We start from the raw sequence: 57671 nt of genomic DNA, 5'->3' as shown, positions 1-57671 counted from the left end.
GCCTGGCCCGGCTGTCCCTGGCCGCCGGTCTCGGTCCGCTGCACGCGGTGGCGCGGGCCACGGCGACGACGGACGAGGCGCGGGAGCAGGTGGAGTGGTCGGCGCTGCACGCGGAAGAGGTGGCGCCGCTGGACGAGGGCGCGTTGCGGGAGGCGTTCGCCGGGCTGTCGGCGGACGCGGCCGTCCGCTGCCGGGCGGAGGCGCGGGAGGCGTACGCGCGGGGGCGCGTCGGGGGTGTCGACGGGGCCGTCGCCGCGACCTGGCGCTGGCGGTCGGGGGCCTTCCCGAGGCTGGTCCAGCTGGTCGGCCCGGCGGGCAGCGGCAAGAGCGCGTTCGCACGGGGCCTCGGGGGCGTGGACACGTATGTCTCGTTGGACGAGCTGCGCGAGGCTCGCGGGGCGCGGGCCGATCAGCGGGCCAACGCGGACGTCCTGCGCGAGGGGCTCGACCGGCTGGACGGGGCGCTGGCCGCCGCCGGGACGACGGTCTGGGACGCCACCTCGCTCACGCATCGGCAGCGCTCGCTGGTGCACGCGGTCGCGCACCGCCGCAACGCCCTGATCACGCACGCCGTGGTCCTGGTCGCCGAGGACGAGCTGATCCGCCGCAACACCCGCCGTGAGCACGCGGTACCGCCCGAGGTGCTCACCGCGCAGCTGCGCCGCTTCGCCCCGCCGTACCCGGGGGACGCGCACCGCACCTGGTACGTCGGACCGAGCGGAACCATCGAGGACGAGGTCTGAGGACCAGGGCCGAGGAAGAAGGCTGAAGAACCATGCGGACGAGCGAGGAGATCTATCACCGGGTGCGCTGGGACACGCGCTTCGACCCGGCGCGCTTCGTGCTGGGCGTCCTCCAGCGGAACGCCGCGCCCAAGCGGGTCCCGCTGCCCGCGTTCGTGCCGGGCGGCGAGATCCCCTGGCACCGGGTGCTGTTCTTCGAGGCGGACGGCGAGGTGGTCTGGGACCGGGCCACGGGGGTGGACCGGATGGACGCGACGGAGGCGGGGCGGGTACGGGAGGCGCTCCTGCTCCGGGCGCCGTTCTTCACGGCGCGCACGCCGCACGCGTGGGACGGCGAGGGTTGGGCGCCCGCGCCCGGCTCACCGCGAGGGGCCGCCGCCGAGCCCGTCCGGGTGCTGACCTGGAACACCCTCTGGGACCGCTACGACGCCGATCTCATCGACACCGCCCGGCGCAGACCGTTGCTGCTGCGGGCCCTGCGGGCGGCCGACGCGGACGTGATCGCGTTGCAGGAGGTCGAGGCGGAGCTGCTGTCCCTACTGCTGCGCGAGCCGTGGCTGCGGGAGAGCTGGACACTGGGCACGGACCCGCGCGGGCGGGACGTCGACACATGCGGGCTGCTGCTCCTGAGCCGGTTGCCGGTCCGCGAGGCCGCGTTCCACGCGCTGGGCCCGCACAAGGCGGTGACGGCCGTGGTGGTGGAGACCGGCGTACGCCCCCTGGTCGTGGCGGCGACGCATCTGAGCAGCGACCACTCGGCCGACGGCTCGGGTCGCCGTACGGCCGAACTGTCCCGTATCGCCGAGGGATTGGCGGGCCTGGACGCCGATCTGCTCCTCCTCGGCGACTTCAACGACGGCGGCGACACCCCGCAGACGGCGCTGGGCATGCGGGACGCGTGGAGCGAGGCGCGCGGCCCGCAGGACATGACACCGACCTTCGACCCGCCCGCCAACCCGCTGGCCGCGATCTCGTCCCTGTCCGGACGGGCGTCGAGGCTGGACCGGGTTCTGTTGCGCGGGCGGGATCTCGGGGTGCGGTCGGCCGAGCTGTACGGGGACGCGCCCACGGCGGAGGGGCTGTACATCTCGGACCACTACGGGGTGCGGGTGGAGCTGGGGCCCGACACCCCGGACAGCGCCCCCGCCGGCCTCGACGTCAGGCCGACCGCCCGTACGGCGCTGGCGTGGCTGCCGCCCGAGGAGCTGTGGCCGCCGCTCCAGGACATCCGCCGGAAGCACGACCCTCGGATCGACCGCTGGCCCCCGCATGTGAACGTCCTCTTCGGCTTCGTACCGGAGCACGCGTTCGAGGAGGCGGCCACGGTGCTCGCGACGGCCGAGGTGGCTCCCTTCGACGCCCGGCTGGAGGGCGTGCACTGGTTCGGGCACCGGGACGACGCGACGGTGTGGCTGGACCCGGCGGCGGCCGGCGAGGGGCCCTGGGCCGAGCTGCACGACACCCTCGTACGCCGTTTCCCGCACTGTCGGGGCCGCCACGAGGGCTTCACCCCGCATCTGAGCCTGGGCCGCACCACCGACCCGAACACCCTGGCGGCGGCCTGCGCTGCCCGGCTCGGGCCCATGTCGGCGAAGGTCGGCGAGCTGGCCCTGCTGTCACGGCGCGGGGACGAGCCGATGCGGGTGAGGGGGACGGTGGCTCTGGGGACGGGAGAGGTGCGGTGGCGGGAGGAGGCCGCGCACCCCGGGCGTGAGGCCGCCGACACGGAACCGGCCGACCGGATCACCCGCCTCCTCACGGACGCGCTCCCCACCGGTGTCGTCCACGTGGTCGGTTCCCGGCGCATGGGCTGCGCGCTGCCCGGTGCGGATCTGGACCTGGTGGCGGCGCTGCCGGGGGTGGTCGAACTGGCCGCCGTACAGCTGGAGTTGAGGGAAGCGACGGGCGGGGCCGCGAACGTGCGCGAGGTGATCGGCGCACGCGTACCCGGTGTACGGCTGCGGCTGGACGGGCTGGATGTGGATCTGACGGTGGTGGCCACCGGGTCGATGGATCCGTCGGAGGCGGTGGCGCGGCGGGCCGAGCTGGGTGAGGCGGCGGCGATCGCGCTCAGCGCGGTGAGCGACGCGGAGGCGGTGCTCGCCTCGGCGGGCGGCCATGGTCCGGCGTTCGCACGGCTGGCCCGGGAGGTCAAGGCGTGGGCGAGGGCGCGGGGCCTGGACTCGGCACCGTTCGGCGGCCTGCCGGGCCTGGCGTGGTCGGTCCTGGCGGCCCGCACGGCGAGCGAGGCCGGTGACCTGCCACCGTCCGCCCTCCTCCGGCACTTCTTCGCGACCTGGGCGGCATGGGACTGGCGAGAGCCGGTGGGACCGCCCGGGGACGCCTCCGGTCCCCTCCCCCTCACCCTCACCCTCCCCCTCCCCCTCACCATCACGACCCCCTCGGCTCCGGTCCGCCCCTGCACGGACCAGGTGACGGCGGGTATGCGCGACCTGATCACCCAAGAGCTGTTCCGGGCCTGGGAGTTGCTGGAAGAGGGGAGCCCCCTGCCCGCCCTCCTCACCCCTCCCCCACTCCACCGCCGCCACGCCGCGTGGGCGATCGTGACGGTGGAGGGGGGCGCGGACGGAGCCACGGAAGCGGATCGGGGCCGGGTACGCGGCAGGATGCGGGCCCTGATCACGGACCTCGCTGACCTGTCCCCCGACTGCCACGCCTGGCCCCGCCCCTTCACCACGGCCCCGGGCCCCACGCGCTACGCCATCGGCCTGGGCCGAACCCCACCGACCGCGGCCGACCTGACCGCCGTGGCGGAGCGTCGGCTGCGCGGCTTGCCGGGAGTCACGCTGACAAAGGCCGAGGGCGGCGAGGTGCCGAGCCTGTACTGAGGCGGTCAGCGCACGTCGACGTAGGCCACCGGGCTGGTGGCGGTGCCGGTCGTGGTGTTGCCGTAGTACACCCAGCGGTAGAAGCCGTCGGCGGAGGCGTTGACCGTGGTCTTGAGGCCGCCGGTGCTGCTGGTGGTGACCTTCTTGACCGTCTTGAACGAGGTGGCGTCCGAGGCGCGGTACTGGAGGCTCACCGTACGGCCGCTGTAGCCGCCGTACTTCTTGGTGCTCCAGTTCGCCCGGGTCAGCTTGCCCGTGACCGTGATCTTCTTGCCCTTGGTGACCGTCTCCGGGGTGGCGCCCACGGTCGCCTTGGCCGCGCGCTTGAGCTGCACGGTCTTGGACCGGGTCTCGTACTCTTCGGTCTTGAGACCACCGCTGGCCTTCCACAGGCGCATCACGACGGCGGTCTTCCAGGTCGTGGCGGCGCTGTTGGTGTCGACCTGCTTCCGGCTCCAGTGCGGGTCGATGTGGAACTCGCCCTCGCATCGGGCGTGCCTGGCGTCGACCTCGAAGCAGGTGTAGATACCCGGGCCTATGTAGCCGGCCCCGGTGTCGACGGCCTTCCTCAGATCACCGCGGTAGGTGAAGGGATGCGCGGTGTAGCCGGAGGGGTTCGCGGTGCTGAGCCCGGCCGGCAAAGCGATGTTGAAGGTGACGGACGGCCGCACCTCCTTCGTCGTGCCCACCACAATCGGCTTGCCCTTGTTGATGACGATGTCCGACACGGTGATACCGGTGTCCGCCGCCTGAGCCGTCGGCGCGTTCAGCACCGAAAGCCCGAGCGCCCCCACGAGCGCGGCCACCGCGACGGTTCGTCTACCTGTCTTCATTCACACCTCTTCGAACAGATGCCCATATCCAGAGGCGGCAGAGTACCAAGGGTGATCATGCGGCGATTCCACACGTCAAACACCCTGGAAAGGGCAAACTGTGCTCTCGATCAGGGACGTACGACTGCGACGGGGAGAAGCCCAAGTCATGGTGAAGGTGCGGTTGGAGACCAGCCGGGAGCACGTCGCCGAGCTGGCGCGGCTGCGTGATCCGATCGGCGCGGTGGAGGAGCTGATCTGGAACAGCGCCGACGCCGACGCCGGGCACGTGGTCATCGCCCTGGAACGCAACGACCTGGGCGGCGTGGACAGGGTCCGCGTCCAGGACGACGGCAGCGGGATGTCGGCAGAGCACTGCGAGGAGTATTTCCGGCCGATCGGCGCCTCCTGGAAGAAGCGGGCGCAGGGCAGCCCCGTGAAGAAGCGGGCCCTGCACGGCAAGAACGGACGAGGCCGGGTACGCGCCTTCGCACTCGGCACCCAGGTGCGCTGGACCAGCGTCAGCGACGCGCTCGGGGGGCGGCAGCAGTTGGTGATAGAGGCGGACCGGCGTTCCATGGACGAGTTCGACATCGGCGACCCGGAACCCACCGAGGACCCCGTCGGCACGCTCTTCGAGGCGTTCGGCGGGGACGAGCAGTTGAGCGTCCTGGCCGACGAGCGCGCCAGGTCATCGCTCACCACGGCATTCGCCACGTACCTGGAGAAGTATCCGGACGTCCGGATCGAGTACGACGGCCAGGACCTCGACCCGGCCGCCGAGCAGGCGCACGTCCGCGACTACGTCCTGCCCTCCCCCGCCGACCGGAACGGCGACCCCGCGCGGCTGAAGGTGGTCGAATGGCGCCGCCCCGTCACCCGCGCACTCTTCCTCTGCGACGGGGAAGCCATGTCGCGAGCCCAGCTCAAGCCCGGCATCCAGGCCCCGGGTTTCGAGTTCACGGCACATCTCAGCTGGTCCGGTTTCGACGATGTCGACTCCGAGGACCTCGCCTTCACCGACTGGGCCGCCTCCGGACCCCTCACCGAAGTGCTCGCCTCGGCTCGTGACCAACTCAAGGCCCACTTCCGGGCCCGCGCGGACGAACGACGGCGGGAACAGGTCGCGGAATGGCGTCGGGAAGGCATCTACCCGTACGCCGGGCAACCCGCCGGCGCACGCGAACGAACCGAACGCGAGACGTTCGACGCGGTGGCCACGACCGTCTTCCGTCACCTGCCCAGGTCCACCGGAACACGCAGGACCACGTTCGCCCTGCTTCGGTCCGTCCTCGCACATGAGCCCTCGGACGTGCTGCGGATCGCCGAGGAGTTGTTCAACCTCTCCAAGCAGGAACGGGAACAGCTCAACCGGCTCCTCGACCGCACCCCCTTGTCAGCGCTGGTCAAGGCATCGACGGCCGCGACCAGTCGACTGGACTTCCTGGCGGCCCTGGAGCACCTCGTCTTCGACCCCGAGGCCAAGAACCGCGTGAAGGAACGCTCCGAACTCCACCGGATGCTGGAGAACGAGTGCTGGATCTTCGGCGAGGAATACGGTCTGCATGTCAGCGATCGGAGCCTCAACGAGGTCCTGCGGCAGCACTGCCACCTGCTCGGCCGCGAGGAACCCACGAGCCCACCCGTGCTCCGGCCCGACGGGCGCCGCGGAATCGTCGACCTCATGCTGTCCCGCGCGTCCCGTCACCGACACGACGAACGGCACCATCTCGTGGTCGAACTCAAACGCCCCGGCCTCGTCCTGGGCTCGGCCGAGTTCGAGCAGCTCAGCAGCTACGCACAGGCCGTCCGCAAGGACGACCGCTTCCGGGACACCCGCACGACATGGGACTTCTGGCTGATCGGCAACGACATGACGGACACGCTCCGGGAGCTGTCCCACCAACCCCACAATCCCCCCGGCTGCGCCCTCAACCAGCCGACGTACCGGATCTGGGTACGCACCTGGGGCGAACTCGTCCAGGACTGCGAGACCCGGCTCCGCTTCTACGGCCAGCAGTTGGAGTACCAGTCCTCCACCGAACACGCCATGGACTACCTGGTCCGCAACCACGGCGACGCCGTGGCGGAACTGGTCGCCGACGGCACGATCCCGACTGCCCGCAGGGACGGTCAGCCCCCGGCCGCGTACGAGACGAAGTCCGACCAGGCGGACGGTGCGAGTGTGAGCTGAGGGAGGCGTATGTCCTTGGAGTCGCGGATGTGGACGGTGGCGGGGGTGTGGGCGATCTCGACGCAGGATTCGCCGTTGTTGCCACCGCTATAGCTGCTCTTGAACCACGCCAGTTCGGAGGCGTCCCCGGCGAGGGTCTTGCGCATCATGTCTCTCCCAGCAGTTGCTCGATGAAGGCCAGCGACTCCCCAGGCGGGAGGGCCTGCGCTCGGATGGTGCCATATTGCAGTTCAAGGACGCGGAGCCGCTTGAGGTCAGTGACAGGGCGCCCGTTGAACACGCCATCGCAGCGTCCCACCGCCGTACCATCCGCGAACTTCAGCAGCTCGATCCGTCCGTCCAGGCCGGAGTGGACCTCGCGGTGCGTCGGCATCACCTGAAGCGTGACGTTCCTCAACCGACCGACCTCCAGTAGGCGTTCAAGTTGCCGTCGCCACACCATTGTGCCCCCAAGAGGACGCCTCAGCGGCGCCTCTTCCAGCACAAAACTGATGGCAGGCCCGGGGTCACGCTCGAAGACGGATTGCCGAGCCATGCGGCCAGCCACCATCCGGTCCACATCGTCCTGCGAGTACGGGGGCTGCGCCGCCTCGATCGCCGCCCTGGCATGCTCCGGCGTCTGCAACAACCCGGCGATGATGTTGCACTCGTACCCCCCGATCTCAACCGCCTGCCCCTCCAGCTTCCCCAGCTCCCGCACCTTCTTCGGGTACCGGACCTTCTTCACGTCCTCCCAGGTCGCCGAGATGAGCCCGCCCGCGTCCAACACCTCGTCGGACTTGTCCAGATACTCCTGCCGGGGAATCCGCTTCCCGGCCTCGATCTTGTAGACGAGGTCCTCGCCGTACCCGATCGCCAGCGCGAAGTCCGCCACCCGCATCCCGACGGCCTCACGCCTCAGCTTCAGTTGTCGCCCCACCGTCTCGACGACCGCGACACCCCAGTCGTCGTCGGGGTCGACCTCCCAACCCGGCTCGTCCGTAGCGCCTTTGAGCCCGTCCGCGTGCATCACGCACCTCTCCGCCGTACCGATGTGACTCAACGCCCCCTACCCGTACGCCGGTTCCGGACAAGCTGGACAGTGCCGGACAAGGCCTGGACAGTAACCGTACGTACCGGCGTCGTCACTGTTCACCCTAGGCACGTACCGCCACGCTGAGTGATGTGAACCACGAAACCGTCGTCCCCGACACCGAACTCGTCGGCCCCATCCGCAACTTCAGCGTCCGGCTGTCCCCCACACCTCGCGGAGCCCGCCTCGCCCGCCTCCTCGCCACGGAGCAACTGCGCACGTGGGGACTGCCGTCGCACCCGGCGGACCACCTCGTCGCCGAGCTGGCGGCCAACGCGGCGACACACGGGCGGGTTCGGGGCCGCGACTTCGATCTGACGATGTACGTCATCGGCGTCACCCTTCGTATCGAGGTGACGGACACGCGCTGTGAACGGCTGCCCCGCCCCCAACTCCCCGATCCCGACGCCGAGTCCGGCCGGGGCCTGCTCCTCGTCGAGGCCCTCGCCGACCGCTGGGGCACCGCCCCGGGAAGGCCCCCGCGCAAGACCGTCTGGGCCGAGATCACCCTGCCACCGGACCCGGACCCGGACCCGGCACGAACACCGGCACCCGATTCCGTGTGCTCCGGTGCGACGAGCGGCTTCCCCTCAAAGGACCCGGCGGAGAAAGAACCCCACCAAACCCCACCCCTCCTCCCGCCCGGCAGGCCGCCTCACCCTCGCGGGTGAACATCGCCCGCTCAGCCGGATTCGGCAGCGGTCGCCTGCCCTACGCTCAGCGCGGCAGCACAGGCACCACGACCACAGCCGCAACCACAGCCGCAGACATACGTCGGCCCCCGCCGGGACCTGCAATCCCAGTGCGAGGGCCTGACCACCAAGGAAGCGAAACCCTTCCCGATGGATACCCAGCACCCTAGCGCGCCCTCGCGCGCTCACACCCGGCTTGCCGACAACAAGCCCCCGAACCAGCCCCCGAACCGGCAGAGCCGGTCCGGCCCCGGCGGCGGCCTGGTCCACGACCACACCCGCCACACCGCCCGCTTCACGGTGATCGGCAACCACCTCGCCCAGCACCCGGAGCTGTCGCTCCTCGCGATCGGACTGGCGACGCACATCCAGTCGCTGCCCAAGGGCGCTCGCGTCGACATCAAGACCCTCACGGCCCGTTTCAAGGAAGGCGCGACCCGGATCGCCGCCGCGCTGCGCGAGTTGGAGGAGCAGGGCTATCTGCGCCGGGAGCGCGTACGCGTCCCCGGCGGCCGAATCATCACCCGTACGACCTCCTGCAACCAGCCCGGCCACAGCCGTAGCCACGACCACGACCACGACCACGACCACGACCACAGCCACAGCCACGTCGAGGACGAGCCCGTACGCCCGGCGCACGCGCCCCGGAAGAACCCGGAGCAAAAGCCACCCCGCAAGCCCCTCCCCGCAGTCCCCCAACCCGCCCTCCGCTCCCCCACCCTCCTCCAGACCGCCACCGACCTCCTCGCCGACCTGCGCCGCACGGACCCCCGCCTGCTTCTCTCGGCCTGCGACACCGCGCACCTCGCCCCGGGCGTGGCCGCCTGGCTGGAGCGCGACCTCACCCCCACCGCCGTACGGCACGCACTGACCGGTGACCTCCCGAACGAGCCCCTCCGCCGCCCGGCCGCCTTCCTGGCCCACCGGCTCACGGCCCAGCTGCCACCCCTGCCGCCGTTCCGGGCCCCGGCGCCACCACCACTCGCGCAGTACGAGGTCACGAACTGCGACGGGTGCGAACGCGGTTTCCGTGGCCCGAGGGGAAGCCGCTGCCGCGACTGCCGGGAGGCGGCGGCGCGCGGCTTCCGAGCGGAAACCCGATAGGCATTACGTCGATCTGACGATATCCTCTCGTCGAATTGACGATATCGGCCCGTCGATCGAGGCCGCGACGCCACCGAGAGGCACCTTCCATGGACCCCGGACGCACGACCACCACAGTCCGCCTCATCCCCCAAGACCCCCAGTGGCTGCACGACTTCTATATGACCAACGACCTCCTCCTCGCCCCCTACCACGCGGCCTGGGTCGCCCGGGAGAACGGCGTGGGCGAGCACATCGCGCCCGCCTACCCGCCGGGGCTGGAGAACCTCACCGGCCTGGACGCGCCGAAGTCCCTCGACGCCTGGGGCAACATCCACCGCGCGTTCCCGCCCGCCCTGCGCAGCCGCCGCTCGCTCAAGGACCCCACCGCCGACCCGACCCGCCGCAGCCCACTGCGCGCCCCGGACGGCACCCCGCTCATCCCCCTCCACCCCGTCACCGTGGCCGAAGACGACCTGCGCGCCCTCAAGCGCGTCCGACGCGCCCTGCGCGTCGGCGCGAAGGCCAACCCCTCACTCCTCGTCACCCACCACCCCGACGGCTCTGCGGACATCGAGAGCGTGGCGAGCCCCGGCGAATACCTCGGCACGGTCGACCGGACCGTCGCGGTCCTCACCCTCACCCCCGACGAGGACGTCGAGACCCTGACCACCACCCTCACCACCGACCATGTCCCCGGGGGCGCCCAGCCCGTCACCACGCTCACCACGCTCACCACGCTCACCACCGACGAGTACGCGGCCTACGACCGCTTCGCCGACCGCCTCGCCGGCGCGGCCATGACCGGCCAGTTCATCGGCGACCGCGCCCTCTTCAGAAGCCGCTACTGACGGACGCCCGACCCGACGCCCGACTGACGGCCGTCCGGCCGCCCCTCCGCCAGCCCCTCCCGCAACGCCCCGTACGCCGCCTTCCGCCCGTACTCCTCGTCCATCGGCGTCGCCGCCCCCTGCCCCGCGAACACCCCGGGCACCCACGAGTACCGGTCCGTGAACCCCCACACCGTGAACGACGTGCAGCTCCGCGCCCCGAGGCACGCGTCCAGCAGCCTCCGGAAGTACGACGCCTGGGTCGCGAGCTTGTCGGAATCGGTCGGCAGGATCATCCGCACGTCCACCTCCGTGAACGCCGTCCGCATCCCCAGCGCCTCGAACCGGGCGAGGTTCTCCGCGACCTGCCCCGGGAAGCCGTACTGGATCGCGAGATGCCCCTGCGCGCCGAACCCGTGCACCGGTACGCCCTCCGCGCGCAACCGCTTCGCCAGTTCGTAGTACGCCGTGGACTTCGGGTTGACGCCCTCCACGTTGTAGTCGTTGAGGAAGAGCTTCGCCTTGGGGTCGGCGGCGTGCGCCCAGCGGAAGGCGTCCTCGATGTACGACGGCCCCAGCTCCCGCAGCCAGAGCGAGTTCCGCAGGCTGCCGTCCTCCTCGAAGACCTCGTTCACCACGTCCCACTGCTGGATCCGCCCCTTGTACCGCTTCACCTCGGTGGTGATGTGCTTCCGGAGAATCCCGCGCAGCTCGGCCGGGCCGATCGACCCGTCCGCCACCCCGGCCGTCAGCCAGCCCGGCAGCTGGCTGTGCCAGACGAGGGTGTGCCCGCGCACGACCTGACCGTGGGCGCGCGCGTGACGCACCAGGTCGTCGGCCGCCTTCCAGTCGTGGACACCGCGCCGCGGCTCCACCGACTCCCACTTCATGACGTTCTCGGCCGTCACCGAGTCGAACTCACGGCCCACAGTCCTGCGATACGTCCGGTCCTCGGCCAGCGCGGCCATGTCCACAGCCGTGCCGATGCGTAGGTCCGCCCGGTCGGCGAACTGTCTCAAGGTCGGCCCGGACGACCCGGACTGCCCCTGCGCCGAGGCCGGCTGCGCAGCCACCCCGGTGCACAGCAACGCCCCGGCGACCAGCGCCAGCACGGGCCTACGAAAGCGGTTCATGTACGTCACCGTCACCCCTGTCGCCCTCTCCCTGTCATGTCCGCCGGCTCTCCAGCGGCCCCAGATACGTCGGCGTCAACCCACCCATGTCGATCACCAGCCGTTGCAGCACCACCGTCGGGTCGACCATCCAGAACGTCAGCCGGTGGACCCCGGGCCCGGCGACCGCGTGCCGGGTCGCCGTCACGTTCACGTTGTCCGAGGTGTTGCGCGCCCACTGCTTGTTCATGAGGCCGTCGTCGGCCCCGGTGGCGGCATGGATGTCGACCACCCGCGGCTCCCCGTCACCGAAGGACACCGCGTACCGCAGTCCACCCGTCGCGAGCGCCGGGTTCCGCGGCGAGAGATACGCCCAGACCGTCACCTCGTCCACGGCCGACACCACGCCGACCTCGTACTCCAGGCGCGGCCCCGCTCCACCCGGTGTCCGCCGGGCCGCCGTCACCGGCCACGGGGTCACCCCCGCGCCGGTACGCCCGATGCGCTCGATCCGGCGCCAGCGCACGCGCCCGTCGGGCGACCCCACCGCCCGCGTGTAGTGCTCCGCGTCGATCGCCACGTACCCGCCCGCCTCGACGAACCCGCGCAGCCCCCGCGCCACCCGCGCCGACGGCTTCTCCGCGACGGCCTTCACCGTCACCGAGGCCCCGGCCCCGGTCACCGTCAACGAGCCCGAAGCCCGGCCCGCCGGCACCCGCCCCCAGTCCACCCGGACCCCCACCCGCACCTGCTCCTCGACCCGCCCCCGCGACCGCTCGACCACCAGCCACGGCGCCGACGACTCGATCCGGTACGAGAAGGGCGTACGCCCCCGGTTGAAGATCTCCACGTACTGCTGGGGCCGCGTCTGATACGGGCTGAACACCGGCAGAACGGCTTCCCTCACCGATCCGGGCCACCACTCCCCCGCGTCGTCCGCCCCGTCGACCGCGACCCCCAGCCCCGCCGCCTCCGGGACCTCGATCCGCCGCACCTTGGGGAAGATCTCGTCCGGGAGGGCCACATGGTCCTTCTCCGGCTGCTGCCACCCGGCGTTCGGCCCGTAGCGCTCGACATCGCCGTACCCGATGTGCGGCTGGGTCTGGAAGCCCCGCCATTTCCCGCCCGCCACCTCGGAGTTGAAGCGATCGGCCAACGCGAAGTCCCGTGCGAGCCCGGCCTCGGCGGCCTCCGCCCGGCCGTTGGTCGCGGCCCGCCCCTGCCCGGCGTACAGCAGGTTCTCGAACTCCGCCTCCCGCAGCCCGTACAGGTTCGCCGTCGCCAGCACCGCGTACCCGACCAGCTCGAACCAGGCGTCCTGGACCCCGGCCGGAAGCCGTCTCGCCACCCGCTCGGCCCGCTTCGCCAGCGCCCGCCACTCCTCGGTGACCCGCCCCAGCTCCCGGTGGCCGAAGTAGAAGGGCGTCTCCTGATCGTCGTAGACGATCTCAGGGGCGGCCTCGGGGACGGCCTCGGGAACGGCCTCCCCCGCGCCCTCGGCCACCGTGATCCGCCGGTTCAGCAGCTCGGGCTTCCGGCGCGCCTGCAACTGCCCGTACGCGCTCAGCACCTCGGCGATCTCCCCGGCGACGGCCTCCCCGAAGTTCTGCCGCGCGAACCGCCGCTCCCACTCCCCGAGGTCCTCCAGCCCCCAACGTCCCGGATTCCAGGCGAAGTTCAGAAAGAACTCGGTCGGCAGCTCGTTCCCCTTCAGATCGCCGACGTTCACCACCCACAGCCCGTGGTTCCCGTACGCGTCCGCCTCGTGCAGTTGCTCCCACAGATTCACGAGGTTCGCCGTGTCGACCCACTTGTAGTTGCGCCCGACCCCGACGTAGTCGAAGTGGTAGTACAACCCGTAGCCCCCAGGTCGTACGGGCTCCCCCGGGTCCGGATGCTTACGGATGTTCCCCCAGTTGTCGTCCGTGAGGACCACCGTGACATCGTCCGGCGCCCGCAGCCCCCGGTCCCAGTAGCGCTGGACCTCCTTGTAGAGGGTCCACACCTGCGGGGTCTCGGACGCCGGCCGCCCCGTCTCCTCCTCGATGATCCGGCGCTGCGCCGCGATGATCTCCCGCATCAGCTCGATGCCGTCGCCGTCGGGAAGGCTCGTGTCGCCGTTCCCCCGCATCCCGAGCGTGACGACACCCTCGAAGTCCTGCTCCACCATCCGCCGGACGCCGTCCCGCCAATAGGCCCGGACGGCCTCGGCGTTGCGGCGGTACGACCACTCGCCGGTGCCCCCGTAGGGGTCGCGCCCAGGGGTCACGACATTCCCGGACGCGTCCCTGACCGCCGGCACCGCGTGCCGGTTCCACTCCTCGATCCCCCGCATCATGGGCGCCTCGTGAGACGTGCCCATGACAATTCCGTACTCCTTGGCCCGCGCGTGGTTCTCGGGATCGTCCTCGGCGAAGGCCCGCCCCCACACCGCCGGCCAGACGTAGTTCCCTTTCAGCCGCAGCAGGACCTCGAACACCTTCGCCCAGAAGTCCGCGGTGAAGCCCCCGGGATGCCCCGGCGCCTTCCCGGGCCCGAAGTACGCCGGCGCCCACGTCCCGAGCGCCGGGTTCTCGTCGTTGATGAAGATCCCCCGGTACCGCACGGCAGGCGTCCCCTGGCTGAAGCGGCCGGGCCGCACGTACACCGCGTCCCGCCGGACCGGCGGCGCATCGTCCCACCAGTACCAGGGCGAGACACCGAGGCCGTACGAGACGTCGTACGCCCCGAAGATCGTCCCGCGCGGATCGCTGCCCGCGACGACGAAGGCCCGCTCCACCCCGGGCATCGGCCGCTCCACGACCGTCTGCAACGAGGTCTCCCACTTCCCCCGCACCCCGTCGACGTCCAGTTTGCCGGCGGCGATCAGCCCGTCGATCAACGGACTCCGCCCGATCGTCCCCACCAACACGACCTCGGCCGCCATCCCGCTCCCCGGCCGCACCCCCGTCACCCGCTCGATGTCGTCCCGCAGATCCCCGGCGACCCGTACGACTCCGGGGTGATCCTGGGGGCCGACCACCACCGGCACCCCGACCAGCGAAAACCCGCCCGCCACGGGCGAGAAGGACAGATACGCCCCGGGATCCGTCACCCGAGGAGCCCCACCGCCGCCCTCGGCCCACGCGCCCCCGACCCCCATCGACAACACCGGCACCGCACCGATCCCCGCCCCGAGCACACCCCTACGGCTGACGTACCCAGACATGCCGAACCCCTCCACCCGGTATTTGGTCAGCGGCATGACAAATGGTGGGGGGAGCGCCGCGAGGGGACAACGGGTCGTACGCGCCGAATAGTTTCGGAGCCTGCCGCCTGAAGCCCGAGGGCCCGCACGGTCTTCGCCGTACGGGCCGCTCGGCCTACTTCTCCTCGAACGAGTCCCTACGGGCGCCGCTGCCGTCCCAGGGCACTTCCTTGCAGGGCTTCGCCTTTCCCTTGACCGCGTATGAGCTCCCGGCGGGGCTGACCGAGCCCTTGACCGGCTCCGGATCCTCGAAGACCAGGGTGTCGCCGGGGCGCAGGACGTACGTGTAGTCCACGATGACGTCGCCGCTCGACCCGTCCGTCCAACGCAGCGGGTACATCTCGCCCCGGGGCTGCGCACAGACGAAGCCGCTCCTGGGCTTGTCGACGCTGACATGGACGCCCTCGGCCCGCAGACGCTCCGCCAGCTCCCGCTTGTCGTCCCCGCCCAGGACGATCTCCCCCATGCTGACCCTGACGCTGCCGTCCCCGTTCCGCTCCACCGCGAACGCCGGCGCCCCACCCGTCGACGACGGCAGCGCCACCACCACCCCCGCCGCCGCGACACACGCCGCGAGGGCGACGAGCGCCCGCCGGGTCGTGATCGTGCGGCGGATCACGGGCTCGGGCACGTCCGCGGCCCGCAGTGCGATCTCCCGCTGGAGCTCGTCCAGCAGCCGGTCCTCGAAGGTCTTCGTCGTCCTCGTGGTCATGCCTCTCCCCCTGCGTAGCTCAGTCCTGCCGGATGATCACTGCCCACCGCCGCCGAGCGCAGCGTCCGACGCGCCCGGTGGAGCCGTACACGCGCTGTGACCTTGCGTATCCCCAGCGCCGCGGCGGCCTCGGTGACGCTCAACTGGTCGACGGCGACGAGTTCCACCACCGCGCGCTCCCCCTCTGGCAGCCCGTCCAGCGCGGCCAGCGCCCGCCGCCCGGCCGCCTCCGCGTCGAGCTTCTCCTCCAGCCGGGCGATGTCGTCGCCCTCCAGCAGCCGCCGACCGGCGATACGGCTGCCCAGCACCTGCTGACGCGCGCTCCTGCGGGCCTCCGCCGCCACCACATTGCGCGCGATGCCGTACAGCCAGGCCGTCTCGCTGCCGAGGTCGGGCCGGTACGCGCGAGCGGAGTCGATCACCGCGAGGAAGGTCTCGGCGGTGAGATCGGCGACGGTGTGCGGATCGGTGACCCGCCGGGCCATGAAACGGGTGACGGTGTCGACATGGCGGCGATAGAAGACCTCGAAGGCCGCCGGGTCGTACATCTCCCCCGGTGGACCGCCCCGGCCTCTGCTGTCCGGTGCCAAGGTGAGTACCTCCCGTGGTCGGTCGTGCTGTCACCTGTACTTGGACCGGGGCGGGCAGGACGTTACGGGAAAGCACGGGCAGGACGTTACGGAAAGCGGAAGAGGCCCGTACGACCGAAGTCGTACGGGCCTCTCCAGAGACCTGCCGGGTCAGCCCTCGCGGGCCAGGATCACTTGGTGATCTTGATGACCTGGCCGGCGCCCACGGTCCGGCCACCCTCACGGATGGCGAACTTCAGGCCCTCTTCCATGGCGATGGGCTGAATGAGCTCAACCTTCATCTCCGTGTTGTCGCCGGGCATGACCATCTCGGTGCCCTCGGGGAGGGTCACCACGCCGGTCACGTCCGTCGTACGGAAGTAGAACTGCGGGCGGTAGTTGTTGAAGAACGGCGTGTGGCGGCCACCCTCGTCCTTGGACAGGATGTAGGCCTGGGCCTCGAACTCGGTGTGCGGCGTGACCGAACCGGGCTTGATGATGACCTGGCCGCGCTCGACGTCCTCGCGCTTGATGCCACGGAGGAGCAGACCGACGTTCTCACCGGCCTGGCCCTCGTCGAGCAGCTTGCGGAACATCTCGATGCCGGTGACCGTGGTGGTGGTCTTGTCCTGCTTGATACCGACGATGTCGACGGTCTCGTTGACCTTGAGGACACCACGCTCGATACGACCGGTGACGACGGTGCCACGACCGGTGATCGTGAAGACGTCCTCGATCGGCATCAGGAACGGCTTGTCGACGTCACGCTCGGGCTGCGGGATGTTCTCGTCGACGGCCTTCATCAGGTCGAGGACGGACTGGCCCCACTCCTTGTCGCCCTCAAGGGCCTTGAGCGCCGAGACCTTGACGACCGGCAGGTCGTCGCCCGGGAACTCGTACTCGGAGAGCAGCTCACGGACCTCGAGCTCGACGAGCTCCAGGATCTCCTCGTCGTCCACCATGTCGGCCTTGTTCAGGGCGACGACGATGTAAGGAACGCCGACCTGGCGGGCCAGGAGCACGTGCTCCTTGGTCTGCGGCATCGGGCCGTCGGTGGCGGCGACGACGAGGATGGCGCCGTCCATCTGCGCCGCACCCGTGATCATGTTCTTGATGTAGTCCGCGTGACCGGGGCAGTCGACGTGGGCGTAGTGACGGGTCTCCGTCTGGTACTCGACGTGCGCGATCGAGATCGTGATACCGCGCTGGCGCTCCTCGGGAGCCTTGTCGATCTGGTCGAACGCCGAGGCCTCGTTCAGGTCCGGGAACGCGTCGTGCAGCACCTTGGTAATGGCGGCCGTGAGGGTCGTCTTACCGTGGTCGATGTGACCGATGGTGCCGATGTTGACGTGCGGCTTAGTCCGCTCGAACTTCGCCTTCGCCACTGGGGTCCTCCTGTGGAGTGGTTCTGAACGCCTTGCTTCATCGGCGCCAGGTGATCTTTGCTGGAAAGTCCGGGCCCCAGGGCAAACAACCGTGTTTGTGGCTGTTTACCCCACCAGGCTCCGGAGTCAAGCCTAAAGCGTGCGAACGGGGTGCGTTACTCGCCCTTGGCCTTCGCGATGATCTCCTCGGCGACGTTCCGCGGAACCTCGGCGTAGGAGTCGAACTGCATCGAGTAGCTTGCGCGACCCGAGGTCTTGCTGCGGAGGTCTCCGACGTAGCCGAACATCTCCGAGAGGGGCACGAGGCCCTTCACGACGCGGGCACCGGCCCGCTCCTCCATGGCCTGGATCTGACCACGGCGGGAGTTGATGTCGCCGATGACCTCACCCATGTAGTCCTCGGGCGTGGTGACCTCGACGGCCATCATCGGCTCAAGAAGCACGGGGGACGCCTTGCGCGCGGCCTCCTTGAAGGCCTGCGAACCGGCGATCTTGAAGGCGAGCTCGGAGGAGTCGACCTCGTGGTAGCCACCGTCGATGAGCGTGACGCGGACGCCCGTCATCTCGTAGCCCGCGAGGATGCCGAACTGCATGGCCTCCTGCGCACCGGCGTCCACCGAAGGGATGTACTCCTTCGGGATACGGCCACCGGTGACCTTGTTCACGAACTCGTACGAGGCGTCGCCGCCCTCGATCGGCTCGATCGCGATCTGCACCTTGGCGAACTGGCCGGTACCACCAGTCTGCTTCTTGTGCGTGTAGTCGACGCGCTCGACGGCCTTGCGGATCGTCTCGCGGTAGGCGACCTGCGGCTTGCCGACGTTGGCCTCGACCTTGAACTCACGGCGCATACGGTCGACCAGCACCTCGAGGTGCAGCTCGCCCATACCACCGATGATGGTCTGGCCGGTCTCCTCGTCCGAGTGGACCTGGAAGGAGGGGTCCTCCTCCGCGAGACGCTGGATGGCGACACCCAGCTTCTCCTGGTCACCCTTGGACTTGGGCTCGATGGCGACCTGGATGACCGGCGCCGGGAAGTCCATGGACTCCAGGATCACCGGCTGCTTGTCGTCGCACAGCGTCTCACCGGTCGTGGTCTGCTTCAGACCCATCACGGCGATGATGTCGCCGGCGCCCACCGACTCGATCTCCTCACGCTTGTTCGCGTGCATACGGTAGATCTTGCCGATGCGCTCCTTCTTGCCCTTGACGGAGTTCAGCACGGCGGTGCCGGACTCCAGGCGGCCCGAGTAGACCCGGACGAAGGTGAGCTTGCCGAGGTGCGGGTCGCTCATGATCTTGAACGCCAGCGCGGACAGCGGCTCGTCGTCGGACGGCTTGCGCTTGACGACCTCCTCCGGGTCGTTGACGGCGTGGCCCTCGATGGCCTCGACGTCAAGCGGCGTGGGGAGGTAGCGCACGACCGCGTCGAGCAGGGGCTGGACGCCCTTGTTCTTGAACGCGGTGCCACAGAACACGGGGGTGACCGTGATGCCGTCGGACTTGCCGGTCGCGATGGTGATGCGACGGATCGCGGCGTACAGCTGCTCCTCGGTGGGCTCCTGGCCCTCCAGGAACAGCTCCATGATCTCGTCGTCGTTCTCCGCGACGGCCTCGACCAGCTTGCCGCGGTACTCCTCGGCGGCCTCGGTGTGCGTGGCCGGGATGTCGACGACGTCGTACATCTCGCCCTTGGCGGCCTCGGCGGACCACACGAGCGCCTTCATGCGGACCAGGTCCACAACGCCCTTGAAGTCCATCTCGGCGCCGATCGGCAGCTGCATGACGAGCGGGACGGCACCCAGGCGGTTCGAGATCATGTCCACACAGCGGTGGAACTCGGCGCCGGTACGGTCCAGCTTGTTCACGAAGCAGATGCGCGGCACGCCGTAGCGGTCGGCCTGACGCCACACCGTCTCGGACTGCGGCTCGACACCGGCGACACCGTCGAACACCGTGACGGCACCGTCGAGGACGCGGAGCGAACGCTCCACCTCGACCGTGAAGTCGACGTGCCCGGGGGTGTCGATGATGTTGATGGTGTAGTCGTCGTCCTCGAGCGGCCAGTGACAGGTGGTGGCAGCAGAGGTGATCGTGATGCCACGCTCCTGCTCCTGCTCCATCCAGTCCATGGTGGCGGCGCCGTCGTGGACCTCACCGATCTTGTAGCTGACGCCGGTGTAGAAGAGGATCCGCTCGGTGGTGGTCGTCTTGCCCGCGTCGATGTGGGCCATGATCCCGATATTGCGGACCTTGGCCAGGTCAAGTGAAGTGGTAGCCATAAGGCTTCGGTCTTCTCTCGGTCTCGATGGGGGTAGCGACTACCAGCGGTAGTGCGCGAAGGCCTTGTTGGACTCGGCCATCTTGTGGGTGTCCTCGCGCTTCTTCACAGCGGCACCGAGGCCGTTGGAGGCGTCGAGAAGCTCGTTGAGCAGACGCTCGGTCATGGTCTTCTCGCGACGGGCGCGGGAGTAACCGACCAGCCAGCGCAGCGCGAGCGTGTTGGCACGACCGGGCTTGACCTCGATCGGAACCTGGTACGTCGCACCACCGACACGGCGGGACTTGACCTCGAGGGTCGGCTTGATGTTCTCCAGCGCGCGCTTCAGCGTGATGACCGGGTCGTTGCTGGTCTTCTCGCGCAGGCCCTCCATGGCGCCGTACACGATGCGCTCGGCGGTGGAGCGCTTGCCGTTCAGCAGCACCTTGTTGATGAGCGACGTGACAAGAGGAGAACCGTAGACCGGGTCGATGATGACCGGGCGCTTCGGGGCGGGGCCCTTACGAGGCATTTCTACTTCTCCTTCTTGGCGCCGTAGCGGCTGCGGGCCTGCTTGCGGTTCTTGACACCCTGGGTGTCGAGCGAACCGCGGATGATCTTGTAGCGAACACCGGGCAGGTCCTTCACACGGCCGCCGCGCACGAGCACGATGGAGTGCTCCTGCAGGTTGTGTCCCTCACCCGGAATGTAAGCGGTGACCTCGATCCCGCTGGTCAGACGCACACGCGCGACCTTACGCAGGGCCGAGTTCGGCTTCTTCGGGGTGGTCGTGAACACACGCGTGCAGACGCCGCGACGCTGGGGCGAACCCTCGAGTGCGGGCGTCTTGTTCTTCTCGACCTTGTCCTGCCGGCCCTTCCGGACCAGCTGCTGGATCGTAGGCACTACTTCTCCGGTTTCTGTGTGCCGAATGGTGAAGCTAACCTGAAACATTCGCCGACCCACGCGGTCGGGTGTGTCGAAACTGCAGACTCCCGCCGCAAGGCAGAAAGGGCGCAGAGTACGGTGGCCGCTTACGGCTCCCCCTGTGCGGTTGAAGGCACGCACGAGAGCCAGGGCACACCCCAGGCACAAGGTCTGAGCGTACCTACCTCATTCGCTACGGTCAAAACAAATGGGCGGGCGGGGGTTTAGCCACGGGGCGCCCACACGGCGGAATCCCACCCGAACACGCCTCCACGCCCCGCCGCGCCCCCCACCGACTCCCTGGCTCCTGGGCGCCGCCTCCCGGCCTCCTGGCCCCTGTCAGCCGCCTCCCGGCCCAACGGGTTCCCCGCACCCCCTGGGGGCACCCCGGGGTGTTCCTGGGCGCCGCCAGGCCGTCAGACACCGCTCGCGGACATCTCCAGGAGGATGATGAGGGCGAGGAAGAAGGCCCAGCCGGCCACGGAGAGCCAGCCGAGGATGATCCCGGCCAGCGCGAAACCGTCACCGCCCTCGCCCGTGCGCTTGATCTCGGCGCGGGCTGTGTGACCGAGGATCACGGCCGGAATGCCGGTGAGCCCCATCGTCATGGTGGTGAGGACGCCGCACACCATGGAGCCCACGGCCTTGCCGTTGGTGGCGGGCGGCGGCAGCGGCGCCGGCATGAACGTCCTGGGCACCGGGGCGCCCATCATGGCGGTCGGCTGCATCCCCGAGGGGCCCTGCGGAAGGTCGGCGACCAGCAGGGACAACTCCCCCACTGTGCGCGCCTTGTAGGCCCGCTCGACGCGCCGCTCGTACTCGTCCTGCGGAAGGCGGCCCTCGCTGAAGCCCGCCTTGAGGACATCGACGGCACGCTCACGGTCGGCATGGGCGGCGAGCAGCGAAGGACTACTGCCCTGCGCCTGCTGCTGCCACGGCATCGGCTGCCACGACGGGTTCGACACGAGAAACACTCCCCCGGACTGGTTGTTCCTCCATGATGCTCCAACGCACAACCCACAGCACCGGTTCCCGCACCGGTTCTGTTGCGGTTCTGCTACCGCGCGCCCACGCCGAAGGGCGGCCACCCCGCGCGAAGCGAGGTGACCGCCCTTCACAAGCGACTGCTACCAGAGACAACTACTACTGGTTGTACGGCCCGTAGTCGTAGTCCTCCAGCGGAACGGCCTGGCCGGAGCCCGTGCCGAACGGCGAGTAGTCGATGTCGTCGTAGCCGACGGCCGAGTACATCGCGGCCTTGGCCTCCTCGGTGGGCTCCACCCGGATGTTGCGGTAGCGGGACAGACCCGTACCGGCCGGGATGAGCTTACCGATGATGACGTTCTCCTTGAGGCCGATGAGGCTGTCGGACTTGGCGTTGATCGCCGCGTCCGTCAGGACTCGGGTCGTCTCCTGGAAGGAGGCGGCCGACAGCCAGGATTCCGTCGCCAGCGAGGCCTTGGTGATACCCATCAGCTGCGGACGACCGGAGGCCGGGTGACCGCCCTCCTGGACCACACGACGGTTCTCGGTCTCGAACTTCGAGCGCTCGACCAGCTCACCGGGCAGCAGCTCGGCGTCGCCGGACTCGATGATCGTCACGCGGCGGAGCATCTGCCGGATGATGATCTCGATGTGCTTGTCGTGGATCGACACACCCTGCGAGTTGTAGACCTTCTGGACCTCGCCGACCAGGTGGACCTGGACGGCACGCTGACCCAGGATGCGCAGCACGTCGTGCGGGTTGGTGGCACCCACGGTGAGCTTCTGGCCCACCTCGACGTGCTCGCCCTCGCTCACCAGCAGACGGGCGCGCTTCGAGATCGGGAACGCCGTCTCGTCGCTGCCGTCGTCCGGCGTGATGACGATCTTCTTGGTCTTCTCGGTCTCCTCGATGCGGACGCGACCGGCCGCCTCGGAGATCGGGGCGACACCCTTCGGCGTACGGGCCTCGAAGAGCTCGACGACACGCGGCAGACCCTGCGTGATGTCGTCACCGGCCACACCACCGGTGTGGAAGGTACGCATCGTCAGCTGGGTACCGGGCTCACCGATGGACTGGGCGGCGATGATGCCGACCGCCTCACCGATGTCGACCAGCTTGCCGGTGGCCAGGGAGCGGCCGTAGCACATGGCACACGTACCGACCTTGGACTCACAGGTCAGGATCGAGCGGGTCTTGACCTCCTCGACACCGTGGTGCACGAGCTGGTCGATGAGCACGTCGCCCAGGTCCACGTTGGCCGGCGCGATCACCTTGCCGTCGATGACGACGTCCTCGGCGAGCATCCGGGCGTAGACGCTGGTCTCGACGTCCTCGGCCTTGCGCAGGATGCCGGCCTCGTCCTTCGAGGCGATCCGCAGCTTCAGACCGCGCTCGGTGCCGCAGTCCTCCTCGCGGATGATGACGTCCTGCGAGACGTCCACCAGACGACGGGTCAGGTAACCCGAGTCGGCGGTACGCAGGGCGGTGTCCGCCAGACCCTTACGGGCACCGTGCGTGGAGATGAAGTACTCAAGAACGGACAGGCCTTCTCGGAAGCTGGCCTTGATGGGACGCGGGATCGTCTCGTTCTTGGCGTTCGACACCAGACCACGCATACCGGCGATCTGACGCATCTGCATCATGTTTCCGCGGGCGCCGGAGTCGACCATCATGAAGATGGGGTTCGTCTTCGGGAAGTTCGCGTTCATCGCCTCGGCGACCTCGTTGGTCGCCTTGGTCCAGATCGCGATGAGCTCCTGCGTGCGCTCTTCCTTGGTGATCAGACCGCGCTCGTACTGCTTCTGGACCTTCTCGTCCTGCGCCTCGTACCCGCGGACGATCTCCTTCTTCGCCTCGGGAACGACGACGTCGGAGATGGCCACGGTGACACCGGAACGGGTCGCCCAGAAGAAGCCGGCGGCCTTCAGGTTGTCGAGCGTCGCCGCCACGATGACCTTGGGGTAGCGCTCGGCCAGGTCGTTGACGATCTCGGAGAGCTGCTTCTTGCCCACCGAGTAGTCGACGAACGGGTAGTCCTCGGGCAGCAGTTCGTTGAAGAGCGCGCGGCCCAGGGTGGTGCGCAGACGGAACGAGTCCCCCTGCTGCCACTCGGGCTCGCCCTCCTCGCGCTCCGGCGGGGTCCAGCCGCGCGGCGGGATGGTGCCCACCGGGAAGCGGATGTCCACCGCGGACTGCAGCGCCAGCTCGCCGGCGTCGAACGCCATGATCGCCTCGGCCGTGGAGGCGAACGAACGCCCCTCGCCCTTGACGTCACGCAGTTCGCCGTCGGTGGTGAGGAAGAACAGACCGAGGACCATGTCCTGGGTCGGCATCGTCACCGGACGGCCGTCGGCGGGCTTCAGGATGTTGTTCGAGGACAGCATCAGGATGCGGGCCTCGGCCTGCGCCTCCGCGGAGAGCGGCAGGTGCACGGCCATCTGGTCACCGTCGAAGTCCGCGTTGAACGCGGTGCAGACGAGCGGGTGGATCTGGATGGCCTTGCCCTCGACCAGCTGCGGCTCGAAGGCCTGGATGCCGAGGCGGTGCAGGGTGGGCGCACGGTTCAGCAGCACCGGGTGCTCGGCGATGACCTCTTCGAGGACGTCGTACACGACGGTACGGCCGCGCTCGACCATCCTCTTCGCGCTCTTGATGTTCTGCGCGTGGTTGAGGTCCACGAGCCGCTTCATCACGAACGGCTTGAACAGCTCCAGCGCCATCGCCTTCGGCAGACCGCACTGGTGCAGCTTGAGCTGCGGACCGACGACGATCACGGAACGCGCGGAGTAGTCCACACGCTTGCCGAGCAGGTTCTGACGGAATCGCCCCTGCTTGCCCTTGAGCATGTCGCTCAGGGACTTCAGCGGGCGGTTACCCGGGCCGGTGACCGGGCGACCACGACGGCCGTTGTCGAACAGCGCGTCGACGGCCTCCTGGAGCATGCGCTTCTCGTTGTTCACGATGATCTCGGGCGCGCCGAGGTCGAGAAGCCGCTTCAGTCGGTTGTTCCGGTTGATCACACGGCGGTACAGGTCGTTCAGGTCGGAGGTCGCGAAGCGGCCACCGTCCAGCTGCACCATCGGACGAAGGTCCGGCGGGATGACCGGCACGCAGTCGAGCACCATGCCCTTGGGGCTGTTGCTGGTCTGCAGGAACGCGGAGACGACCTTGAGGCGCTTGAGCGCACGGGTCTTCTTCTGGCCCTTGCCGGTGCGGATGATCTCGCGGAGGCGCTCGGCCTCCTCGTCGAGGTCGAAGGACTCCAGGCGCTTCTGCAGCGCCGCGGCACCCATCGAACCGTCGAAGTACGTGCCGAAGCGGTCCCGCAGCTCGCGGTAGAGCAGCTCGTCACCTTCGAGGTCCTGGACCTTGAGGTTCTTGAAGCGGGTCCACACCTCGTCGAGGCGGTCGATCTCGCGCTGCGTACGGTCGCGCAGCTGCTTCATCTCCCGCTCGGCGCCTTCGCGCACCTTGCGGCGCACATCGGCCTTGGCGCCCTCGGCCTCCAGCTCGGCCAGGTCGGTCTCGAGCTTCTTGGCGCGGGCTTCGAGGTCGGCGTCCCGCCGGTTCTCGACCTGCTGACGCTCCACGGAGACATGCGCCTCCAGGGAGGGCAGGTCACGGGTGCGGCGCTCCTCGTCGACGTACGTGATCATGTACGCCGCGAAGTAGATGACCTTCTCCAGGTCCTTCGGGGCGAGGTCGAGCAGGTAGCCCAGCCGCGACGGAACGCCCTTGAAGTACCAGATGTGGGTGACGGGAGCGGCCAGCTCGATGTGGCCCATCCGCTCACGGCGCACCTTGGCGCGAGTGACCTCGACGCCACAGCGCTCACAGATGATGCCCTTGAAGCGGACACGCTTGTACTTGCCGCAGTAGCACTCCCAGTCCCGGGTCGGACCGAAGATCTTCTCGCAGAAGAGTCCGTCCTTTTCGGGCTTGAGCGTGCGGTAGTTGATCGTCTCGGGCTTCTTGACCTCGCCGTGGCTCCACTGACGGATGTCGTCAGCGGTGGCCAGACCGATCCGGAGCTCGTCGAAGAAGTTGACGTCGAGCACTATGCGTCAATCCCTCTCAGGGTTGTAAGTCATGGGGTCTGATACGGGGGTCCTGGGGCCGGAGGCCTTCATGCTTCTCGCGGTGAAGGCCTCCGCACTCCCGTCAGACCTCTTCGACGCTGCTCGGCTCGCGCCGGGACAGGTCGATGCCAAGCTCCTCCGCAGCGCGGAAGACGTCCTCGTCGGTGTCGCGCATCTCGATGGACATGCCGTCCGAGGACAGCACCTCCACGTTGAGGCACAGGGACTGCATCTCCTTGATGAGGACCTTGAAGGACTCGGGGATGCCGGGCTCGGGAATGTTCTCGCCCTTGACGATGGCCTCGTAGACCTTCACGCGGCCGGTCACGTCGTCGGACTTGATGGTCAGCAGCTCCTGGAGGGCGTACGCGGCGCCGTAAGCCTCCAGCGCCCACACCTCCATCTCACCGAAGCGCTGGCCACCGAACTGGGCCTTACCACCCAGCGGCTGCTGGGTGATCATCGAGTACGGACCGGTCGACCGGGCGTGCAGCTTGTCGTCGACCAGGTGGTGGAGCTTGAGGATGTACATGTACCCGATCGAGATCGGGTCCGGGAACGGCTCACCGGAGCGGCCGTCGAACATCCTCGCCTTGCCGGTCGGCTGCACCATGCGCTCGCCGTCGCGGTTCGGGATGGTGTGCTGGAGCAGACCGGCCAGTTCGTCCTCGCGGGCACCGTCGAAGACCGGGGTCGCGACGTTGGTTCCGGGGGCGACGGAGTCGGCGCCGATGACCTGCAGACGCTTCGCCCAGTCGTCGCCGAGACCGGAGACGTCCCAGCCGCGACTGGCGAGCCAGCCGAGGTGGATCTCCAGGACCTGTCCCGGGTTCATGCGGGACGGCACACCGAGCGGGTTGAGGATGATGTCGACCGGGGTGCCGTCCTCCAGGAACGGCATGTCCTCGATCGGCAGGATCTTCGAGATGACACCCTTGTTGCCGTGCCGGCCGGCGAGCTTGTCACCGTCCGTGATCTTGCGCTTCTGGGCGACATAGACACGGACCAGCTGGTTGACGCCGGGCGGCAGCTCGTCGCCCTCTTCGCGGTCGAAGACGCGGACGCCGATGACCTTGCCGATCTCGCCGTGCGGGACCTTCAGCGATGTGTCACGGACCTCACGGGCCTTCTCACCGAAGATCGCGCGCAGCAGGCGCTCCTCCGGCGTCAGCTCGGTCTCACCCTTGGGCGTGACCTTGCCGACGAGGATGTCACCGGCGACGACCTCGGCACCGATCCGGATGATGCCGCGCTCGTCGAGGTCGGCGAGGACCTCCTCGGAGACGTTCGGGATGTCCCGGGTGATCTCCTCGGGGCCGAGCTTGGTGTCACGGGCGTCGACCTCGTGCTCCTCGATGTGGATCGAGGAGAGGACGTCGTCCTGTACGAGGCGCTGCGACAGGATGATCGCGTCCTCGTAGTTGTGACCCTCCCACGGCATGAACGCCACGAGCAGGTTCTTGCCCAGGGCCATCTCGCCGTTCTCGGTGGCCGGACCGTCGGCCAGGACCTGGCCCTCGATGATCCGGTCGCCCTCGTTGACGATGACCTTCTGGTTGACCGAGGTGCCCTGGTTGGAGCGGGCGAACTTGGCCAGGCGGTACGTGATGTACGTGCCGTCGTCGTTGGTGGTGGTGATGTAGTCCGCGGAGACCTCCTGGACCACACCCGCCTTCTCGGCCTTGACCACGTCGCCGGCGTCGACGGCGGAGCGGTACTCCATGCCGGTGCCGACGAGCGGGGCCTCGCTCTTGATGAGCGGCACGGCCTGACGCATCATGTTCGCGCCCATGAGGGCACGGTTGGCGTCGTCGTGCTCCAGGAAGGGGATCATGGCGGTCGCGACCGACACCATCTGGCGCGGCGAGACGTCCATGTAGTCGACGTCGTCACCGGGGACGTAGTCGACCTCGCCGCCACGACGGCGGACCAGGACGCGGTTCTCGGTGAAGCGCATGTCGTCGTCGAGCGTGGCGTTGGCCTGCGCGATGACGAATCGGTCCTCTTCGTCGGCCGTCAGGTAGTCGACCTCGTCGGTGACGACACCGTCGGTGACCCGGCGGTAGGGCGTCTCCACGAAACCGAACGCGTTGACGCGCCCGTAGGAGGCGAGCGAACCGATCAGACCGATGTTCGGGCCTTCGGGGGTCTCGATCGGACACATACGGCCGTAGTGCGAGGGGTGCACGTCACGGACCTCGAAGCCGGCCCGCTCACGAGACAGACCACCGGGACCCAGCGCCGAGAGACGACGCTTGTGCGTCAGACCCGACAGCGGGTTGTTCTGGTCCATGAACTGCGACAGCTGGCTGGTGCCGAAGAACTCCTTGATGGAGGCGACGACCGGCCGGATGTTGATCAGGGTCTGCGGCGTGATCGCCTCGACGTCCTGGGTCGTCATCCGCTCGCGGACGACTCGCTCCATACGCGCCAGACCCGTACGGACCTGGTTCTGGATGAGCTCGCCGACGCTGCGCAGACGACGGTTGCCGAAGTGGTCGATGTCGTCGGTCTCGACGACGATCGTCTGGCCGTTGTCCGCGGCCGTCTCGGTCTCGCCCGCGTGCAGCTTCACCAGGTACTTGATCGTCGAGATGACGTCCTCGACGGTCAGGACGCCCGCGTCGAGCGGAGCCTCCGCACCCAGCTTCTTGTTGACCTTGTAGCGGCCGACCTTCGCGAGGTCGTAGCGCTTCGGGTTGAAGTACAGGTTCTCCAGAAGCGTCTGCGCGGCCTCACGCGTGGGGGGCTCGCCCGGACGCAGCTTGCGGTAGATGTCGAGCAGCGCGTCGTCCTGCCCCTGGGTGTGGTCCTTCTCCAGGGTGGCGCGCATGGACTCGTACTCGCCGAACTCCTCCAGGATCTGCTCGGTGGTCCAGCCGAGGGCCTTGAGGAGGACGGTCACGGACTGCTTGCGCTTGCGGTCGATGCGCACACCGACCATGTCGCGCTTGTCGATCTCCATCTCCAGCCAGGCACCCCGGGAGGGGATGATCTTGGCGGAGAAGATGTCCTTGTCGGACGTCTTGTCGATGGAGGAGTCGAAGTAGACACCGGGGGAACGGACCAGCTGCGACACGACGACGCGCTCGGTGCCGTTGATGACGAAGGTGCCCTTGTGGGTCATGAGCGGGAAGTCGCCCATGAAGACCGTCTGGGACTTGATCTCGCCGGTCTCGTTGTTGGTGAACTCGGCGGTGACGAAGAGCGGGGCCGCGTAAGTGAAGTCGCGGTCCTTGCACTCGTCGATGCTGTTCTTCGGCGGCTCGAAGCGGTGGTCGCGGAAGGTCAGCGACATCGACCCGGAGAAGTCCTCGATCGGGGAGATCTCCTCGAAGATCTCCTCCAGACCGGACTTGGTGGGGACGTCCTGTCCGTTCTCCAGAGCCTCCTCGACCCGACTCTGCCAGGCGGTGTTGCCGAGCAGCCAGTCGAAGCTCTCGGTCTGCAGCGCGAGCAGGTTGGGAACCTCGAGCGGCTCCTTGATCTTTGCGAAAGAGATGCGCAGCGGGGCAGTGCTGGCGGCTGGGTTCGTATTCGAGGTCGAGGCGTTGCGCGAGGCGGCCAAGAGGGGGTCCTTCCGAGGGCTCGGACTCACTACGCGCGTACCGGCCCCTCATCCTGCGCAAAGAGAGCAGGCGGTTCCTGAACTGACGGATAAGGCCAGGTCAGAAATGGTCTGTTCGTCGATGCTCAAGCGAGGGCATGCCCCTGGTGACGGGCAGGGGACAGCTAACAGGCAGCGCAAAGGGTCAGTGTAGCCACTTGGCACACTGATGTCCAGTGCGGGTTTTTTGAGACCCTCGTTGTTCTCGACACCTACGCAAGCCCACGCCCTCAATGCACGTTGATACTGCCCTCTTCGCCGTCGATCCATGCCTCGGAGTTCGGATCGGTGTGACGACGCGTCCTGAGAATTGCGCGCTGCGTGCAGTTCGTCAAGGCCCCTCATGCCCGATCCGGGTGCCGCGATCGTCACTCGCGGCTCGTCACCCGGGGTGTTCGGAGGCACGACGAAGATCACCATACTCGTCGCCACCGACAGTGCAAGGCAGCCGTCGCTCGACGTCCCGGAACGCCGAAAGGCGACCACCCAGTTGGGTGATCGCCCTTCAGTGCGTTCGCGTTACAGCCTCGAACGAGTTTTTGACACTCGTCCGAGAGGTGTTACTTGACCTCGACGGAGGCGCCGGCGGCCTTGAGGGACTCGGCAGCCTTCTCGGCGGCCTCCTTGGCGACCTTCTCGAGAACGGGCTTCGGGGCGCCGTCCACGAGGTCCTTGGCCTCCTTCAGACCCAGGGAGGTCAGCTCACGCACGACCTTGATGACCTGGATCTTCTTCTCGCCGGCGCCGGTGAGGACGACGTCGAACTCGTCCTGCTCCTCGACGGCGTCGACCGGGGCGCCGGGGACGGCCGGGCCGGCGACGGCGACGGCCGCGGCGGCGGTGACGTCGAACTTCTCCTCGAACGCCTTCACGAACTCGGAGAGCTCGATGAGGGTGAGGTTCTCGAACTGCTCGAGCAGCTCTTCCTGGGACAGCTTCGTCGCCATGTCGGGCGATCCTTCCACTAAATCGGCTGGTGCCGTGATGTACATGTCGGCGGGCGTACGTTCGGCCCGCGTAGACCACCGCCGCGTCAGGCGGCCGTGGTCACTGTGCGAGCCGAGTTACTCGGCACCGCCCTGCTCGTCCTGCTTGGCGCGAAGGGCGTCCACGGTGCGGACGAGCTTCGAGGGAAGCGCCTGGAAGAGCTGCGCAGCCTGGGACTGCTTGCCCTTGAAGGCACCCGCCAGCTTGGAGAGCAGAACCTCGCGGGACTCGAGGTCCGCGAGCTTCTTGATCTCGTCGGCGGACAGCGCCTTGCCGTCAAGGACACCGCCCTTGATGACGAGGTTCGGGTTGTCCTTGGCGAAGTCACGAAGACCCTTCGCCGACTCCACCGGGTCACCGGTGACGAAGGCGACCGCCGTCGGACCGTTGAACAGGTCGTCGAGCGTCGTGATCCCGGCCTCGTTGGCCGCAATCTTGGTCAGCGTGTTCTTCACCACGGCGTACTGGGCGTTCTCACCGAGCGAACGGCGCAGGTTCTTGAGCTGCGCCACGGTGAGACCCCGGTACTCGGTCAGCACGGCGGCGTTCGAGCTACGGAACTGCTCCGTGAGCTCGGCCACCGCGGCAGCCTTGTCGGGCCTTGCCATAGAGCGTCGGCCTCCTTCCGGGTGATGAGGACCGCTCAGAAGGGGCTGGGGGAAAACGAAACGCCCCGGCGCAGGCGCTCGGGGCGTGGCTCGACCGGACGAATCCCGTACGAGGACGGAACCGGACCGGGAGCAACTTCCACAGTCACCTGCGCGGGTCGTCCGCAGTTCAGCGGATCCTTCGGCCACCGCGCCCTCTCCCGAGCACACGGCAACGACCAGCGGTCTTTGGCTTCCTGGAGAGCGTAGATGACACGGGACGTGTCAAGCAAATCCGCTCCCGGCGACCCCGCCCGACGGCCTCGGTCCGGCGATCTCAGCTCGTCGGCAGATAGCTCAGCAGGTCCTTGTGGTCGACGGTCTCGGCGGCCGGCGGCTCCTCGGTGGAGACGTCGACGCCGTAGTCGCTGTAGTGGACCGTGGAGCGCACCGTGCCGTTCGCGGTGTCGGCCTTCTCCACCTTCTTGACCAGCAGATGGTCGTCATCGATCCACAGGTCGATGTCCGCGGTGGTGATCCCGGCCGCCTTCAGCTGCTCGGCCGACTCGGCCCGCACCGTGCCCGCGTAGTGCGTGGTCCGCTCCCCCCGTACGTCCTCCTCGCCGACCCGCTCGACATCGCCGGAGGCCAGCAGCAGCCGTACGGACTGGTTGGGCGTGACGCTCGCGAAGTGGTCCCGCACATAGACGCCGGGGGCCCCGCCGATCATCTCGTCCATGTCCCCGTAGGCGTATCTGATCCACCGCTTGCCGCCGTACTGCCCGGCGAACACCTCGCCCATGTCCGCGTAGTAGGCGTCGGGCAGATAGCGGGCCTCGGTCGCGGTGATGCCGAGGCGGCTCATCCGGTCGGCGGCCTGGCCTCCGGTGTAGGTGAGGGTCATGGTGCCGTGCAGACCGTCGGCCCAGTCGATCTCGCCGTCCGCCGTCATGGACATCAGGTCGCCCAGGTCGGCCGTGGACTCGATCCTCGACGAGTCGGCGTCCCCGGTGGCCCTGTCCGCGAGCCTGAGCGCCGCGAGCGGGTCGCCGTCGCCCGCACCGGAGTCCGAGGGCCCACAGCCCGCCACGCCCGTCAGCGCGACCGCCATCGCGAACGACAGGACCGTACGGCGGCGCCCGCGCGTGCTGGTCATCCGTGCCCACCCCCCGGGGAGCCTGCCGTGCCCCCGCACACCAGAGCAGCACACTCGTGGGCGTATGCACACCCGTATGCCGAAACGCCCCATGGCGGAAAGGGGCGAGCCCCGCACCTCGGAAGGTGCGGGGCTCGTCCTCGGGCTGTGCGTCCGCGACGCGGCTGCCGGTGAGCGTCAGGCTCAGACGGCGGCCGGGTCCTCCTCCACGAGGAGGTTGCGGGTGCGGTTCGAGTCGATCGGAATGCCGGGGCCGATCGTGGTGCTGAGCGCGGCCTTCTTGATGTAGCGACCCTTGGCGGCCGACGGCTTCAGACGGAGGATCTCCTCCAGCGCCGCGGCGTAGTTCTCCACCAGCTTGGTGTCGTCGAACGACGTCTTGCCGATGATGAAGTGCAGGTTCGAGTGCTTGTCGACGCGGAACTCGATCTTGCCGCCCTTGATGTCGTTGACGGCCTTCACGACGTCCGGGGTCACGGTGCCGGTCTTGGGGTTCGGCATGAGACCACGGGGACCGAGCACGCGGCCGAGGCGGCCGACCTTGCCCATGAGGTCCGGGGTGGCGACGACGGCGTCGAAGTCCAGACGGCCCTTCGCCACCTCGTCGATCAGTTCGTCGGAGCCGACGATGTCGGCGCCGGCGGCGGTCGCGGCCTCGGCACGGTCACCGGTCGCGAAGACCAGGACCCGGGCGGTCTTACCGGTGCCGTGCGGGAGGTTCACGGTGCCACGGACCATCTGGTCGGCCTTGCGCGGGTCGACACCCAGACGGAAGGCGACCTCGACGGTGCCGTCGAACTTGGACGTGGAGGTCTCCTTGGCGAGACGGACGGCCTCGAGCGGGGCGTAGAGCTTGTCCCGGTCGACCTTGGCGTCCGCAGCGCGGAGAGCCTTGCTGCGCTTGCTCACAACTGCTCCTGTGTGTTCTGAAAGGAGTCGTGGTGTACGGGCCGAGCAGGCCCTACCACGTTGTCGGCTGAGTGTCCCTACCAGCCGACATGACTGCTACGAAGGTGGGGTTCAGCCCTCGACCGTGACGCCCATGGAACGCGCGGTACCGGCGATGATCTTCGCGGCGGCGTCCAGGTCGTTGGCGTTGAGGTCAGGCATCTTCGTCGTGGCGATCTCGCGGACCTGCGCCTCGGTGATCTTGGCGACCTTGGTCTTGTGCGGCTCGCCGGAGCCCTTCTCGATACCCGCGGCCTTGAGGATCATCTTGGCGGCCGGGGGCGTCTTGGTGACGAAGGTGAAGGAGCGGTCCTCGTAGACCGTGATCTCCACCGGGATGACCCAACCGCGCTGCGACTCGGTCGCGGCGTTGTAGGCCTTGCAGAACTCCATGATGTTGACGCCGTGCTGACCGAGCGCGGGGCCGACCGGCGGAGCCGGGTTGGCCGCGCCGGCCTGGATCTGGAGCTTGATGAGCCCCGTGACCTTCTTCTTCTTGGGAGGCATTACTCTCCGGGTCCTTTCGATTCGAGTGCGCCCTCATCCGGTTCGCGGCCAGATGAAGGCATACCGCACAACGATAGCGGGTATAGATGCGCGGCTAAAAACCGAGCAGGTCAGACAAGCTGCGGAGAGCTCGCCTGACCTGGTCGGAAGCGTGGTCCGAGGAACTGACTCGGCAGAGCTCAGTTCTTCTGGATCTGGTCGAACGACAGCTCGACCGGGGTCTCGCGGCCGAAGATCTCGACAAGACCCTTGACCTTCTTCGAGTCCGCGTTGATCTCGTTGATCGTCGCCTGCAGCGTGGCGAACGGGCCGTCCGTGACGGTGACCGAGTCGCCGACCTCGAAGTCCAGCACCTGGACCTCGACCTTGCGGGCGGGCGCCGGCTTGCCCTCGGCCTCGGCCGCCTCACGGGCCGCCTTCTCCTCGGCCTCCGGCGCGAGCATCTTGACGATCTCGTCCAGGGTCAGCGGGTACGGGTCGTAGGCGTTGCCCACGAAGCCGGTGACACCCGGGGTGTTGCGGACGACGCCCCAGGACTCGTTCGTCAGGTCCATGCGGACCAGGACGTACCCGGGAAGCTTGTTCTGGCGGATCGTCTTGCGCTCGCCGTTCTTGATCTGCGCGACCTCTTCCTGCGGCACCTCGGCCTGGAAGATGAAGTCCTCGACGTTCAGCGAGACGGCACGCTGTTCGAGGTTGGTCTTCACACGGTTCTCGTAACCGGCGTAGGTGTGGATGACGTACCACTCGCCGGGCAGGGTCCGCAGTTCCTCGCGCAGGGCCTCGACGGGGTCGACCGGCTCGGGCTCCTCTTCGACGGCCTCCTCGGAGACTTCCTCGTCGTCGGAGCCGTCGGTGTCCTCGTCCTCGTCGTCCTCGACGTGCACGGCCTCTTCCTCGGCCGGCTCCCCCGCCTCGGCGTCGGCAGCCTCGAACTCGTCGACCTCGTCCGCTCCCTCGACGATGTCGAGCTCATCATCCACGGACTCGGCACCTTCACCGCGTGGCTCGACGGCGTCGTTCAGGTTCGGGTCAGACACTTGGCTGCTTCTTCCTGGATGCATGGGGGTGGAACACGCGAAAGGGGCGCCAGGTTACGGCGCCCTTCGCTTTCGGCTCAGCCGAATACGTACTTGGCGGCCTTGTCGAGGCCGAAGTCAATCACAGTGACGAGGCCGATCATGATGACGACGAAGACGATGACCACCGAGGTGTAGGTCGTCAGCTGGGAGCGGGTGGGCCAGACGACCTTCCGCAGCTCCGCGACGATCTGGCGGTAGAAGAGCGCGAGACGCTTCAGCGGGCCCTTCTTGGCACGCTTACCGCCCTTGCGGGTCTTCTTGCCATCCTTGTCCTCGGGCACCTCGTCCTGGGCATCAGGCGTGTCGATGGAGCCCACGGCGTCCGTCATTCATCCTCACCTGATTCCGGATCCGGGTCGTGGCCGTGCCGCGCCCGGTCTGAGCCGCACGGCGGAACATTGCTGTACGTACATGCGCACACATCCTGGCGTGAGGAGTGTGTAGCAGGGCCGGAGGGACTTGAACCCCCAACCGCTGGTTTTGGAGACCAGTGCTCTACCAATTGAGCTACGACCCTTTGCGGTTCTCCCCCAACGTACCGCATCCGACCGGGTGCTCGGTGTGCACCTGACGGGGGCGGCCGGTGAAGGCCAACGAGGAGAGAGCATACGTGGTCCGAGCCCTGCCGTCGAACAGAAAGCGTCCGTAGGGGCGTTGCCCGTCGAAGATCGACCGTTTCCGGCCCCGGACACAAACGGTTGTTCTGCCGCTGTTCAGTCTGTGAAACCCGCGTGCCCGGCGCGTTTCGTGTCTGAAACGATGGGGTCCATGAGCGCTGCAACCCCTCCCACCGAGCGCCGGGTCTCCGCGCGCATCGGCGCGATCTCCGAGTCCGCCACCCTCGCCGTGGACGCCAAGGCCAAGGCCCTCAAGGCCGCCGGGCGTCCGGTGATCGGCTTCGGCGCCGGCGAGCCCGACTTCCCGACCCCCGACTACATCGTCGAGGCCGCCGTCGAAGCCTGCAAGAACCCGAAGTACCACCGCTACACGCCCGCCGGCGGTCTGCCCGAGCTGAAGGCCGCGATCGCCGCGAAGACCCTGCGCGACTCCGGCTACGAGGTCGAGGCGTCCCAGGTCCTGGTGACCAACGGCGGCAAGCAGGCCATCTACGAGGCCTTCGCCGCGATCCTCGACCCGGGCGACGAGGTGATCGTCCCGGCCCCGTACTGGACGACGTACCCGGAGTCGATCCGTCTCGCCGGCGGTGTCCCGGTCGAGGTCGTCGCCGACGAGACCACCGGCTACCGCGTCTCCGTCGAGCAGTTGGAGGCGGCCCGCACCGAGAACACCAAGGTGCTGCTCTTCGTCTCCCCCTCCAACCCGACGGGCGCGGTCTACACGCGCGCGCAGGTCGAGGAGATCGGCCGCTGGGCCGCCGAGAAGGGCCTGTGGGTCCTGACCGACGAGATCTACGAGCACCTGGTCTACGGCGACGCCGAGTTCCACTCGCTGCCCGTGGTCGTCCCCGAGCTGGCCGACAAGACCATCGTGGTCAACGGCGTGGCGAAGACGTACGCGATGACGGGCTGGCGGGTGGGCTGGGTCATCGGCCCGAAGGACGTGGTCAAGGCCGCGACGAACCTCCAGTCGCACGCCACGTCGAACGTCTCCAACGTGGCGCAGGTGGCCGCGCTGGCCGCCGTCTCCGGCGATCTGTCGGCCGTGGAGAAGATGAAGGAGGCCTTCGACCGCCGCCGCAAGACGATCGTGCGCATGCTCAACGAGATCGACGGCGTCCTCTGCCCGGAGCCCGAGGGCGCGTTCTACGCCTACCCGTCGGTCAAGGAGCTGCTCGGCAAGGAGATCTGCGGCAGGCGCCCGCAGGACTCGGTCGAGCTGGCCGCGCTGATCCTGGAGGAGGCCGAGGTCGCGGTCGTCCCCGGCGAGGCCTTCGGCACCCCCGGCTATCTGCGTCTGTCGTACGCCCTGGGTGACGAGGATCTCGTCGAGGGCGTCTCCCGCATCCAGAAGCTGCTGGCGGAGGCCACGGACTGAGGTCCTGAGGCTTCCTAGGGACCACATACAGCTATTCGTATGTGGTCCCTTTCATGTGTGCGAGCAAGACCACGTTCGAGGATTCCGCTACCAGTACGGCGTGGACGTGCGGCAGGATCGGGCGATGGAGCGTGTACGTGATCTCTCTGAACTGCCCAAGGCCCATCTGCATCTGCACTTCACCGGGTCGATGCGGCCCACGACCGTGCTGGAACTGGCCGACAAGTACGGGGTGCGGCTGCCCGAGGCGCTCACCGAGGCGCTGACCGGCGGGGAACCGCCGAGGCTGCGGGCGACGGACGAGCGGGGGTGGTTCCGCTTCCAGCGCCTGTACGACGCGGCGCGCTCGTGCGTCAGAGGGCCCGAGGACATCCAGCGGCTGGTGCGGGAGGCCGCGGAGGAGGACGTACGGGACGGCTCGGGCTGGCTGGAGATCCAGGTGGACCCGACGTCGTACGCGCCCCGGCTGGGTGGGCTGATCCCGGCGCTGGAGGTCATCCTGGACGCGGTGGACACGACCGCGCGGGAGACCGGGCTGGGGATGCGGGTGCTGGTGGCCGCGAACCGGATGAAGCATCCGCTGGACGCGCGCACGCTGGCCCGGCTGGCGGTGCGGTACGCGGACCGGGGCGTGGTGGGTTTCGGGCTCTCCAACGACGAACGCCGGGGCATGGCACGGGACTTCGACCGGGCCTTCGCCATCGCGCGCGAGGGGGGCCTGCTGGCGGCGCCGCACGGCGGTGAGCTGACCGGCCCGTCGTCGGTGCGGGACTGCCTGGACGATCTGCACGCCTCGCGGATCGGGCACGGGGTGCGGGCGGCGGAGGACCCCCGGCTGCTGAAGCGGCTCGCGGACCGGGGGATCACCTGCGAGGTCTGCCCGGCGTCGAACGTGGCGCTCGGCGTCTACGAGAAGCCCCAGGACGTCCCCTTGCGCACTCTGTTCGAGGCCGGGGTGCCGATGGCGCTCGGCGCGGACGACCCGCTGCTGTTCGGCTCCCGTCTCGCGGCCCAGTACGAGATCGCCCGCCACCACCACGGCTTCACGGACCCCGAACTGGCGGAGCTGGCCCGGCAGTCGATCCGCGCGTCGGCGGCCCCGGAGAAGGAACGGGCGAAGCTGCTGTCCGGGGTGGACGACTGGCTGGCCGGTCCCGCTGCCTAGAGGCTGACGCCGACCGTCACCGGCTCGTTGACCAGGGTGATGCCGAAGGCGTCGCGGACCCCGGTCACGACCTCTCGGGCCAGGGTGAGCAGGTCTTCCGTGGTGGCCGCGCCCCGGTTGGTGAGGGCCAGGGTGTGCTTGGTGGAGATCCGGGCCGGGCCGGTGCCGTATCCCTTGGTGAAGCCGGCCCGGTCGATCAGCCAGGCCGCGGAGGTCTTGGTGTGGCCGTCGCCGGCGGCGTACGCGGGCGGGGTGACGTCGGCGCCGAGCCGTTCCCGCACGCGCGCGTGGAACGCGGCGAACTCCTCGTCGTCGAGGATCGGGTTGGTGAAGAACGACCCGGCGGACCAGGTGTCGTGGTCCTCGGCGTCGAGGACCATGCCCTTCCCGGCGCGCAGCTTCAGCACGGTCTCGCGGGCGTCGGCGAGGGGGACGCGGTCGCCGGGTCCGACGCCGAGGGTGCGGGCCGTCTCGGCGTACTTGACCGGCCCCGACAGCCCGCCCGCGTCCTCCAGTTCGAACCGGACGCGCAGCACGACGTACCGCTCGGGTTCGTCCTTGAAGCGGCTGTGGCGGTACGAGAAGGCGCACTCGGCGTTCGGGACGGTGACCGTCTCGCGGGTGCGGCGGTCGTAGGCGACGACCTCGGTGATGGTGGAGGCGACCTCCTGGCCGTACGCCCCCACGTTCTGGATCGGGGTGGCGCCCGCGGAGCCGGGGATGCCGGCCAGGCACTCGATTCCGGCGAGCCCGGCCTCGACGGTCCGGGCGACGGCGTCGGTCCACACCTCGCCGGCGGCCAGTTCCAGCCGGGTCCCGTCGAGCGTGTAGCCCTTCGTGGCGACGACCAGCGCGGTGCCGGCGAACCCCTGGTCGCCGATGACGAGGTTGGACCCGCCGCCGATGAGCAGCAGCGGGGTGCCGGTGTCGTCGGCCTCGCGGACGGCGGCGATCACCTCGTCGTCGGTGGTCGCGGTGATCAGCCGGCGCGCGGGCCCGCCCAGCCGGAAGGTGGTCAGCGGGGCGAGGGGGGCGTCGTGGAGTTCCTGCACGGGCTCAAGAGTACGAGACCCCCGCGCCGTGGAGGGGCGGGGGACCGGGGCCGTCAGGCCAGGCGTACGACCGCGCGGGACATGCCCAGGACCTTCTGGCCGGCGCTCATGGCCGTGAGGTCGACGCGGACGGTGTGGTCGTCGAGCTTGGCGCCGATCTTGGCGGTGACCTCGATGGTGGCGCCCGTCCCGTCGTCGGGGACGACGACGGGCTTGGTGAAGCGGACGCCGTACTCGACGACCGCGCCCGGGTCGCCGGTCCAGTCGGTGACGACGCGGATCGCCTCGGCCATGGTGAACATGCCGTGCGCGATGACGTCGGGGAGGCCGACCTCCTTGGCGAACCGCTCGTTCCAGTGGATCGGGTTGAAGTCGCCGGAGGCGCCCGCGTACCGGACGAGGTCGGCGCGGGTCACGCCGAAGCTCTGGGCGGGCAGTTCGGTGCCGACCTCGACGTCGTCGTAGGAGATCTTCGCGGTCATCGGTTCCTCACCTGCACTGATGTCTCCTCAGGCCTTCTCGGCCGCGCGGGCCACGAGCTTGGTCCAGGCGGTCACGACGTGCTCGCCGGTCTCGTCGTGGACGTCGCCGCGGATGTCCAGGATGTCGTTGCCCGCGAGGGACTTGATCGCCTCGATGGTGGAGGTGACCGTGAGCCGGTCGCCGGCGCGGACCGGGCGCTTGTGGGCGAACTTCTGGTCGCCGTGCACGACGCGGCTGTAGTCGAGGCCCAACTGCGGGTCCTGGACGACCTCGCCGGCCGCCTTGAAGGTGATCGAGAACACGAAGGTCGGCGGGGCGATCACATCGGCGTACCCGAGCGCCTTGGCGGCCTCCGGGTCGGTGTAGGCGGGGTTGGTGTCCCCCACGGCCTCCGCGAACTCGCGGATCTTCTCCCGGCCGACCTCGTAGGGGTCGGTGGGCGGGTAGGAACGCCCCACGAAGGACTGGTCGAGCGCCATGGCTCGCTACCTCCTGCTCTACTGACCGGTACTGGTCGGTGTAACGACGCGAGGCCGCCCCCGATCTCTCGGGGACGGCCTCGTGTACGAGCCTGTTTTATCGCGTTTCGCGGTGCGCGGTGTGCGCGTTGCAACGCGGGCAGTGCTTCTTCATCTCCAGTCGGTCCGGGTTGTTACGCCGGTTCTTCTTGGTGATGTAGTTCCGCTCCTTGCACTCCACGCAGGCCAGCGTGATCTTCGGGCGGACGTCGGTGGCAGCCACGTGAGTGCTCCTTGACGAACGGATGGGACAGGGTTGAACGCATAGAAGAGTAGCCGATCGAAGGACCGACCCCGCAATCGGCTACTGTCAGTAGCGGTGACCGGACTTGAACCGGTGACACAGCGATTATGAGCCGCTTGCTCTACCGACTGAGCTACACCGCTGTGATGCGATCGGATCCCGCCTCGCGACGGGAACCATTCACACCAGAGCCCCAATACGGAATCGAACCGTAGACCTTCTCCTTACCATGGAGACGCTCTGCCGACTGAGCTATTGGGGCGAGCGATGAAGACATTACACGCCTCACCGCCGATCGCCCAAATCCGTTTCCCGGCCCGCATCCATGGGCCGTCCACGAGTCGAGCGGGGATCATTCGGCGGGCCTCCCGAGGCCCTGGTCCGACCTGTTTTCCGAGGTCCCACGCGTCTCGGGGGCACCATCGTTACCGGTCCTCCCGGCGGCCCGCCGAGAGATGAACCACACCGGTACGACTATTGCGCTCCTCCGCTACGACGACGGACGGCCCGCCTAGGCTCGACTCACTCTGCGTGATCTTGTAGCCCCAGGAGCGCGATGCCCGACAGCCGCCCGCAGCCGTCCCCCTTCTCCTCCGGCCCGCCCTCGGGCCCGGACGGGACCGGCGCCCTGCTGTTGTGCGGGGCGCGACTGACCGACGGCCGGGTGGTGGACGTACGGCTGGGCGGCGGCCGTATCGAGGCGGTCGGCACCGCGGGCAGCCTGGGCGTGGGGCCCGCCGCGTCCGGGGTGCCCGCCACCCGGGTGGATCTCGGCGGCCATCTGCTGCTGCCGGCCCCGGTCGAACCGCACGCGCACGGCGACACGGCCCTGACGGCCGACGACGAGGGGCCGGTCTCCCACGACGGCCGGGACATCCGGCGGCGGGCCACGGAGGCCGCGTTGCTGCAGCTCGGGCACGGTGCGACGGCGGTGCGCTCGCATGTCCACGTGGGCGACGTCCAGGGCCTGGAGGCGCTCACGGCGGTGCTCCAGGCGCGGCGGTCGCTGGACGGGCTCGTCGAGGTGACGACGGTGGCGATGCCCCGGGTGCTGACCGGGGTGGCCGGGGCGGACGGGCTCGCGATCCTGCGGGACGCGGTGAAGATGGGTGCCTCGGTGGTCGGCGGCTGCCCGGATCTGGACCCCGACCCGACCGGCTATGTGGAGGCGGTCCTGGAGATCGCCTCCGAGTACGGCTGCCCGGTCGACCTGCACACCGACGGCGACGACCCGGCGCGCCTGGCCCGGCTGGCGGCCATCGCGGGCGGTCTGCGGCCCGGCGTCACCCTCGGCCCGTGCGGCGGGCTCGCCCGGCTCCCCTCCCCGGTCCGCTCCCGCGCCGCCGACCAGTTGGCGGCGGCCGGGGTGACCGTCGTGTGTCTCCCCCAGGGCGGCTGCGGCGCGGTGGACCGCCGGGGCACCGCGCCCGTACGGCTGTTGCGCGCGGCCGGGGTACGGGTCGCGGCGGGCGGCGGGGCGCTGCGGGACGTGTCGAACCCCGTCGGTCGCGGGGATCCGCTGGAGGCGGCGTTTCTGCTTGCGTCCCGGTACGGGCTGCGGCCCGAGGAGGCGTACGACGCGGTCAGCGGGGCGGCGCGGGCCGCGCTCGGGCTGCCCGAGGTGCGCGTGGAGGCCGGTTTCCCGGCCGAGCTGCTCGCGGTGCGCGGCTCGCGGCTCGCGGGGGTGCTGTCGCTGGCGTACAGCCGGATCGTGGTGCACCGGGGGCGCGTGGTGGCGCGTACCAGCGCGGTGCGGGAGTACTGCGGGTCGGCCACGGGCGCGGCGGAGCTGCCTCGGCAGGGGCGGGGGCAGCCGTCCTGAGGGGGTGTGGGGCGTGCGGGAGTTGGGCGTGCGGGAGCTGGGCGTGCGGGCACGCGCGCGTGGGGTTCTCGTGCTTCACGCGCGCGTGCCCGGAAGGAAAGCAGGTGCCCTGTCGGCCGGTGCGGTCAGACGCCGAGCATGCTGCCGCCGAAGGGGCCGCCGAACTCGTCGACCGGGATCTCGGAGGCACCCTTGGGCGCGCTGATGTCACCGGCCTTGCCGAAGGTGAGGACGAGGGGGGCCTTGGCGCCCTTCGGGTCGTCGGCGAAGGCGGCGAGGTCGGTCTCGATCCGGGTCAGGTCGCCGTTCTTGAGGGTGAAGTCGACGGCGACGTTCTTGTTCGGGGCGTCCTTCATGTCCTTGGCCGTGGGGAGTTCGGCCCCCGGCGGCAACTCGCCCTCCAGGGGCTGGAGCTTGTCGACGATGCCGGTGAGCAGGTCGCGGAAGTTGGCGCGGGCGCTGATGACCTCAGCGCCGTCCTTGCCGTCCTCGGTCTTGAAGTCGACCTCGCGGGCGACGACTTTGCGCACGGCGTCGAGGAGCTTCTTCTGCGTCTTGGCGTCGATCTCGTCGGAGCCGCCCGCACCGGAGCCGGCACCCGCGTCCTCGGCGACCTCCTTCAGGTCGGCCGTGTTGACCTTGACCCAGTCGCCCTCCAGGACGGGCCGCAAGTGCTGCTCGCTCTCCGGGAGTTCGTCGAGTTCGTCGGCGGTCGGGAACGGCATGCCCATCGCGTCGCCCATGGCCTCCATGTCGGCGCGGTAGTACGTGTAGTCGCCGACGACCCGGTACTCGGCGAGCACGCCGTCGTCGCCCGAGACCTTCATGCCCATGCCGGCGATGTCCTTCTCACCGGACTCGGCCAGCGGCTTCTTCGACTTGACGGACACGTCGATACGCAGCCCGGTGAAGAACTCCGCCATCTCCGGCGGCACTTCCTCGCTGTCCTCGCCCATCAGCGCGAGGAGGTCGTCCGGGTCGGCGTCGAGGCGGATCCCGAAGGCCAGCGACTTCTGCTCGCCCAGCCGCTCGACGGCGCCGTCGATCTTCTGGCCCGCGGTGAGGTTCTGGACGGTGCCGCACGCGGCCACCGTGACGAGCACGGCCGCCGCGCAGCCGACCCCGGTGAAGGCCCGGCGGGCCATGGGCGCCCCGGCGGCGGAGGCGCGCTCCATGGACGTACGTACGACGGTCTTGCGCGTGGTGATACGCATGGTGGTGTTGGTTTCCCCCCGTGATTCCGGCGTTCGCCGAAGAAAGCGAAAAAGGCGAACATGGGTGAGACACCCGGGACTGCCGGATGGTTGCGCGGCGAACGCGTCCGTTCGGGCGTACGGTCGGAATCATGCGCATTGTCATTGCTGGAGGTCATGGTCAGATCGCGCTGCGGCTGGAGCGACTGCTCGCCGCGCGCGGTCACGAGGTCGCGGGAATCATCCGCCGCGCCGAACACGCGGACGAGCTGCGCGCGGCCGGTGCTGAACCGGTGCTGTGCGATCTGGAGTCGGCGTCCGCCGAGGAGGTCGCCGCCCATCTGCAGGGCGCGGACGCCGCGGTGTTCGCGGCGGGCGCCGGTCCGGGCAGCGGGGCGGCCCGCAAGGACACGGTCGACCGCGGGGCGGCGGTCCTGTTCGCCGACGCGGCGGTCCGGACGGGCGTGCGCCGCCACATCGTCGTCTCGTCGATGGGCGCGGACCCGAACCACGAGGGTGACGACGTCTTCGACGTCTACCAGCGGGCGAAGGGCGAGGCCGACGCGTACGTACGCGGCCTGGACCTGGACTGGACGATCCTGCGCCCCGGGCTGCTGACCGACGACGCCGGTACCGGTCTGGTGCGTCTGGAGGCGTCCACCGGGCGGGGCCCGATCCCGCGCGACGACGTGGCCGCGGTCCTCGCGGAACTCCTGGAGACCCCGGCGACCGCCGGTCTGACCCTGGAGCTGATCAGCGGTTCGGCGCCCGTCTCCGTGGCCGTGAAGTCGGTGGCGGGCAACTGAGGCCGGCGCCGCGTCGCTTCGGAGGCCGTCAGAACAGCGGTAGCTGACCGGGGAAGTCGGGGACGACGAAACCGTCGAGCGCGGGCTGGGCCGCTCCCAGCTGGGCCGGCCTGCGCGACCCCGGGCACGACACCAGGTCCCCGCTCGCCCCGGGCGGATCGTGCCGCGCGAACCGCCCCGCCACGACGGCGATCTCACGACGGCACTCGGGGCAGTTTCTGCGACGCGATGACATGGGGTCAGTGTGCCCCGGAAACGAGAAAGCCCCTTCCGAACTGCTCTCACAGTCCGGAAGGGGCTTCCCTCCACGTGGCGGCGCCAGGATTCGAACCTGGGTAGGCTAAGCCGACGGATTTACAGACCGTGCGGTATCCATGCTCTGACCAGCATCTTTCCGCCCGTGGGCGCCCCGCTGCCCCACGGGTGCCCCATGAGGCGCCGCGCGGTACGTCGACAGACGGCACGCGCGCGCACTCCGAGGGGCGGGGAGTCCGCCTCTCTGACGCCTGGAGGAAGCGTGCCCCATGCCCGTTACGCTGGTTTGCACCACCTCACGACGGGGAGTGCTTGGCGGATGGGACCGAAGACGACCAAGGTTTACGAGACGCTTCGGGAACGGCTCGACCAGGGCACATACGCCCCCGGCGACAAGTTCCCGTCCGAGCGCACGCTGACTGAGGAACTGGGGATCGGCCGGACCGCGCTCCGGCAGGTACTCGCCCGCCTTGTCGCGGAGGGCGCCCTGGAAGTACGGGGCCGGAGTGCGTACCGCGTGCCGGGCCCCGTGAGCGTGCAGACCCCGGAGGGGCTGGAACCGTGGCGCATCCATGGTGAGCGCGACCTCTATGACAACCAGTGGGTCAAGCTCCAACTGTGGGACGTCGAGCCACCTGGCGTTGAGCGCTTCGAGCACCACGTCGTGAAGCTTCAGCACGTCGCCATCACGGCCGTGGTCGACGACCAGGACCGCGTGCTCATGATGTGGCGGTACCGGTTCGTGCCGGGGCGGTTCGGTTGGGAGCTGCCCGGCGGCATCGTCGACGAGGGGGAAGCGCCGGCGGACACCGCGCTGCGGGAAGTCGTGGAAGAGACAGGGTGGCGCCCGAAGCGGGTTGAGCACGTCGTCAGCTATCAGCCCATGGTCGGCATGGTCGACTCACCGCACGAGATCTTCGTAGCCCACGGGGCCGAAAAGGTCGGTGACCCGACCGACCTGGAAGAGGCCGGGCACATCGAGTGGGTACCCCTCGCCGACGTTCCAGGGCTCATGGCGCGGGGTGAGCTGTTGGGGTCCGGCACCCTGGTCGCGCTGCTTCACATCCTGGCGACCAAGGGCAGGCAGGGGCTCACAGCCGCTCACTGAGGAGGTCGACGCGGCGGCGCTGCCTCACCGATCCCGTACGACTCGCCAAGAGCCGCGCCTGCCGTAGGTGGGTGTTCGCGTCCTCGTACTCAGCGCGGGAGAGATGCGCGTGCGCGAGATCGGTGTGGAGCCCTGCCTTCGCTCGTACGAAGGTGGGGTCCATCACCTCAAGCGCGCCGTAGAGGCTGGTCACGGCCTCTACGTCCCCGAGCAGGCCAAGCACATTGCCGCGCCACCGGGCGAGATGAGCGCCGTTCAGGAAGATGCTGAGCATGTCCGGGTCGCGGTCGACCGGTCCCGGCGGTATCGCGTCCGTGGCCGCTTCCAACGCGCGCTTGCAGTCGTCGGCCATCCCCGCGTGGGCACACAGTTCGGCTTCGGCCGCGTGCAGCCATGCCCGAAGCCGCGGTGAGGCCGACTGGCCCACGGTGCGCTGCGCGTCGCGCACGAGGTCGACTCCGAGGGCGGGTCGTCCGGCGTCGCAGAGTACGTACGCCTGCTCTGCCATGGCGTGCGCGAGGTACATCGGGGCTTCGGCATCGCGTGCGGCGCGCTTGGCCAACTCGTAGTGGCGCCAAGCCCGTTCGACCGCCCCCGAGTCGATCGCCTGCCACGCGGCAAGGGTGGACGCTCCGGCGAGGGCGAGCGCCACGGGGCGACGCGTGGTCGGCAGGACGGCGAAGTTGAGCGCGTCCTCAAGGGCGGCCAGGTGTCCCGTCATCTGGTCGACGAGACCCGCCGCGCCTCGCTCCCTGTCCATGGTGCGGAGTAGTTCGGTCTGGCTGTTGAACGCCTGCACCATGGACGCGCTGACGCTGCTCGCGGAATCGATCCGGCTGAGTAGGTCGTCGTAGCCGTCGGCCGTGGGGAGCGTCGACTTCTGGGGTGCGCCCCTCAGTTCGGTGTCGGTCACGCCGAGAAGGTTGCGCAGGACCGCCGCGTAGCGGTCTGAGATCGAGCGCCGGCCGTTCTCCCACTCAGACACGTACACCCGCAGACTCGCCGTTGAGGCAACGTCGGTGAGGCTCCGTCGGGCGTACTGCTCGATCTCGCGGATCAGCCGCTCCTGAGACCAGCCGCGCGCCTTCCGCGCGTTCCGCAGTCCTGATTCTGCGCTCACTAGGCACCCCGTCCAGCGTCTCGGTCCCGTTGCCTTCACCCCATGGTGCCTCACATCGCAGCAGGTCAACAGGGGTTAACACCAGACCCTAACTGACTGTTCATGAGGGTTAGTTGGCTGCCGCAACGACCCCTTCGAGAGGTCTTCTTGAGGTGCACCGCGAGGGGTGACCGCCACTCAGTACGGCGAACCACCTTGACTTCTGGTGCGCACCAGATGCATTCTTCTGGTGCGCACCAGTTCACCGAACTGGTTCCGGTTCACGGTGCGCGAGAACGCCCGGAGGAAAGCCCGCAGGGGTCAGTACGAAGGCAGCGTCGGCTGGTTGAGAACTCAACAGGGTGTCTAGATCGACGGGGTGTGAGTCCCCGTCCCCGTGGCGACCGGGTGAGGTTCGCCGGCGGCCAACTTTTCCCGCGTGTCAGCTCTGGAGAACGCTCCTCGGGATCATCCCTCCCCCACGGGAGGTCAGCCCTGGGTGCGCCACCTGGTACGCGCCGCCCTGCTGGCGTCAGAGCAGTGACGATGACGCGCCCGATTCCCCCGGCTCGGGGCCGGTCCGCCGTGGCAACGGTGGACCGGCGAAAGCCGTGTCCCTGCGTTCTGCGGGAGGTCGGTGTGTACCGACGACATATCCAGCGCCGCCGGTACGGACCGGCCGACGGCGTCACGCGGTAGTTCGGTCCTTTCTGGTTCGCGGCGCTTCGTGCGCTGCGGCCGGCTGCCTCTCCCGTCCGTCCGACCGCGCTTGGCGTGCTGGTCGTACGGGCGGGGGCGTGGGGAGCCGGATCGTCCGACTTCAAACGGCGCGCACCCCCGGAGGGCCAACTCCGGGGGTGCTGTTCGGGCCGTTCACCCCTGAGAGGAACCACGACCCATGAAGCACATCGGTGCTGTTCAGGTAGCTGTTACCCGTGACGAGTTCGACGGCGGTCCGACGGCTGCCGAGTTGGACGCGATCGAGGGTGAGATGCCGCTGATCGAGGCGGAGGTCGAGTTGCTGGACGTGCGGATCAGCCTGCTCGACCGGCCGGTCACCGCGCTGGACGGTCGCCGTCTGCGGCGGGCGCGGCGCAAGGTGCTCGCTGTCCGCCGTGACCTGACCAACCAGGCCGTGGCCGGGACGGACGTGGCCGCGTGAGCGAGATCCTGACGCTGGACGGCCTTGCCGCTCCGCTGCGGGCGCTGCGGCTGCTGGTCACCGACTTCGGTCACCTGCCGGTGCCGGACGTGCAGGTGTCCCCGATCTACCCCGACCGGTTGGAACTGCGGTTCCACAACGACCTGAACGACTTCGAGGCGTGGCGGGAGGCCGTGGGAATCGCCCCGGATGCCGTGGAGTACCGGGAGCAGAACGGTGCTCGTACGCGGGTGCTGACGGTGTCCGGTGACTACGCGGGTGCCGTGGTGGTGCTGACCGGCTACGGCGACGTCACCGCCCCCGTGCCCGCCCCGGTGCCGGCGGGGGGTGCGGCATGATCCGCATCGCCACCGTCGGCCTGCTGCGCCGACTGCGCGCGGACGCCGACGGGGCCCGTGCTCATGCCCGCGAGACGCGGGGGCAGGCGGATGCCGCCTTCGGTGAGTATGTCCGGCAGGTGTGGGAGCTGACCGCGCGCGCCGAGTCGGCGGAGAGCGACGCGTCGATCCTGCGGGAGCAGGTGGGCGAGATCGAGGCCGCTTTGAAGCAGGCGCACACCGATCTCGCGGCGGCTGAGGCCGCGCCGTTGGCGGGCCGGTCGGTGGTTCTGTTGCTGCACTTCGGTGAGGTTCACAGCGTTCACGCCAGTGTTCACGACGCCGAGGAGCACGCCGCCGCGCACGGCGCGGACCCGTCCGGCTGGGTGCCGGTGTCGGCCCGTCCCGCGCATCAGGTGACGTGGCGGATGCTCGGCACGACCGTGTCGGGGGGTGAGTCGTGCACGCCGTGAACAGTGTTCAGATCCGTTCAGCGGAGCGGGCGCTGTCGGTGGGCACGTGGCTGATCGTGGCCGGGGCCATGCTGTACTCGGTCCTCACCGTGACCCCGCTGATGGCCGCGCACACTCCGCCCGCGTGGGTGTGGACGGCACCGATCCTGCCCGTCGTCGTGGACGCTGCGGTCGTGATCGTCGTGCGCCTGGACTCGATCCTGGCCCGGCTGGGTGGGCATGGGGGCCGGTGGTCGGTGGCGCTGCGGTGGATGACCGGCGGGATGACTCTCGCGCTGAACGTCGCCGACTCCGCGTTGAAGAAAGACCTGGTCGGGGTGGCGGTCCACGCGGTCGCTCCGCTGTTGCTGATCGTCACGGCGGAGACCAGCCTCGCCTACCGCCGGGCCATCACCACCGCCGTCACAGAGCTGGAGACCCGCCGGCAGGCGGAGACCGAGCGGCGCGAGCAGGTGGCGCGGGAGCGGGAGGAGGCCCGGCTGCGGCAGGTGCGTGAGGAGCGCGAGCACGCCGCCGTGATGGCGCGTGAACAGCGTGAACATGAGGCCGCTCTCGCCCGCGAGACGGCCGAACGCGCCGAACGCGAGCGTCGGGAGGAACGCGAACACCAGGCCGCCCGCGAGGTGGCGGAGCGGGTGGAGCGCGAGCGCCGTGAACAGGTCCGTGAACAGCGTGAGCAGGAGCGTGAACACGCCGAGCGGATCCGTGAACGCCGTGAACGCGAGCGTGAACACGAGGCTGCCCGGCAGGCGGAAGCCGACCGCCGGGAGCGCGAGGAAGCGGCCCGCCGTGAACACGCCGCGCTGCTGGACGGCCCACCCGTGAACACCAAGGTGGACGAGGACCGCGCCCGGCGGATCGTCGCCGCCGCCGTGGCCGAGGGTGTGTCCGTGCGGCGGGCGGCGGACCTGTGCGGCTGGTCGGTCGGCTGGGTCTCCGCCCGGTTCGCCGAACTGCGCGACCCCGGCACCGGCGGCGCTGAACTGTCGATCGCGACCGGCTGATGGGCGCGATACCGGTCTACGTCTGGCGTCTGGCGCCGGACAGGTTGGCCACCCGCCGTCAGCTCCGCGCGCAGGGGCTGCGGCCGGGTGGTCAGGACGTGGTGGCGCAGATCGAACGCCCCCGCCGTCGCCGTCCCCCGCTGGTCGCCTACCTCTACGAGATCGAGCAGGCCAAGCCGGTGCGGCCGATGACGCCGGCGAAGTGGGCGGCGCTGGACAAGGCGAATGCCGCCCGCCGTACCTGCCCGCAGTGCCGCACCGACGCCGGTTACGTCATCCCCAGCTCGCTGGGGGTGTGCGTGCCGTGCGCCTACCCGGAAGACGAACAGCGCGCCGCGTGAACGTCCCAGGTCAGCAGGCCCGGCCGCGTGCCTCCTACAGCTTCGGCCGGGCCCTACTCCCCTAAGGAGTGCTCTCAGCATGACGGAACTCAGCACGGAGCCGGTAGCCGTTCAGCCGGTACCGGCCACTACAGACCCGCCGCCGCCCGACACCCCGCCCACCGCGACGCCGGTGGCGCGGGAGGTGGAGCACACCCCCGGCGGCTGGCCCATCGTCCCGCTGGCCCTGTCCGGGGCGAACAGCACGGTGGGTACCGTCGCCGCCGCCTCTCTGGTCGGCGGGCCGGTCGCCGCGATGGTGGCCGCGACCGGCATGGTCGTCCTCGGCACGCTCGCCGCCGCCCGCTCCCGCACCCCCAACCCGCGCCGCGAGGGACGCCGGGCCGCCGCCCGCACGGCAGGCCGCAACGCCGCTGCCCGTAGCGCGGGTCTGCGAAGTGGCGGTACCGGCACCCGTGGTGCGGGTGGTCGTTCGGCCGGTGGTCGTGCCGGTGGGGCCGGTGGCCGGTCGGGCAAGGCGCCCGGCCAGTCCCGCCGCACCACCGGCCCCGCCGCCGGTCACGCTGGTACCGCGACCGGCGGGAAGACCCGCAGCAGGCCCGGCAACAGCCCCGCCAAGCGCGGAGTTGGCGGCGTGTCGAAGGCAGCGGGCAGGGCCGGGCAGGTCAAGGCGCTGCGCGCCGCGCAGAGGGCCGCCGCCGGTTCGCGCGCCGGACAGCGGGCGCAGACCACCACAGCGCGCCGCGCGGTCGCCGACGCCCGCCGCAACGCCAAGTCCGCTGCTGGCATGGCCCGTTCGGGCAAGCGGGCGGGGCTGGCCGGGCGGCTGGCGGGCGGTGCCATCCGCAGGTCACGGGCCGCGCGGGATGCTGCGGTCGCCAAGGCCCGTGGCCGGCGCGACGCGAAGACCGGCGCCACCGTGGCCGGGCGGCGCGCCATCCTCCGCAAGGCCCCGGCTCGCAAGGCCGCTCGCCGCGCGCTGCGTCGGTCGGCGGCCCGCTTCCAGGGCCGTCGGCTGCTCGCCGCGCTGCTCGCTCTCCCCGCCGGTCTGCTCGGGTTGATCAGCACGCCGATCGGGCGGAAGTTCGCGCTGCCGTGGCTGATGTATCCCGGTCGCCGTCTGTACCGGCGGATGGTCCTCACCGCCGCCGAGCAGCGTACGGCGCGGGACGAAGCCACCCGCGAGCAGCTGCGCGAGGAGGAGGCCGCCGCCGACGCGGAGGCCGCCGAGGACGGCACCGGCCAGATCGCCGACACCGTCGAGCGACCGGCCGCGAACGTTCCCACCCCCGCAACATCGAAGGTCAGTGAAGGAGAGCACGTGTCCGGTTTCCGGTTCGAAGAGGCGGCCGAGGAGATGGAGCAGGCCGCCACCGCATACGCCCCCGAGAACGCCATGGAGATCCTGGCCATGGTCGAGGGACTCCCGGCCGCGCTCACGTCCGTCGCGAACGTGATGAAGATCCTCGCGGAGCGCTCCGACTCGGAGTTCCCGCTGGAGAAGGAAGTCGCGGGCGGCTTCAACGACATCTACGGCGCCGTGATGGCCTCCGTCGCGGTCGCGGAGGACATGGGGCCGCTGTTCCGGCAGGCACACGAGCAGGACATCGCCCGTCACGAGGACCCCCGCAACGGACCCGAGGCCGAGAAGGGCTGGAACGTCTAATCATGAGCAGCACCGCCACCGCGAAGAAGAAGCAGCACGTCAGCAGTGGTCCGGTGCTGGACTGGGCGGCCGGTCACGGACCCGTGACCGGCGCTCTGTCCGCCACCACCGGAGCCTTCGCCGTCGCCACCACCGGCGCCGCGACCGCCATGCCGCCCGGCTGGGCGCTCGCCGTCGGCGCCGCCGGCGCTCTCGGTCACACCGTGGCCGGTCTGCGGGTGCGCAACGCCGGCCGCACGCTGGCCACCCGCGCCGCGTCCTGGCTCGTCGGGGCGGGGTGGACGACGTGGGCCATGACCCACGGCCCGCTGACCTGGGCCGCCCTCGGATCGCTGGCCGCCATCGGGGTCGGGATCGGCGCCGCCGCCCGCTCCGCCGCCCTGTACGAGGAAGCGCGCGAGGAGGAGGCGCTCGCCGTCGAACAGCGCCAGCTCATGGCCGAGTTGTCCGCAGAGCGGCGCGAGATCGCCGCCGAATGGATCGAGCGGATCAAGCGGATCTGCCGCATCACCGTGCGGGTGCTCGGGGTGGAGCAGTGGGAGACCGGGGCCGGGTACTCCCTCGACCTCGAACCCCAGGGCGGCATCACCTACGACCGCATCGCCCAGCACTCGGTAGCCCTGTCGGCGGATGCGAAGCTGCCGCACGGCTGCACCGCGACCGCCGGGCCCGGTGTCCACCAGGGCCGCACCATCCTGGACGTGACCACCGTCAACGTCCTCAAGGACGACTGCCCCTACCCCGACGACTACGGCACCCTGTCCGTGCTGACGGGTCTGCCGTGGGGGGTGCGGACCAACGGCGAGACCGTCTCCGCCTACCTGCGCGAGCAGTGCGCGCTGGTCGTCGGACCGACCGGATCGGGCAAGACGAACATGGTCCACACGATCCTGGCCGGGTTCGCCCGCGCCGAGGACGTCCTCACCTGGGTCATCGACCTCAACGCCGGATCCGCCGGCCTCCCCTGGGTCCTGCCCGCGCTGAAAGGGGAGGTCAAGGGGGAGGACGGCAAGCCGGTGCGGCCCGGTATCGACTGGCTCGCCGGAACGCACGAGGAAGCCCTCACCATGCTCGACGCCGCGCTCGCCGTCGGCCTGCACCGCAAGAAGGCGTACCAGGATCTGCTGGCCAGGGCGAACACCGATCTCCTCCCGGTCAGCGCGAAGATTCCCCAGATCCTGCTGGTGATCGACGAGGGCGCCGAAATCCTCGTCAGCACCGACCGGCAGATGAAGGAACTCGCGAAGAAGATCCTGGAAGTCATCCGGATGCTCCGCGCCATGGGCGTGCGCACCGTGCTGACCGCGCTCGGGGCAACCGGCAGCGTGCTGGGCAACCTGATGATCCGCCGCGAGGGCAAGGTACGCGTCGCGCTCACCGGCGGGGAGACCGAGGGCATGGACCTGGGCAAGCTCTTCCCCGGCCGCAGGGGTCTGCGGGTGGAACAGGCGCCGTACAAGGGGGCCGGGTTCATGGGCACGCCGGAGTCTCCGGCCGGGCTGTTCAAGGCGTGGCGGATCCTGCCCAACCAGATCCGGGAGATCACCGCCGCCACCTCCGACCGGCACCCCCGCCTCGACGAGATCTCCGCCAGGGCCGCCGGGCCCGCCTACGCCCGCCGCTGGGACACCGCCCGCACCGCCTGGATGCACGCCCACACCCCCGACGACCACGCCGACCGGTCCTCGGGGTCCGGATCGGTGCCGGGTCTGCGCCTGTCCGCGCTCAGCGGGCGGGAGGCGGAGCACGTCTCGCCGGAAGACGAGTTGCTGGCCCGGTTCAGGGCCGAGATCGACGCCCAGTTCGCCACCACCTCCGACCCGAACACCCCCGCCACCGAACAGCCCCCGGCGGCGGGCGGGTTGAACCTGTCGGCGCTGCGGGGCGAGCAGGACAGCCCCGCGCAACAGGCGGCGCTCGCGCTGCTGCTCGCCGCCGACACCGACGGCACCGGAGCGTCCGCCATCGCCCGCGCCCTCGCCGACGAGTACGGCACCAACCGGCAGACGGTCGTCGGCTGGCTCAAGGACTGGAGCAAGGACGGCACCGCCGTCCGCATCGGAGAGGGCACCAAAGCCCGCTACGTCCACCGCGACCACGCCCCCGACAACTGATCACTTGTCGCCTGTCGGCACGCCCCCAAGACACACCGGTTCCCCGGTCCCGGAAGCCCGGAAACGGCTTGTGACCTGGGAGGCGACAAGCGACAAGACAAGACAGGCGACAAGCCGCACGACAAGCAAGGACGACAAGCAAGGACGACAAGCAACGCGACAAGCCGAACACCCCGAGCACTCCCACCCTGCGGGCCCGCGCCGCCTCCCGGCGCGGGCCCGCAGCACACCCCAAGGGAGCACCGATGAACCACCACACGCCCGGCCACCTGGCCCCGCACATACCCGCCGACGACTGGAACCGCGCACAAGCCACCGGACAGCCGGTCGTCATCGTCGTCAACGGCACCACCCCGCCCGGCGTCCCGTGGCGGCGCCTGCTCATCCCCTTCGCCATCGCCGGCGCGACGGTCGCGGGCGGCTGGGGACTGGTCGCCGCGCTCTGCTTCCTGCTCGACGCCGCCGCCCACACCGCCACCGTCATCGCGGGCGCCGCCGGACCCATCGGGATCGGCGGCATCACCCTGCGACTCGCCCGGACCAAGAACACCTAGCCACGCCAAGGGCGGCCCCCACATCTCGCCAAAGAAACCGGGGCCGCCCTTGCCAACCAGTCCGCAACAGACCTGTTGGAGGAATCCAGCATGACCCATGACCCCCGGTCCGCGCTGCTCCGCGCGGCACTGGACACAGCCGCGCGCGGCTGGCCCGTCATCCCCCTACGCCCACACGACAAACGGCCCGCCGGCCACGCGCAGAAGCACTGCCCCGCCACCGGCCGCTGCACCGACGGACACAAGACCCCCGAGCAGCGCGCCACCACCGATCCCGAGTTGCTGGCAGCCGCGTGGGCACAGCAGTCGTACAACGTCGGTATCGCGACCGGCCCGGCCGGGCTGCTCGTGGTGGACCTCGACACGCTCAAACCGCAAGAGCCGAAAGGAACGCCTGACGGCGCGACTTCCTTTGCGGCGCTCTGCGAGCGCGCCGGACACGCCGTCCCCACCACCTACCGGGTGCGGACCGCGCGCGGCGGGGAACACCTGTACTTCACCCAGCCCGCCGGCGTCCGGCTGCACAACACCGCCGGACGGCTCGCGAAGAAGATCGACACCCGTGGCTGGGGCGGCTACGTCGTCGCCGCCGCGAGCACCACCCCCGCCGGCGCGTACACCGTCCTCGACGACCGCCCGCCCGTCCCGCTGCCCGCGTGGCTGCACGACGCGCTCAAGCCCCCGCAGCGTCCGGCACGGGACGTGTCCGTGCCGCTCACCACACGGGCGGGCGGGTACGCCGCCGCCGCGCTGCGCGGCGAGACGCACAACGTCGCCACCGCCGCCGACGGCACCCGTAACGCCACCCTGCTGCGGGCCGCCCGCGCACTCGGTCGGCTGATCGCGTCCGGCGACCTCGACCGCGGCGAGGTCGAGCAGGCTCTTAGTAGGGCGGCATCGGGCAACGCCACCCAGTCCCCCCGCTACTACGACGACGTGATCACGCGCGGACTGGACTGGTCGATCGCCCACAACACGGCCGGCAGGCGAGCGGCATGACCAACCCTCCGCCTACTAAGAGCCTCCCCGACACCACCTGTCGGCCGGTCGCCGCTCCACAGCCTGTGGACACGACGGCCGTGGGCGAGCCGAAAGGCGCCGCCCGCAAGGGCGTCCGAACTGCCCTTGGTACTGACCACCATGGCGACGATGGGCGCCGCGCCATCGCGTGGCTGCACATCAGTGCGCCCGGTCGCGGCGCCGTCCCCACCGCCACGTCGTGGTGCGCCTGTGGGCGCGATCGGTCCGCTGTCGGCATCCGCCGCGTGCTCGCACTCGCCGCCGATCACGACTCCCACCGCGACACCTGCCCGCTCCGCACCACCCAGGAAGGAAGGGCCGCCGCATGACCGACCCGACCCCCACCACCCCCGCCATCGACGGGGCCGCGCTGCTCGACGAGGTCGAAGCCTTCCACCGCCGCTTCAACGTCTTCCCCACCGAACACGCCTACACCGCCGTAGCTTTGTGGGACGCGCACGCCCACCTGATGGACGCCCTCGACGGCACCGCCCGCATCGCCTTCCTCAGCCCCGAACCGGGATCGGGGAAGTCGCGGGCACTGGAGATCATCGAGACCCTCACCCCCCGCGCGGCGACCACCGTCAACGCCTCCGCCAACGCCCTCTTCCGGCTCGTCTCCGCAGACGAGGGCACACCCACCCTCCTCTTCGACGAGATCGACACCGTATTCGGCCCCAAGGCGGGCGGGAACGAGGAAGTACGCGGGTTCCTCAACTCCGGCTACCGGCGCGGCGCCAAGTCCCTGCGCTGCGTCGGAGACGGATCCGACCAGAAAGCAGGCTTCTTCCCCTCGTTCTGCGCGGTCGCCATGGCCGGACTCGGCACGCTGCCGGACACGATCCTGACCAGGTCGGTCATCATCCGCATGCGGAAGAAGGCACCCAACGAGAAGTGCGAGCCCTACCGGCGCCGCGTCCACGAGAAGCAAGGTCACGTCCTGCGGGACCGGCTCGCAGACTGGACAGCCACCATTCACGACCAGATCTCCGAAGCCTGGCCCGAGATGCCCGAGGGCGTCACCGACCGGCCGGCAGACGTGTGGGAACCGCTGCTCGCCGTCGCGGACGCCGCCGGCGGTCACTGGCCCGCACGGGCCCGAGCAGCGTGCACCGAACTCATCAAGTCCGCGAGCAGCAACGACGAAGCCTCCCTCGGCGTACGGCTGTTGACAGACCTGCGCGACAAGGTGTTCTGCGGCGTGGACAAGATGCCCACCGCAGCCATCCTCGAAGTCCTCCTCTCCCTCGACGACGCCCCATGGGCCGACATGAGCGAGGACGGACAGGCCATCAAGCCGCTCACCGCCCGCCGGCTGTCCAAGCTCCTGAGCCAGTACGTGCGCCCCGACAACACCCCGATCAAGCCCAAGGGCATCCGGGTCGGCAGCACCACGCCCAAGGGCTACTACGCCGAAGACCTCACCGACGCATGGAACCGCTACTGCCGCCCCGACCCCCAGAAATCCGCAACATCCGCAACACCCGCAACACCGCAGGTCAACGCGGGTGAATCTGTGGCGGAAGGCTCATCCGAGACCCGCCACATGTTCGCCGAATCCGACACACGCACCCTCCGCAGCGTCGGCTAACGCCGCCCACTCCATAGGTGCTGCCGGGCCCGCCGCGCGGCAGCACCTATCCGCAACAGAAACGGCATCCGCCACAGATTCAAGCCGCTGACCAGCAATGTTGCGGCGTGGCGGATGTTGCGGATCCCCCAGAAGGCCAAGACGAGGAGTCGCAACAATGGCTCGCCCCAAGATGCTCAAGCTCCCCGAAGTCCTCGAAGAGATCGAGATGAGCCGCGCCGCCTTCTACCGCATGCGCGCCCGTGGCAAGGCCCCCAAGCTCGTCAAGCTGCCCAACGGGCACATCCGTTGCCGCCGCGCCGACCTCGACGCGTGGTGGGACAACCTCGAACGCGCCGCCTGCTGACCGCCACCGACCAATGACAGCTCGACAACGGGCCCGCCACACGGCGGGCCCGTTCCAGTGAAAGGACCCCTGTGGGAAGCACGTACACCGTTCGAATCTGGGCCGTCCGTCAGCGAAAGGACCGGGGCCAGACCTCAGCGGAGCTGCGGTGGAAGGTAGGCGACACCCCGCACTCTCAGACGTTCGGAACCAAGACCCTCGCCGATAGTCGACGCGCGGAACTCCTCACCGCCGTCAACGCCGGGGAGCCGTTCGACGAAGCGACCGGCGTACCGGTCCGGGAGCTCCGGCAGCGAAACGACGTGAGTTGGTACCAGCACGCGCGCGACTACATCGAGATGAAGTGGCCGGCCGCGCCCGCGAAGACCCGGACGGGCCTCGCCGACACCTTGGCCACTGCCACGCCTGCACTGGTGACCAGCCGTCGCGGCATGCCCGACACGCGGGAGCTACGCAGCGCCCTCTATAGCTGGGCCTTCAACTTCAACCGCTGGACGGACGACCACCCGGCGGAAGTCGTCCGCATCCTGGCGTGGGTGGAACGCAACGCCATGCCCGTCAGTGCCATGGATGACCCGATCGTCATGCGCAAGGTGCTGACTGCCTTCACCCAGCGCCTGGACGGCAAGAAGGCCGCCGCGTCCGTGGTGAAGCGCAAGCGCGCCGTCTTCCACAACGCCCTGGGCTACGCCGTGGAGGCCCGGCGGCTCCCCCACAACCCGCTCCCCCAGGTTCAGTGGGTGATCCCGCCGACCGGCGAAGAGGTCGACCCCGGCTGTGTCGTCAACCCCCGGCAGGCCCGGACGCTGTTGGACGCGGTGGAGAAGCAAGGCACCCGTGGCGAGCACCTGAAAGCGTTCTTCGGGTGCCTGTATCACGCTGGCCTGCGTCCCGCAGAAGCTGTCTGGCTCCGGCACG

The 57671-nt window shown here is 69.5% G+C and carries 51 protein-coding genes and 4 tRNA genes (2 of these 55 only partly in view); 23 read left to right on the top strand and 32 right to left on the bottom strand.

All coding sequences use genetic code 11. The annotated features are described in order from the left end of the window. Together F9278_RS30600 and F9278_RS30595 are read left to right on the top strand one after the other, a co-directional pair. On the top strand, window positions 1-743 hold the end of the coding sequence (locus F9278_RS30600; RefSeq protein ID WP_152171192.1) for an RNA ligase family protein. Its footprint begins 952 nt before the window's first position; the window shows 743 of its 1695 coding nt (coding positions 953-1695); its start codon lies off the left edge, out of view; its stop codon occupies window positions 741-743. Between the two features lie 32 nt (window positions 744-775). Further along, entirely contained in the window at window positions 776-3592 is a 2817-nt protein-coding gene (locus F9278_RS30595; protein WP_152171191.1) for a poly(A) polymerase, read from the top strand. Between the two features lie 5 nt (window positions 3593-3597). On the opposite strand, the gene F9278_RS30590 is transcribed toward F9278_RS30595, so the two are convergent. Continuing rightward, window positions 3598-4425, bottom strand: a complete 828-nt coding sequence (locus F9278_RS30590; protein WP_152171190.1) for a hypothetical protein — start codon at window positions 4423-4425, stop codon at window positions 3598-3600. A gap of 148 nt (window positions 4426-4573) precedes the next feature. Between F9278_RS30590 and F9278_RS30585 the strand changes: the two genes are divergently transcribed. Beyond that, window positions 4574-6598 carry an ATP-binding protein gene (locus F9278_RS30585; protein ID WP_152171189.1) on the top strand — a complete coding sequence of 675 codons (2025 nt, stop codon included), beginning with the start codon at window positions 4574-4576 and terminating at the stop codon, window positions 6596-6598. Here F9278_RS30585 and F9278_RS30580 read toward each other — a convergent pair. Both F9278_RS30580 and F9278_RS30575 read right to left on the bottom strand, forming a co-directional pair. Further along, window positions 6538-6747 (bottom strand): DUF397 domain-containing protein, encoded by a 210-nt coding sequence (locus F9278_RS30580; RefSeq protein WP_152171188.1) that lies wholly within the window; start codon window positions 6745-6747, stop codon window positions 6538-6540. The two genes, F9278_RS30585 and F9278_RS30580, sit on opposite strands and share 61 nt — an antisense overlap. Continuing rightward, complete coding sequence (locus F9278_RS30575) at window positions 6744-7607, bottom strand: helix-turn-helix domain-containing protein (RefSeq protein WP_152174225.1); 864 nt, start codon at window positions 7605-7607, stop codon at window positions 6744-6746. The genes F9278_RS30580 and F9278_RS30575 overlap by 4 nt, the downstream gene beginning before the upstream one ends. Before the next feature lie 155 nt (window positions 7608-7762). On the opposite strand from F9278_RS30575, the gene F9278_RS30570 reads away from it, so the two are divergent. The 3 genes from F9278_RS30570 to F9278_RS30560 all read left to right on the top strand — a co-directional run bounded on the left by F9278_RS30570 (window position 7763) and on the right by F9278_RS30560 (window position 10296). Next, on the top strand, window positions 7763-8341 hold the full coding sequence (locus F9278_RS30570) for an ATP-binding protein (RefSeq protein WP_152171187.1): 579 nt from the start codon (window positions 7763-7765) through the stop codon (window positions 8339-8341). A 171-nt stretch (window positions 8342-8512) separates the two neighbouring features. Further along, entirely contained in the window at window positions 8513-9466 is a 954-nt protein-coding gene (locus F9278_RS30565; protein WP_152171186.1) for a helix-turn-helix domain-containing protein, read from the top strand. Between the two features lie 89 nt (window positions 9467-9555). After that, window positions 9556-10296, top strand: coding sequence for a hypothetical protein (locus F9278_RS30560; RefSeq protein WP_152171185.1), 741 nt, complete (start codon window positions 9556-9558; stop codon window positions 10294-10296). On the opposite strand, the gene F9278_RS30555 is transcribed toward F9278_RS30560, so the two are convergent. The 19 genes from F9278_RS30555 to F9278_RS30460 form a co-directional block, all read right to left on the bottom strand. Then, on the bottom strand, window positions 10290-11408 hold the full coding sequence (locus F9278_RS30555) for an endo-1,4-beta-xylanase (RefSeq protein ID WP_193241704.1): 1119 nt from the start codon (window positions 11406-11408) through the stop codon (window positions 10290-10292). The two genes, F9278_RS30560 and F9278_RS30555, sit on opposite strands and share 7 nt — an antisense overlap. 34 nt (window positions 11409-11442) lie before the next feature. Beyond that, window positions 11443-14595, bottom strand: coding sequence for a glycosyl hydrolase 115 family protein (locus F9278_RS30550; RefSeq protein ID WP_152171183.1), 3153 nt, complete (start codon window positions 14593-14595; stop codon window positions 11443-11445). A gap of 154 nt (window positions 14596-14749) precedes the next feature. Further along, window positions 14750-15346, bottom strand: coding sequence for a hypothetical protein (locus F9278_RS30545; protein WP_152171182.1), 597 nt, complete (start codon window positions 15344-15346; stop codon window positions 14750-14752). Continuing rightward, window positions 15343-15894 (bottom strand): RNA polymerase sigma factor, encoded by a 552-nt coding sequence (locus tag F9278_RS30540; protein WP_152174224.1) that lies wholly within the window; start codon window positions 15892-15894, stop codon window positions 15343-15345. Before F9278_RS30540 ends, F9278_RS30545 begins: the two co-directional genes overlap by 4 nt. Before the next feature lie 212 nt (window positions 15895-16106). Then, the gene (gene tuf / locus F9278_RS30535; RefSeq protein WP_037694088.1) at window positions 16107-17300 is read right to left on the bottom strand and encodes an elongation factor Tu; all 1194 of its coding nucleotides are present in this window, start codon (window positions 17298-17300) and stop codon (window positions 16107-16109) included. 155 nt (window positions 17301-17455) lie between these two features. Continuing rightward, the gene (fusA, locus tag F9278_RS30530; protein ID WP_152171181.1) at window positions 17456-19582 is read right to left on the bottom strand and encodes an elongation factor G; all 2127 of its coding nucleotides are present in this window, start codon (window positions 19580-19582) and stop codon (window positions 17456-17458) included. A gap of 39 nt (window positions 19583-19621) precedes the next feature. Beyond that, complete coding sequence (gene rpsG, locus F9278_RS30525; RefSeq protein ID WP_005481264.1) at window positions 19622-20092, bottom strand: 30S ribosomal protein S7; 471 nt, start codon at window positions 20090-20092, stop codon at window positions 19622-19624. 2 nt (window positions 20093-20094) lie between these two features. After that, window positions 20095-20466, bottom strand: a complete 372-nt coding sequence (gene rpsL / locus F9278_RS30520; protein WP_003948652.1) for a 30S ribosomal protein S12 — start codon at window positions 20464-20466, stop codon at window positions 20095-20097. Window positions 20467-20903: 437 nt separating this feature from the next. After that, a complete protein-coding gene (locus tag F9278_RS30515) occupies window positions 20904-21428 on the bottom strand; it encodes a DUF1707 and DUF4190 domain-containing protein (protein WP_193242049.1) in 525 nt (174 codons plus the stop codon). 202 nt (window positions 21429-21630) lie between these two features. Next, window positions 21631-25530: a DNA-directed RNA polymerase subunit beta' gene (locus tag F9278_RS30510; RefSeq protein ID WP_152171180.1), complete on the bottom strand. Its 3900-nt coding sequence runs from the start codon at window positions 25528-25530 to the stop codon at window positions 21631-21633. Between the two features lie 103 nt (window positions 25531-25633). After that, the gene (rpoB, locus tag F9278_RS30505) at window positions 25634-29119 is read right to left on the bottom strand and encodes a DNA-directed RNA polymerase subunit beta (RefSeq protein ID WP_046913802.1); all 3486 of its coding nucleotides are present in this window, start codon (window positions 29117-29119) and stop codon (window positions 25634-25636) included. A 599-nt stretch (window positions 29120-29718) separates the two neighbouring features. Beyond that, window positions 29719-30105, bottom strand: a complete 387-nt coding sequence (rplL, locus tag F9278_RS30495; protein ID WP_152171179.1) for a 50S ribosomal protein L7/L12 — start codon at window positions 30103-30105, stop codon at window positions 29719-29721. A gap of 117 nt (window positions 30106-30222) precedes the next feature. Next, window positions 30223-30753: a 50S ribosomal protein L10 gene (gene rplJ, locus F9278_RS30490; protein WP_152171178.1), complete on the bottom strand. Its 531-nt coding sequence runs from the start codon at window positions 30751-30753 to the stop codon at window positions 30223-30225. A gap of 316 nt (window positions 30754-31069) precedes the next feature. Next, entirely contained in the window at window positions 31070-31888 is an 819-nt protein-coding gene (locus F9278_RS30485; protein ID WP_152171177.1) for an LppX_LprAFG lipoprotein, read from the bottom strand. A gap of 183 nt (window positions 31889-32071) precedes the next feature. Then, complete coding sequence (gene rplA / locus F9278_RS30480) at window positions 32072-32797, bottom strand: 50S ribosomal protein L1 (protein ID WP_005481289.1); 726 nt, start codon at window positions 32795-32797, stop codon at window positions 32072-32074. A gap of 111 nt (window positions 32798-32908) precedes the next feature. Next, a complete protein-coding gene (gene rplK / locus F9278_RS30475) occupies window positions 32909-33343 on the bottom strand; it encodes a 50S ribosomal protein L11 (protein ID WP_033528316.1) in 435 nt (144 codons plus the stop codon). Between the two features lie 179 nt (window positions 33344-33522). Further along, complete coding sequence (gene nusG, locus F9278_RS30470; RefSeq protein ID WP_152171176.1) at window positions 33523-34383, bottom strand: transcription termination/antitermination protein NusG; 861 nt, start codon at window positions 34381-34383, stop codon at window positions 33523-33525. A 77-nt stretch (window positions 34384-34460) separates the two neighbouring features. Further along, window positions 34461-34754 (bottom strand): preprotein translocase subunit SecE, encoded by a 294-nt coding sequence (gene secE, locus F9278_RS30465; protein WP_152171175.1) that lies wholly within the window; start codon window positions 34752-34754, stop codon window positions 34461-34463. 115 nt (window positions 34755-34869) lie between these two features. Continuing rightward, window positions 34870-34942, bottom strand: a tRNA-Trp gene (locus tag F9278_RS30460). 251 nt (window positions 34943-35193) lie between these two features. Between F9278_RS30460 and F9278_RS30455 the strand changes: the two genes are divergently transcribed. Together F9278_RS30455 and F9278_RS30450 are read left to right on the top strand one after the other, a co-directional pair. After that, window positions 35194-36420, top strand: coding sequence for a pyridoxal phosphate-dependent aminotransferase (locus F9278_RS30455; protein ID WP_193241703.1), 1227 nt, complete (start codon window positions 35194-35196; stop codon window positions 36418-36420). Between the two features lie 124 nt (window positions 36421-36544). Then, window positions 36545-37585, top strand: a complete 1041-nt coding sequence (locus F9278_RS30450) for an adenosine deaminase (RefSeq protein ID WP_152171173.1) — start codon at window positions 36545-36547, stop codon at window positions 37583-37585. Here F9278_RS30450 and F9278_RS30445 read toward each other — a convergent pair. The 6 genes from F9278_RS30445 to F9278_RS30420 form a co-directional block, all read right to left on the bottom strand. Then, the gene (locus tag F9278_RS30445) at window positions 37582-38637 is read right to left on the bottom strand and encodes a UDP-N-acetylmuramate dehydrogenase (RefSeq protein WP_152171172.1); all 1056 of its coding nucleotides are present in this window, start codon (window positions 38635-38637) and stop codon (window positions 37582-37584) included. The two genes, F9278_RS30450 and F9278_RS30445, sit on opposite strands and share 4 nt — an antisense overlap. A 53-nt stretch (window positions 38638-38690) precedes the next feature. Further along, window positions 38691-39119, bottom strand: a complete 429-nt coding sequence (locus F9278_RS30440; RefSeq protein ID WP_152171171.1) for a MaoC family dehydratase — start codon at window positions 39117-39119, stop codon at window positions 38691-38693. 27 nt (window positions 39120-39146) lie between these two features. Continuing rightward, window positions 39147-39599, bottom strand: coding sequence for a MaoC family dehydratase N-terminal domain-containing protein (locus F9278_RS30435; protein ID WP_152171170.1), 453 nt, complete (start codon window positions 39597-39599; stop codon window positions 39147-39149). Between the two features lie 97 nt (window positions 39600-39696). After that, window positions 39697-39861, bottom strand: coding sequence for a 50S ribosomal protein L33 (gene rpmG / locus F9278_RS30430; RefSeq protein WP_003948671.1), 165 nt, complete (start codon window positions 39859-39861; stop codon window positions 39697-39699). Window positions 39862-39952: 91 nt separating this feature from the next. Continuing rightward, window positions 39953-40025, bottom strand: a tRNA-Met gene (locus tag F9278_RS30425). 46 nt (window positions 40026-40071) lie between these two features. Beyond that, window positions 40072-40144, bottom strand: a tRNA-Thr gene (locus tag F9278_RS30420). Between the two features lie 294 nt (window positions 40145-40438). Here F9278_RS30420 and F9278_RS30415 point away from each other — a divergent pair. Next, window positions 40439-41704, top strand: coding sequence for an amidohydrolase family protein (locus F9278_RS30415; protein ID WP_152171169.1), 1266 nt, complete (start codon window positions 40439-40441; stop codon window positions 41702-41704). A gap of 125 nt (window positions 41705-41829) precedes the next feature. Here F9278_RS30415 and F9278_RS30410 read toward each other — a convergent pair whose 3' ends face one another. Beyond that, complete coding sequence (locus F9278_RS30410) at window positions 41830-42918, bottom strand: hypothetical protein (RefSeq protein WP_226967028.1); 1089 nt, start codon at window positions 42916-42918, stop codon at window positions 41830-41832. Window positions 42919-43049: 131 nt separating this feature from the next. On the opposite strand from F9278_RS30410, the gene F9278_RS30405 reads away from it, so the two are divergent. Next, on the top strand, window positions 43050-43703 hold the full coding sequence (locus F9278_RS30405; RefSeq protein WP_152171168.1) for an SDR family oxidoreductase: 654 nt from the start codon (window positions 43050-43052) through the stop codon (window positions 43701-43703). A 28-nt stretch (window positions 43704-43731) separates the two neighbouring features. Here F9278_RS30405 and F9278_RS30400 read toward each other — a convergent pair whose 3' ends face one another. Continuing rightward, a complete protein-coding gene (locus F9278_RS30400) occupies window positions 43732-43938 on the bottom strand; it encodes a hypothetical protein (RefSeq protein WP_152171167.1) in 207 nt (68 codons plus the stop codon). Between the two features lie 75 nt (window positions 43939-44013). Then, window positions 44014-44120: transfer RNA gene (locus F9278_RS30395), tRNA-Tyr, on the bottom strand. Between the two features lie 157 nt (window positions 44121-44277). On the opposite strand from F9278_RS30395, the gene F9278_RS30390 reads away from it, so the two are divergent. Beyond that, window positions 44278-45066, top strand: a complete 789-nt coding sequence (locus F9278_RS30390) for an NUDIX domain-containing protein (RefSeq protein WP_152171166.1) — start codon at window positions 44278-44280, stop codon at window positions 45064-45066. On the opposite strand, the gene F9278_RS30385 is transcribed toward F9278_RS30390, so the two are convergent. Beyond that, window positions 45050-46057 (bottom strand): XRE family transcriptional regulator, encoded by a 1008-nt coding sequence (locus tag F9278_RS30385; protein WP_152174221.1) that lies wholly within the window; start codon window positions 46055-46057, stop codon window positions 45050-45052. The genes F9278_RS30390 and F9278_RS30385 overlap by 17 nt on opposite strands. 1006 nt (window positions 46058-47063) lie before the next feature. Here F9278_RS30385 and F9278_RS30380 point away from each other — a divergent pair. The 12 genes from F9278_RS30380 to F9278_RS30320 form a co-directional block, all read left to right on the top strand. Continuing rightward, complete coding sequence (locus F9278_RS30380; protein ID WP_152171165.1) at window positions 47064-47327, top strand: DUF6284 family protein; 264 nt, start codon at window positions 47064-47066, stop codon at window positions 47325-47327. Then, window positions 47324-47665, top strand: a complete 342-nt coding sequence (locus F9278_RS30375) for a hypothetical protein (protein WP_152171164.1) — start codon at window positions 47324-47326, stop codon at window positions 47663-47665. Before F9278_RS30380 ends, F9278_RS30375 begins: the two co-directional genes overlap by 4 nt. Continuing rightward, complete coding sequence (locus F9278_RS30370) at window positions 47662-48117, top strand: hypothetical protein (RefSeq protein WP_152171163.1); 456 nt, start codon at window positions 47662-47664, stop codon at window positions 48115-48117. Before F9278_RS30375 ends, F9278_RS30370 begins: the two co-directional genes overlap by 4 nt. Further along, the gene (locus F9278_RS30365; RefSeq protein WP_152171162.1) at window positions 48114-49121 is read left to right on the top strand and encodes a DUF2637 domain-containing protein; all 1008 of its coding nucleotides are present in this window, start codon (window positions 48114-48116) and stop codon (window positions 49119-49121) included. The genes F9278_RS30370 and F9278_RS30365 overlap by 4 nt, the downstream gene beginning before the upstream one ends. After that, window positions 49121-49462, top strand: coding sequence for an RRQRL motif-containing zinc-binding protein (locus F9278_RS30360; RefSeq protein ID WP_152171161.1), 342 nt, complete (start codon window positions 49121-49123; stop codon window positions 49460-49462). Before F9278_RS30365 ends, F9278_RS30360 begins: the two co-directional genes overlap by 1 nt. Window positions 49463-49541: 79 nt before the next feature. Continuing rightward, window positions 49542-51128 (top strand): hypothetical protein, encoded by a 1587-nt coding sequence (locus tag F9278_RS30355; RefSeq protein ID WP_152171160.1) that lies wholly within the window; start codon window positions 49542-49544, stop codon window positions 51126-51128. A 2-nt stretch (window positions 51129-51130) separates the two neighbouring features. After that, a complete protein-coding gene (locus F9278_RS30350; protein WP_152171159.1) occupies window positions 51131-53242 on the top strand; it encodes a hypothetical protein in 2112 nt (703 codons plus the stop codon). Between the two features lie 245 nt (window positions 53243-53487). Beyond that, entirely contained in the window at window positions 53488-53796 is a 309-nt protein-coding gene (locus tag F9278_RS30345) for a hypothetical protein (protein WP_152171158.1), read from the top strand. 90 nt (window positions 53797-53886) lie between these two features. Beyond that, the gene (locus F9278_RS30340; protein ID WP_152171157.1) at window positions 53887-54795 is read left to right on the top strand and encodes a bifunctional DNA primase/polymerase; all 909 of its coding nucleotides are present in this window, start codon (window positions 53887-53889) and stop codon (window positions 54793-54795) included. Between the two features lie 346 nt (window positions 54796-55141). Then, window positions 55142-56407, top strand: a complete 1266-nt coding sequence (locus F9278_RS30330) for a DUF3631 domain-containing protein (protein ID WP_152171156.1) — start codon at window positions 55142-55144, stop codon at window positions 56405-56407. 157 nt (window positions 56408-56564) lie between these two features. Further along, complete coding sequence (locus F9278_RS30325; protein WP_152171155.1) at window positions 56565-56753, top strand: helix-turn-helix transcriptional regulator; 189 nt, start codon at window positions 56565-56567, stop codon at window positions 56751-56753. Window positions 56754-56824: 71 nt separating this feature from the next. Next, window positions 56825-57671, top strand: the 5' portion of a protein-coding gene (locus F9278_RS30320; protein ID WP_152171154.1) for a tyrosine-type recombinase/integrase. Its footprint extends 518 nt past the window's final position; only the first 847 of its 1365 coding nucleotides appear in the window; its start codon is at window positions 56825-56827; its stop codon lies off the right edge, out of view.

It is taken from the genome of Streptomyces phaeolivaceus, assembly GCF_009184865.1.
In the GTDB taxonomy this organism is placed as follows: Bacteria; Actinomycetota; Actinomycetes; order Streptomycetales; family Streptomycetaceae; genus Streptomyces; species Streptomyces phaeolivaceus.
The sequence above is the reverse complement of the archived record's forward strand: the minus strand, read 5'-3'. Positions and strand labels throughout refer to the sequence as shown.

Coding starts and splice junctions, on each gene's coding strand:
- F9278_RS30595 (WP_152171191.1), top strand. CDS start 776: ATGCGGACGAGCGAGGAGATCTATCACCGGGTGCGCTGGGACACGCGC.
- F9278_RS30590 (WP_152171190.1), bottom strand. CDS start 4,425: ATGAAGACAGGTAGACGAACCGTCGCGGTGGCCGCGCTCGTGGGGGCG.
- F9278_RS30585 (WP_152171189.1), top strand. CDS start 4,574: ATGGTGAAGGTGCGGTTGGAGACCAGCCGGGAGCACGTCGCCGAGCTG.
- F9278_RS30580 (WP_152171188.1), bottom strand. CDS start 6,747: ATGATGCGCAAGACCCTCGCCGGGGACGCCTCCGAACTGGCGTGGTTC.
- F9278_RS30575 (WP_152174225.1), bottom strand. CDS start 7,607: ATGCACGCGGACGGGCTCAAAGGCGCTACGGACGAGCCGGGTTGGGAG.
- F9278_RS30565 (WP_152171186.1), top strand. CDS start 8,513: ATGGATACCCAGCACCCTAGCGCGCCCTCGCGCGCTCACACCCGGCTT.
- F9278_RS30560 (WP_152171185.1), top strand. CDS start 9,556: ATGGACCCCGGACGCACGACCACCACAGTCCGCCTCATCCCCCAAGAC.
- F9278_RS30555 (WP_193241704.1), bottom strand. CDS start 11,408: ATGAACCGCTTTCGTAGGCCCGTGCTGGCGCTGGTCGCCGGGGCGTTG.
- F9278_RS30550 (WP_152171183.1), bottom strand. CDS start 14,595: ATGTCTGGGTACGTCAGCCGTAGGGGTGTGCTCGGGGCGGGGATCGGT.
- F9278_RS30545 (WP_152171182.1), bottom strand. CDS start 15,346: ATGACCACGAGGACGACGAAGACCTTCGAGGACCGGCTGCTGGACGAG.
- F9278_RS30540 (WP_152174224.1), bottom strand. CDS start 15,894: ATGTACGACCCGGCGGCCTTCGAGGTCTTCTATCGCCGCCATGTCGAC.
- fusA (WP_152171181.1), bottom strand. CDS start 19,582: ATGGCTACCACTTCACTTGACCTGGCCAAGGTCCGCAATATCGGGATC.
- rpsG (WP_005481264.1), bottom strand. CDS start 20,092: ATGCCTCGTAAGGGCCCCGCCCCGAAGCGCCCGGTCATCATCGACCCG.
- F9278_RS30515 (WP_193242049.1), bottom strand. CDS start 21,428: ATGCCGTGGCAGCAGCAGGCGCAGGGCAGTAGTCCTTCGCTGCTCGCC.
- rplL (WP_152171179.1), bottom strand. CDS start 30,105: ATGGCGACGAAGCTGTCCCAGGAAGAGCTGCTCGAGCAGTTCGAGAAC.
- rplJ (WP_152171178.1), bottom strand. CDS start 30,753: ATGGCAAGGCCCGACAAGGCTGCCGCGGTGGCCGAGCTCACGGAGCAG.
- F9278_RS30485 (WP_152171177.1), bottom strand. CDS start 31,888: ATGACCAGCACGCGCGGGCGCCGCCGTACGGTCCTGTCGTTCGCGATG.
- rplK (WP_033528316.1), bottom strand. CDS start 33,343: ATGCCTCCCAAGAAGAAGAAGGTCACGGGGCTCATCAAGCTCCAGATC.
- secE (WP_152171175.1), bottom strand. CDS start 34,754: ATGACGGACGCCGTGGGCTCCATCGACACGCCTGATGCCCAGGACGAG.
- F9278_RS30455 (WP_193241703.1), top strand. CDS start 35,194: ATGAGCGCTGCAACCCCTCCCACCGAGCGCCGGGTCTCCGCGCGCATC.
- F9278_RS30450 (WP_152171173.1), top strand. CDS start 36,545: ATGGAGCGTGTACGTGATCTCTCTGAACTGCCCAAGGCCCATCTGCAT.
- F9278_RS30440 (WP_152171171.1), bottom strand. CDS start 39,119: ATGACCGCGAAGATCTCCTACGACGACGTCGAGGTCGGCACCGAACTG.
- F9278_RS30435 (WP_152171170.1), bottom strand. CDS start 39,599: ATGGCGCTCGACCAGTCCTTCGTGGGGCGTTCCTACCCGCCCACCGAC.
- F9278_RS30415 (WP_152171169.1), top strand. CDS start 40,439: ATGCCCGACAGCCGCCCGCAGCCGTCCCCCTTCTCCTCCGGCCCGCCC.
- F9278_RS30410 (WP_226967028.1), bottom strand. CDS start 42,918: ATGCGTATCACCACGCGCAAGACCGTCGTACGTACGTCCATGGAGCGC.
- F9278_RS30405 (WP_152171168.1), top strand. CDS start 43,050: ATGCGCATTGTCATTGCTGGAGGTCATGGTCAGATCGCGCTGCGGCTG.
- F9278_RS30400 (WP_152171167.1), bottom strand. CDS start 43,938: ATGTCATCGCGTCGCAGAAACTGCCCCGAGTGCCGTCGTGAGATCGCC.
- F9278_RS30390 (WP_152171166.1), top strand. CDS start 44,278: ATGGGACCGAAGACGACCAAGGTTTACGAGACGCTTCGGGAACGGCTC.
- F9278_RS30380 (WP_152171165.1), top strand. CDS start 47,064: ATGAAGCACATCGGTGCTGTTCAGGTAGCTGTTACCCGTGACGAGTTC.
- F9278_RS30370 (WP_152171163.1), top strand. CDS start 47,662: ATGATCCGCATCGCCACCGTCGGCCTGCTGCGCCGACTGCGCGCGGAC.
- F9278_RS30360 (WP_152171161.1), top strand. CDS start 49,121: ATGGGCGCGATACCGGTCTACGTCTGGCGTCTGGCGCCGGACAGGTTG.
- F9278_RS30355 (WP_152171160.1), top strand. CDS start 49,542: ATGACGGAACTCAGCACGGAGCCGGTAGCCGTTCAGCCGGTACCGGCC.
- F9278_RS30350 (WP_152171159.1), top strand. CDS start 51,131: ATGAGCAGCACCGCCACCGCGAAGAAGAAGCAGCACGTCAGCAGTGGT.
- F9278_RS30345 (WP_152171158.1), top strand. CDS start 53,488: ATGAACCACCACACGCCCGGCCACCTGGCCCCGCACATACCCGCCGAC.
- F9278_RS30340 (WP_152171157.1), top strand. CDS start 53,887: ATGACCCATGACCCCCGGTCCGCGCTGCTCCGCGCGGCACTGGACACA.
- F9278_RS30330 (WP_152171156.1), top strand. CDS start 55,142: ATGACCGACCCGACCCCCACCACCCCCGCCATCGACGGGGCCGCGCTG.
- F9278_RS30325 (WP_152171155.1), top strand. CDS start 56,565: ATGGCTCGCCCCAAGATGCTCAAGCTCCCCGAAGTCCTCGAAGAGATC.